General features: G+C 50.9%; 44 protein-coding genes, 1 tRNA gene and 1 other RNA gene. 25 read left to right on the top strand and 21 right to left on the bottom strand.

The features are described 5' to 3' along the window. Positions 1-351 precede the first annotated feature (351 nt). Positions 352-1,176, bottom strand: coding sequence for a serine O-acetyltransferase (gene cysE / locus H6F86_RS06225; RefSeq protein ID WP_190447240.1), 825 nt, complete (start codon positions 1,174-1,176; stop codon positions 352-354). Positions 1,177-1,331: 155 nt separating this feature from the next. On the opposite strand from cysE, the gene H6F86_RS06220 reads away from it, so the two are divergent. The 5 genes from H6F86_RS06220 to H6F86_RS06200 all read left to right on the top strand — a co-directional run bounded on the left by H6F86_RS06220 (position 1,332) and on the right by H6F86_RS06200 (position 9,622). Continuing rightward, on the top strand, positions 1,332-1,724 hold the full coding sequence (locus tag H6F86_RS06220) for a nuclear transport factor 2 family protein (protein ID WP_190447239.1): 393 nt from the start codon (positions 1,332-1,334) through the stop codon (positions 1,722-1,724). Positions 1,725-1,822: 98 nt separating this feature from the next. Beyond that, positions 1,823-5,065 carry a carbamoyl-phosphate synthase large subunit gene (gene carB / locus H6F86_RS06215; RefSeq protein WP_190447238.1) on the top strand — a complete coding sequence of 1,081 codons (3,243 nt, stop codon included), beginning with the start codon at positions 1,823-1,825 and terminating at the stop codon, positions 5,063-5,065. 582 nt (positions 5,066-5,647) lie between these two features. After that, positions 5,648-6,604, top strand: a complete 957-nt coding sequence (locus H6F86_RS06210; protein ID WP_190447237.1) for an RNA polymerase sigma factor, RpoD/SigA family — start codon at positions 5,648-5,650, stop codon at positions 6,602-6,604. Between the two features lie 448 nt (positions 6,605-7,052). Beyond that, positions 7,053-9,125, top strand: a complete 2,073-nt coding sequence (locus H6F86_RS06205; protein ID WP_190447236.1) for a serine/threonine-protein kinase — start codon at positions 7,053-7,055, stop codon at positions 9,123-9,125. Between the two features lie 218 nt (positions 9,126-9,343). Further along, complete coding sequence (locus H6F86_RS06200) at positions 9,344-9,622, top strand: hypothetical protein (RefSeq protein WP_190447235.1); 279 nt, start codon at positions 9,344-9,346, stop codon at positions 9,620-9,622. A 199-nt stretch (positions 9,623-9,821) separates the two neighbouring features. Here H6F86_RS06200 and H6F86_RS06195 read toward each other — a convergent pair whose 3' ends face one another. From H6F86_RS06195 to H6F86_RS06175, 5 genes are all read right to left on the bottom strand, one after another. After that, positions 9,822-11,054: a DUF4336 domain-containing protein gene (locus tag H6F86_RS06195; RefSeq protein WP_347240093.1), complete on the bottom strand. Its 1,233-nt coding sequence runs from the start codon at positions 11,052-11,054 to the stop codon at positions 9,822-9,824. Between the two features lie 136 nt (positions 11,055-11,190). Then, entirely contained in the window at positions 11,191-12,468 is a 1,278-nt protein-coding gene (gene bioA, locus H6F86_RS06190) for an adenosylmethionine--8-amino-7-oxononanoate transaminase (RefSeq protein ID WP_190447234.1), read from the bottom strand. A gap of 24 nt (positions 12,469-12,492) precedes the next feature. Beyond that, positions 12,493-12,975 carry a Fe-S cluster assembly sulfur transfer protein SufU gene (sufU, locus tag H6F86_RS06185; RefSeq protein WP_190447233.1) on the bottom strand — a complete coding sequence of 161 codons (483 nt, stop codon included), beginning with the start codon at positions 12,973-12,975 and terminating at the stop codon, positions 12,493-12,495. Positions 12,976-13,163: 188 nt separating this feature from the next. After that, positions 13,164-14,285, bottom strand: a complete 1,122-nt coding sequence (locus tag H6F86_RS06180; RefSeq protein WP_242033386.1) for an iron-containing redox enzyme family protein — start codon at positions 14,283-14,285, stop codon at positions 13,164-13,166. Positions 14,286-14,568: 283 nt separating this feature from the next. Continuing rightward, complete coding sequence (locus H6F86_RS06175) at positions 14,569-15,543, bottom strand: stage II sporulation protein M (protein ID WP_190447232.1); 975 nt, start codon at positions 15,541-15,543, stop codon at positions 14,569-14,571. A gap of 84 nt (positions 15,544-15,627) precedes the next feature. On the opposite strand from H6F86_RS06175, the gene H6F86_RS06170 reads away from it, so the two are divergent. The 5 genes from H6F86_RS06170 to nblB all read left to right on the top strand — a co-directional run bounded on the left by H6F86_RS06170 (position 15,628) and on the right by nblB (position 20,162). After that, complete coding sequence (locus H6F86_RS06170; RefSeq protein ID WP_190447231.1) at positions 15,628-16,629, top strand: DUF975 domain-containing protein; 1,002 nt, start codon at positions 15,628-15,630, stop codon at positions 16,627-16,629. A gap of 7 nt (positions 16,630-16,636) precedes the next feature. Next, positions 16,637-17,443 (top strand): RDD family protein, encoded by an 807-nt coding sequence (locus H6F86_RS06165; protein ID WP_190447230.1) that lies wholly within the window; start codon positions 16,637-16,639, stop codon positions 17,441-17,443. Between the two features lie 203 nt (positions 17,444-17,646). Beyond that, complete coding sequence (locus H6F86_RS06160; protein ID WP_199305119.1) at positions 17,647-18,693, top strand: S-layer homology domain-containing protein; 1,047 nt, start codon at positions 17,647-17,649, stop codon at positions 18,691-18,693. 234 nt (positions 18,694-18,927) lie between these two features. Then, positions 18,928-19,395, top strand: a complete 468-nt coding sequence (locus H6F86_RS06155; protein WP_190447228.1) for a CBS domain-containing protein — start codon at positions 18,928-18,930, stop codon at positions 19,393-19,395. Positions 19,396-19,502: 107 nt separating this feature from the next. Next, complete coding sequence (nblB, locus tag H6F86_RS06150; RefSeq protein ID WP_190447227.1) at positions 19,503-20,162, top strand: phycobilisome degradation protein NblB; 660 nt, start codon at positions 19,503-19,505, stop codon at positions 20,160-20,162. 89 nt (positions 20,163-20,251) lie between these two features. On the opposite strand, the gene H6F86_RS06145 is transcribed toward nblB, so the two are convergent. Further along, positions 20,252-20,455 carry a hypothetical protein gene (locus H6F86_RS06145; protein WP_190447226.1) on the bottom strand — a complete coding sequence of 68 codons (204 nt, stop codon included), beginning with the start codon at positions 20,453-20,455 and terminating at the stop codon, positions 20,252-20,254. 344 nt (positions 20,456-20,799) lie between these two features. On the opposite strand from H6F86_RS06145, the gene gloB reads away from it, so the two are divergent. Further along, positions 20,800-21,573 (top strand): hydroxyacylglutathione hydrolase, encoded by a 774-nt coding sequence (gene gloB / locus H6F86_RS06140; protein ID WP_190447225.1) that lies wholly within the window; start codon positions 20,800-20,802, stop codon positions 21,571-21,573. A 67-nt stretch (positions 21,574-21,640) separates the two neighbouring features. On the opposite strand, the gene H6F86_RS06135 is transcribed toward gloB, so the two are convergent. From H6F86_RS06135 to pyrE, 3 genes are all read right to left on the bottom strand, one after another. Then, positions 21,641-22,144 (bottom strand): DNA recombination-mediator protein A, encoded by a 504-nt coding sequence (locus H6F86_RS06135; RefSeq protein WP_190447224.1) that lies wholly within the window; start codon positions 22,142-22,144, stop codon positions 21,641-21,643. Positions 22,145-22,517: 373 nt separating this feature from the next. Next, positions 22,518-23,531, bottom strand: coding sequence for a class I SAM-dependent methyltransferase (locus H6F86_RS06130; RefSeq protein WP_190447223.1), 1,014 nt, complete (start codon positions 23,529-23,531; stop codon positions 22,518-22,520). Between the two features lie 726 nt (positions 23,532-24,257). Further along, positions 24,258-24,893: an orotate phosphoribosyltransferase gene (pyrE, locus tag H6F86_RS06120; RefSeq protein WP_190447221.1), complete on the bottom strand. Its 636-nt coding sequence runs from the start codon at positions 24,891-24,893 to the stop codon at positions 24,258-24,260. A 229-nt stretch (positions 24,894-25,122) separates the two neighbouring features. Here pyrE and H6F86_RS06115 point away from each other — a divergent pair, with 229 nt between their 5' ends. After that, on the top strand, positions 25,123-25,611 hold the full coding sequence (locus H6F86_RS06115; RefSeq protein ID WP_190447220.1) for a hypothetical protein: 489 nt from the start codon (positions 25,123-25,125) through the stop codon (positions 25,609-25,611). Positions 25,612-25,741: 130 nt separating this feature from the next. On the opposite strand, the gene H6F86_RS06110 is transcribed toward H6F86_RS06115, so the two are convergent. Next, positions 25,742-25,814, bottom strand: a tRNA-Ile gene (locus H6F86_RS06110). A gap of 257 nt (positions 25,815-26,071) precedes the next feature. Here H6F86_RS06110 and H6F86_RS06105 point away from each other — a divergent pair. Both H6F86_RS06105 and H6F86_RS06100 read left to right on the top strand, forming a co-directional pair. After that, positions 26,072-26,737 (top strand): hypothetical protein, encoded by a 666-nt coding sequence (locus tag H6F86_RS06105; protein WP_190447219.1) that lies wholly within the window; start codon positions 26,072-26,074, stop codon positions 26,735-26,737. 96 nt (positions 26,738-26,833) lie between these two features. Beyond that, positions 26,834-28,309, top strand: coding sequence for a hemolysin family protein (locus tag H6F86_RS06100; protein ID WP_347240094.1), 1,476 nt, complete (start codon positions 26,834-26,836; stop codon positions 28,307-28,309). A gap of 61 nt (positions 28,310-28,370) precedes the next feature. Here the strand turns inward: H6F86_RS06100 and H6F86_RS06095 are convergent, their stop codons facing one another. From H6F86_RS06095 to H6F86_RS06080, 4 genes are all read right to left on the bottom strand, one after another. After that, on the bottom strand, positions 28,371-29,606 hold the full coding sequence (locus tag H6F86_RS06095) for an MFS transporter (RefSeq protein WP_190447218.1): 1,236 nt from the start codon (positions 29,604-29,606) through the stop codon (positions 28,371-28,373). A 643-nt stretch (positions 29,607-30,249) separates the two neighbouring features. Then, a non-coding RNA gene (ssrS, locus tag H6F86_RS06090) (6S RNA) lies at positions 30,250-30,435 on the bottom strand. A gap of 128 nt (positions 30,436-30,563) precedes the next feature. Further along, positions 30,564-31,460, bottom strand: coding sequence for a DMT family transporter (locus H6F86_RS06085; RefSeq protein ID WP_190447217.1), 897 nt, complete (start codon positions 31,458-31,460; stop codon positions 30,564-30,566). Positions 31,461-31,468: 8 nt separating this feature from the next. Then, a complete protein-coding gene (locus H6F86_RS06080) occupies positions 31,469-32,485 on the bottom strand; it encodes a fatty acid desaturase (RefSeq protein WP_190447216.1) in 1,017 nt (338 codons plus the stop codon). 306 nt (positions 32,486-32,791) lie between these two features. Here H6F86_RS06080 and H6F86_RS06075 point away from each other — a divergent pair, with 306 nt between their 5' ends. After that, positions 32,792-37,045, top strand: a complete 4,254-nt coding sequence (locus H6F86_RS06075) for a hypothetical protein (protein ID WP_190447215.1) — start codon at positions 32,792-32,794, stop codon at positions 37,043-37,045. A 12-nt stretch (positions 37,046-37,057) separates the two neighbouring features. Here H6F86_RS06075 and H6F86_RS06070 read toward each other — a convergent pair whose 3' ends face one another. Next, positions 37,058-37,537 (bottom strand): DUF4079 domain-containing protein, encoded by a 480-nt coding sequence (locus H6F86_RS06070; RefSeq protein WP_190447214.1) that lies wholly within the window; start codon positions 37,535-37,537, stop codon positions 37,058-37,060. Positions 37,538-37,732: 195 nt separating this feature from the next. On the opposite strand from H6F86_RS06070, the gene H6F86_RS06065 reads away from it, so the two are divergent. The 7 genes from H6F86_RS06065 to H6F86_RS06035 all read left to right on the top strand — a co-directional run bounded on the left by H6F86_RS06065 (position 37,733) and on the right by H6F86_RS06035 (position 44,157). Beyond that, positions 37,733-38,287: a phosphate-starvation-inducible PsiE family protein gene (locus tag H6F86_RS06065; RefSeq protein ID WP_347240092.1), complete on the top strand. Its 555-nt coding sequence runs from the start codon at positions 37,733-37,735 to the stop codon at positions 38,285-38,287. A 56-nt stretch (positions 38,288-38,343) separates the two neighbouring features. Beyond that, the gene (locus H6F86_RS06060; RefSeq protein ID WP_190447213.1) at positions 38,344-38,796 is read left to right on the top strand and encodes a nitrate reductase associated protein; all 453 of its coding nucleotides are present in this window, start codon (positions 38,344-38,346) and stop codon (positions 38,794-38,796) included. Between the two features lie 312 nt (positions 38,797-39,108). Beyond that, complete coding sequence (locus H6F86_RS06055) at positions 39,109-39,402, top strand: hypothetical protein (RefSeq protein ID WP_190447212.1); 294 nt, start codon at positions 39,109-39,111, stop codon at positions 39,400-39,402. Between the two features lie 85 nt (positions 39,403-39,487). Next, positions 39,488-40,216, top strand: a complete 729-nt coding sequence (locus H6F86_RS06050; RefSeq protein ID WP_190447211.1) for a Uma2 family endonuclease — start codon at positions 39,488-39,490, stop codon at positions 40,214-40,216. 12 nt (positions 40,217-40,228) lie between these two features. Further along, positions 40,229-41,053: a thiazole synthase gene (locus H6F86_RS06045; RefSeq protein ID WP_190447210.1), complete on the top strand. Its 825-nt coding sequence runs from the start codon at positions 40,229-40,231 to the stop codon at positions 41,051-41,053. A 120-nt stretch (positions 41,054-41,173) separates the two neighbouring features. Continuing rightward, complete coding sequence (locus H6F86_RS06040; RefSeq protein ID WP_190447209.1) at positions 41,174-41,344, top strand: ssl1498 family light-harvesting-like protein; 171 nt, start codon at positions 41,174-41,176, stop codon at positions 41,342-41,344. Between the two features lie 233 nt (positions 41,345-41,577). Further along, positions 41,578-44,157, top strand: coding sequence for a tetratricopeptide repeat protein (locus H6F86_RS06035; RefSeq protein WP_190447208.1), 2,580 nt, complete (start codon positions 41,578-41,580; stop codon positions 44,155-44,157). Between the two features lie 530 nt (positions 44,158-44,687). Here the strand turns inward: H6F86_RS06035 and H6F86_RS06030 are convergent. Together H6F86_RS06030 and H6F86_RS06025 are read right to left on the bottom strand one after the other, a co-directional pair. Continuing rightward, positions 44,688-45,170 (bottom strand): hypothetical protein, encoded by a 483-nt coding sequence (locus tag H6F86_RS06030; RefSeq protein WP_190447207.1) that lies wholly within the window; start codon positions 45,168-45,170, stop codon positions 44,688-44,690. A gap of 79 nt (positions 45,171-45,249) precedes the next feature. Continuing rightward, positions 45,250-47,490 (bottom strand): cation:proton antiporter, encoded by a 2,241-nt coding sequence (locus H6F86_RS06025; RefSeq protein ID WP_190447206.1) that lies wholly within the window; start codon positions 47,488-47,490, stop codon positions 45,250-45,252. Between the two features lie 27 nt (positions 47,491-47,517). Between H6F86_RS06025 and H6F86_RS32735 the strand changes: the two genes are divergently transcribed. Continuing rightward, positions 47,518-47,640, top strand: coding sequence for a hypothetical protein (locus tag H6F86_RS32735; protein WP_277881645.1), 123 nt, complete (start codon positions 47,518-47,520; stop codon positions 47,638-47,640). A gap of 102 nt (positions 47,641-47,742) precedes the next feature. Here the strand turns inward: H6F86_RS32735 and H6F86_RS06020 are convergent, their stop codons facing one another. Continuing rightward, positions 47,743-48,981, bottom strand: a complete 1,239-nt coding sequence (locus tag H6F86_RS06020; protein WP_206756011.1) for a glycosyltransferase family 2 protein — start codon at positions 48,979-48,981, stop codon at positions 47,743-47,745. A 301-nt stretch (positions 48,982-49,282) separates the two neighbouring features. Here H6F86_RS06020 and H6F86_RS06015 point away from each other — a divergent pair, with 301 nt between their 5' ends. Continuing rightward, on the top strand, positions 49,283-50,023 hold the full coding sequence (locus H6F86_RS06015; RefSeq protein WP_190447205.1) for a response regulator transcription factor: 741 nt from the start codon (positions 49,283-49,285) through the stop codon (positions 50,021-50,023). 1 nt (position 50,024) lies between these two features. Beyond that, positions 50,025-51,032 carry a 1-acyl-sn-glycerol-3-phosphate acyltransferase gene (locus H6F86_RS06010; protein WP_347240091.1) on the top strand — a complete coding sequence of 336 codons (1,008 nt, stop codon included), beginning with the start codon at positions 50,025-50,027 and terminating at the stop codon, positions 51,030-51,032. Positions 51,033-51,045: 13 nt separating this feature from the next. Here H6F86_RS06010 and H6F86_RS06005 read toward each other — a convergent pair whose 3' ends face one another. Both H6F86_RS06005 and H6F86_RS06000 read right to left on the bottom strand, forming a co-directional pair. Further along, positions 51,046-53,328: a GAF domain-containing protein gene (locus H6F86_RS06005; RefSeq protein ID WP_190447203.1), complete on the bottom strand. Its 2,283-nt coding sequence runs from the start codon at positions 53,326-53,328 to the stop codon at positions 51,046-51,048. A 10-nt stretch (positions 53,329-53,338) separates the two neighbouring features. After that, the gene (locus tag H6F86_RS06000; protein ID WP_190447202.1) at positions 53,339-53,803 is read right to left on the bottom strand and encodes a response regulator; all 465 of its coding nucleotides are present in this window, start codon (positions 53,801-53,803) and stop codon (positions 53,339-53,341) included. Positions 53,804-54,000 lie beyond the last annotated feature (197 nt).

The following is a 54,000-nucleotide window of genomic DNA, read 5'->3' as shown; positions in this document are numbered from 1 at the left end:
AAAAGGTGTGCAATATCCAGACGCGATACGATGGTTTCCATAGCTGAGACCGTTACTTCAAAACCAGTCTCAGCTTTTCTTGTGTCAATTTCTGTTCGTCGAACTCACGTTAATAGATAAGGGACTCGCACAGGTTTGAGCGTCCCTTATCACTCATAACGTGGGTAAAACCACCTTTCGAAGTCCCTACCATCTAGCAGCAACGATTACGCCTCCATACCCAAAAACAAACCACAGCAATACTTTCATGGTGGCTAGTTAGTTCACAACTAACTAGCCACCATGAAAGAAACCAGATCGCTTCAGCAGTAGTATTACGGGGATGGTCGGAACAACGTCGCGCTGTTCTTCCTAGATGCCAGCACCATCCAAAAATTCTTCGATTACCTTGTCACGGATGCGGCAACTACGAGAAGTCTCCTCAACAGACACCTCAGGCTGGTTAGCAACATACGAGCCGTTGCCGTTTGTACTAGCATTACTGCCACTATTAGCCGTTGCAGCGACTGCCGAAACCAGCACCCGCGATTCGTTCAAAGGCTGCTTTGTGTGCAGGCGTTGAATTTGTTGTTCTAGCGATTCAATGCGATCGACCAGTGCGCGAATAACCTGTGCTTCGGAGTCCGGTAAGCGCCCATGCTCAAGTGGATCAACCCGTTCGCCCGATCGATGCACAATGCGACCCGGTACACCCACAACCGTGCAGTCAGAGGGCACCGTTCGTAGTACCACTGAGCCTGCCCCAATGCGAACGCGATCGCCAATTTGAATATTACCCAGCACTTTGGCACCCGCACCAACAACGACATTCTCTCCTAAAGTTGGATGCCGTTTACCGCCCTCTTTACCAGTACCACCGAGAGTCACGCCCTGGTAAATTAGCGCATAGTTACCAATAATCGCCGTTTCCCCAATCACAACACCCATGCCGTGATCAATAAAAACGCCTCGCCCAATCTGTGCCCCGGGGTGAATTTCAATGCCTGTCAAAAACCGTGCTAGTTGAGAAAGCAAACGGGGAAAGAACGGCAAGCCCAACCGATGCAGCCCGTGCGAAAAGCGGTGAAACACTAGCGCCTGCAAGCCTGGGTAGCAGAACAAAACCTCTAACCAATTGCGAGCAGCCGGGTCACGCTCAAAGATAATGCGAAAATCGGTAAGAAGGTTAGTTAGCACGAGAGACAAACCCTGCGGCAGAACAAATCACTATCTATCTTAACGTCTGAATGACTTGAATCAACGAGTGTCGTAGTAGCCAACATGGCATACTCTTTAACAGAACGTGTCTCATGCGATTCATGTCTCGTTCACCCTAACCGTCACCGTCACTGATGACCGAGCATTTAGACCCATTAAACGTTGCTTATCAAGCGTTTGGTCATTTCGAGCATGGGTTGGCAACTGGAGAGTGGCAAGCGTTTATCAATATGCTCTCCGATGATTTTACGTTCTGGTTTCCTGTCGGACCTTACCACGGACTAAATGTAGGTAAGGAGCGGGCGATCGCCTTTCTCCAATATGTTTCAGAGAGTTTCAGTGAGGGTCTGACGCTCACGCTTGACCGTGTTACTAGCAATGAAACAACTGTTGTCTTTGAGTTTCGGGATGAGGGCTTGTTGTTAGGGCAACCCTACAAAAACCGAGTGGCAGTCTCGTTTGACGTACGGGGCGATCGTCTTTGCGCCTACCGAGAATACTTTGGCAGCGATGGTAAATCAAACTAGTGCAGATCACAAACTCTAGGATTAGAAAAAAGGCTACCGTCTAGATTGAAGAAAGCCTTTACAATAAGTGGGATTTTAGCCCTAGACTCAACAACGCCATGCCACGTCGCAACGATCTCCACAAAATTCTGCTGATTGGCTCCGGTCCCATTGTGATTGGGCAAGCCTGCGAGTTTGACTATTCGGGCACACAAGCTTGCAAAGCTTTACGGGACGAGGGTTATGAAGTCGTCTTGGTAAACTCCAATCCGGCGACGATTATGACTGACCCGGAAACCGCCGATCGCACCTATATTGAGCCGCTGACCCCAGAAATTGTCGCGAAGATTATTGATAAAGAGCGCCCTGATGCCTTGCTACCGACGATGGGCGGACAGACCGCACTCAACTTGGCAGTGTCGCTCGCGAAAAACGGCACGCTCGAAAAGTATGGCGTAGAGCTAATTGGGGCGAAATTGCCCGCGATCGAAATGGCAGAAGATCGCAAGCTCTTTAAAGAAGCGATGGCGCGAATTGGTGTGGCTGTCTGTCCCTCTGGCTTAGCCACGACATTGGACGAAGCACGACAAATTGGGCATGAAATCGGTAGCTATCCCTTGATCATCCGCCCTGCCTTTACGATGGGTGGTTCGGGTGGTGGTATTGCCTACAACCAGGAAGAATTTGAAGAAATTTCGCAGTCGGGTCTTGATGCCAGTCCAGTTTCTCAGATCTTGATCGAAAAATCGCTGCTGGGCTGGAAGGAGTACGAACTCGAAGTCATGCGTGATCTGGCAGATAACGTGGTGATCATCTGCTCGATCGAAAACCTTGATCCCATGGGCGTTCACACGGGCGACTCGATTACCGTTGCGCCAGCCCAAACCTTAACTGACAAGGAATATCAGCGCTTACGCGATGCTTCGATCAAAATCATCCGCGAAATTGGCGTCGAAACAGGTGGCTCCAACATCCAGTTTTCCGTCAATCCCGATAATGGCGATGTGGTGGTGATTGAGATGAACCCCCGTGTGTCGCGTAGTTCCGCGCTGGCATCCAAAGCAACCGGTTTTCCGATCGCCAAAATGGCGGCAAAACTTGCGGTTGGCTACACGCTAGACGAGATCCCCAACGACATCACCAAGAAAACGCCTGCCAGCTTTGAACCCACGATCGACTACGTTGTTACCAAAATTCCCCGCTTTGCCTTCGAGAAATTTCCCGGCTCGACGTCAACCCTCACAACTCAGATGAAATCTGTGGGCGAGGCAATGGCGATCGGGCGTACGTTTCAGGAATCATTTCAAAAAGCGCTGCGCTCCATGGAAACGGGACGAGCAGGCTGGGGCTGCGATCGCAACGACAAGGTGCCAAGTCTAGAGCAAATTCGCGCTGGCTTGCGGACTCCAAATCCAGAGCGTATTTTTACCATTCACCATGCCTTTCAGGCTGGCATGACGGTCGATGAGGTATACGAGCTAACGGCGATCGATCCCTGGTTTCTAGACAAGCTGTATGCACTGCTAGATACCGAAAAAGGACTGAAGCGCACTGCCCTCACCAGTCTGACCAAAGAGCAGCTTTTTGACATTAAGCGGCAGGGCTTTAGCGATCGTCAGATTGCTTTCGCTACTAAAACCACTGAGGACGAAGTTCGCACCTATCGCCAGTCGCTGAACGTGATCCCTGTTTACAAAACGGTCGATACCTGCGCGGCTGAATTTGAAGCACTCACGCCCTACTATTACTCCACCTACGAAGAGGGCGAAAACGAAATTCTTCCCTCTGACCGACGTAAGGTGATGATTTTAGGCGGTGGTCCTAATCGTATTGGTCAGGGCATTGAGTTTGACTACTGCTGCTGTCATGCATCGTTTTCCCTGGGCGACGATGGCTTCGAGACGATCATGGTCAACTCCAACCCCGAAACGGTTTCAACCGACTACGACACCAGCGATCGCCTCTACTTTGAGCCGCTGACCAAAGAAGATGTCCTCAATATCATCGAAGCCGAAAAGCCTGAAGGTGTGATTATCCAGTTTGGTGGACAAACGCCGCTGAAGCTGGCAGTACCCTTGCAAAAGTACCTGAGCAGTGAGGAGTGCTCTGTTGCAACCAAAATCTGGGGTACTTCGCCTGACGCGATCGACATTGCTGAAGACCGAGAGCGCTTTGAGAAAATTCTGCGGGAACTCGATATCAAACAACCTGCCAACGGACTTGCCCGCAGTTATGGCGAATCGCTAGAAGTCGCTCGTCGCGTTAACTATCCTGTTGTTGTGCGTCCCAGTTACGTGCTGGGCGGGCGCGGGATGGAAATCGTTTACTCCGATACCGAGCTACAGCGCTACATGACGGCAGCAGTTTTGGTGGAGCCTGATCACCCCATTCTTATTGACAAGTATCTGGAAAATGCAGTGGAGGTGGATGTAGACGCGATCGCCGACCAGGAAGGTAACGTCGTCATCGGCGGCATCATGGAACATATTGAGGAAGCGGGGATTCACTCTGGCGACTCCGCTTGCTCACTGCCATCCGTTTTTCTGAGCGAAGCTGTGTTAACCCAAATCCGCACCTGGACAGTAGCACTGGCAAAGGCACTGAAGGTGGTTGGGCTGATGAATATTCAGTACGCGGTGCAGGGCGAACAGGTTTACATTCTGGAAGCAAATCCTCGTGCGTCCCGGACTGTGCCGTTTGTGTCCAAGGCGATCGGTATACCCCTGGCAAAAATGGCAGCCCGTGTGATGTCTGGTAAATCTCTGGCAGAACTAGGCTACACGGAAGAAGTTATTCCCAAACATATTGCTGTCAAGGAAGCCGTACTGCCCTTTGAAAAGTTTCCCGGCACTGACACGATTCTCGGTCCCGAAATGCGCTCTACAGGCGAAGTGATGGGCATTGATGACAACTTTGGTACTGCCTTTGCCAAAGCTGAACTGGGAGCAGGGCAGCGTTTACCGCAGAGCGGCACTGTCTTTGTTTCCACCAGCGATCGTGACAAAGCGGCTGTAGTAACTGTTGTCAAAGACTTACTGGAACTTGGCTTCCATATTGTCGCTACTGAAGGCACCCGCAAAGCGCTACGCGAACACGGGGTGACTGTTGACCTAGTGCTGAAGTTGCACGAAGGTCGCCCGAACGTCATGGATGCGATTAAAAATGAGAAGATTCAACTCATTATTAACACGCCCTCAGGTGAAGAAGCCAAGGCAGATGGTCGCTTGATTCGCCGCACTGCTTTGTCCTACAAAATTCCGATCGTGACAACGATCGCTGGGGCTAAAGCAACGACTGCCGCTATTCGATCACTCCAGTCCCAATCGCTATCTGTGAAAGCACTACAGGACTACATCCATTAGCACGACTGACTCAGTTAGGAGCCCCATTGCAACTCTTAGCTGAGTTAGTACGTCAGCAAACATCCCTGTGTCTATCTAGCAAACGATTTAATTAAGAAGCTTAAATCTTCTTAACATTGAAGTGCTTAAGAGAAGATGAACTTTTCTTGTATTGGGCGCTCTAGGAGTGCATTTTGTTTAATGGGATGCAATTACAAAGCACTATCCTAGGTACTCTTGTCTCACTCAACGCATCGTACAAGTTAGCCAAGCTTAAAAGTAATACGTCCGTAGGTATATACGTCTTCTCTCATGAATGTTACATTTGTTAATACGTTGCATCAGCAATTCTGATATGAAGTTCATGGTGTAAGACCTGTTCATTCTTTAGTGCAGTCATGTATGTGAAGACCCTACTTCACTCTTGTTTGAAACCTTCTCCTACGCTCAATCACCTTTAAAACCTGCTCTTAACGTTAAAGAGCAAAGGCTGTCCGGTTCGGACTGGGACCGCTCAACATCGTTTATCTTTTCTACCCTCTCGCATAGTTGTACCGGCTGCCGACTCCAGCCTCTATCCACTGTCGTTTTTTCCATAGCGCTATGAAGACTGCACAAACATCAACCGACTTGGTACGCGCTTACTTAAGAGAAATTGGTCGTGTTCCCCTGCTGACTCATGAGCAAGAAATTCTCTATGGCAAACAGGTACAGCGCTTATCCTCACTATACGAAGTAAAAGAAACGCTGACTCAGCAGCTAGATCGTGAGCCATCGTTAACTGAGTGGACTCAAAAAGTCGATCTTTCTGAAGCTGAACTACAGCACGCGATCGCCGAAGGCGAGAACGCTAAACGCAAGATGGTCGAAGCAAACCTGCGTCTAGTTGTTTCAGTCGCGAAAAAGTACACCAAGCGCAACGTTGACTTGCTGGATCTAATTCAGGAAGGCACGATCGGGATGCAGCGCGGTGTTGAAAAGTTTGATCCCACTAAGGGCTATCGCTTCTCAACTTACGCCTACTGGTGGATTCGTCAGGCAATCACGCGCGCGATCGCTGAGAAGGGTCGCACGATTCGCCTACCGATCCACATTACTGAAAAGCTCAACAAGATTAAGAAAGCACAGCGTCAGCTTTCGCAGCAGTTGGGACGAGCTGCCACTGCATCTGAGCTAGCCAGCGAACTGGAGTTAACTCCTCGCCAGGTACGAGAGTATCTAGAGCGATCACGCCAACCCCTTTCCCTTGATCTGCGAGTGGGTGACAACCAGGATACAGAGCTAGGCGAATTGCTGGAAGACACAGGCGCTTCACCAGAAGACTTTGCATTGCAATCGTCGTTGCGTGCGGACTTAGAGACGCTAATGGCAGATCTAACGCCCCAACAGCGAGAGGTGTTAGCGCTTCGGTTTGGGCTAGAAGATGGACAGGCGCTCACTCTGGCAAAAATTGGCGATCGTCTCAGCATCAGTCGTGAACGGGTGCGCCAAATTGAACGTGAAGCCTTGACCAAACTACGCAAGCGCAAAGCGGCGATCGGCGAGTACTTAGCGAGCTAGTAGCGTTAACAAAACGTCCTACCATGCCTTTACTCCTGACCTTTCTCATGGTTTTGCTTAAGAGAATGGTCAGGGGTAATAGAGACTGATGCGGTCTTCACTAGGCAAGCTATTAGTTACTAAAGCGTTACAAATCAAAAGACTTTATGGCTTAAAACATTTTCTTTAGATGCTGTTGCAAAGCCTGACATCGACTTTTTAGCGTTCCTAATCATCTGGAGTCTATAACTACTCGTACGATCACCGTGGGGCGTACTTTACTCAGGCATAGTGGTCGTTTCCTATCTCAAGTGATGCTCACAACTGAGTGTGATCAAGGTGGCTCCAGTTCAAGTTTAGGATAGCTCTGGGAATGATTGTGTCATCGAGTCCTGTCGATCGCGCGACGTTCATAGTGTAGAACGCAGCGAATGGAGGAAAATAAAGTACAAGTTCCTGGTGCATAAGTATGACCTGTTGTCTTAACCCAGACTGCCAGCAGCCTCAAAATGCCGATGATGTCGAGTTCTGTCTTAGTTGCGGTACAAAACTGACAGTGCTGCTGCGGGGACGTTACCGCGTTATGCGACCGATCGGACAGGGTGGTTTTGGCAGAACGTATCTGGCGCTGGACGACGATCGACTCAAAGCACGCTGCGTTATCAAGCAATTTTCGCCCCAGATTCAAGGCACAAAATCGCTCGAAAAGGCAGTCAAACTTTTTGAGCAAGAAGCAGTGCGGCTCTATGAATTGGGCGAACATCCTCAAATCCCAGCGCTGTTAGCGTATTTTGAGCACGACAAACGCCTTTATCTGGTGCAGCAGTTTATCGAAGGCAATACGCTACTGCAAGAACTTTCCCAGAACGGTGTGTTTATTGAGCAGCGCATTCGTGAAGTGCTAGCTGGCATCTTGCCCATTCTCAAATTTGTCCATGATCATCAGGTCATTCACCGGGACATCACCCCATCCAACATCATTCGCCGCAAGTTTGATAACAAGCTAGTACTAATTGACTTTGGCGTTGCCAAGCTGCTGTCTGTTGAAGCCAGTAACCAACCAGGCACTAAGATTGGCACCGAAGGCTATGCGCCGATCGAACAACTGCGAAGCGGCAAAGCATACCCTGCCAGCGATATTTATAGTCTGGGTGCCACCTGTCTGTTTTTGATGACTCAGGTGAAACCAGAAGATTTGTACGATCCGCTAGAGGGGCGCTGGCTTTGGCGAGAACGCTTGCGCGAAAAAGGGCGGGCAATCAGCGAACCGATCGCCCAAATTCTAGACAAAATGCTGAAGGATCTGGTTAGTGAACGCTATCCCTCTGCTGCCGCCGTCATGAAAGATCTGCGAACCGCCCTGTCTAGTCCGCCGCTTGTAGCTAGCTCAATTGGTGGTGCCATGCGATCATCTGGGGTGGCAAATGCCTCTTCTCCGTCGTCAAGCGCAAGTCGGTCTGCGAACCGGTCGCCTGTTAGCCAACCTTCTGTGGGTCAGCCTTCTGTGGGTCAGCCGAACCTGAGCCGACCCAACGTGAGCCAGCCTGGTGCTAATCAAGTCCATGCAGCAGGTGCGCTACCCTCCAAACCGCCTGTCTCTAGAGCGCCTGTCTCTAAAGCACCCCTCTCAAGGCAACCTGTATCAGGTTCACAACAATGGCATTGCCTGCATACCTTGACTGGGCATTCTCGCTGGGTGACAGCCGTTGCCATTAGTGCCGATGGAAGCACGATCGCCAGTGGCGGTTTAGACGACAGCATTAAAGTCTGGGATCGTTCTACAGGCGAACTCTTGCGAACCTTGACTGGGCACCACAAGCCCATTAATTGCTTAAGCATTAGCCCGGATGGTCAAACGTTAGTTAGCGGCAGCGATGACGACACGGTTCGTCTCTGGCACTTAGCAAGTGGTAATTTACTGCGCTCGTTGACTGGGCATACCAGGGATGTAAGTTCAGTTGTCATTAGCACCGACGGGCAACTGCTTGCTAGCGGTAGTGAAGACCGCACAGTGCGGCTGTGGAATCTGGCTACAGGTGAAATGCTGCGTGCCTTTTCTGGTTTAGCCGGTATGGTGCGATCGGTTGCCCTTAGCCCCAATGGTCAGTTTCTTGTTAGCGGTGGGTTGGATAACCAAATTAAGCTTTGGAGCCTGAAAACGAATGAGCCAGTTCGCACACTGCCGAATGGACACTTTAACTCGGTGAATGCAGTCGTGATTGCGCCAGATGGCAAAACGCTTGTTAGCGCCAGCAAAGATAAAACTATCAAAGTATGGGATCTGACGGCAGGTGCTGTAGTGCGTAACCTGGCAGGGCATATGGACTCGGTGAACGCAATCGCCATGAGCGGTGATGGGAAGTTCCTTGCTAGCGGCAGTAGCGACACAACTATCCGGCTCTGGAACCTGGAAACAGGCACTCTTAGTGGCAGCTTAACCGAACATATTAGTGCCGTTAATGCAGTTGCTCTCACAGCAGACGGCAAGTTTTTGGTTAGTGGCAGCTCGGATAGCAAGGTGAAAGTATGGCAGTTGGGGTAAGGGATGAAAGAGACGGGATGAAGGCTAGAGGCTAAGTTTTTCTTTACTTCCCCTCTTTACCCAGGTTAAAACGGTTAGACAAACAGTATTAACTGTTACAAAATGTGCTTGACTCTCTACGCCTTTAGAGAGATCTTTCCCAATCTCAGGCGCAGGGGTGATAGTCTACTGCCTTAATTACGGGTAGTCTGAAGGAATATCCTTCTACCAGTACCCTTATGGACTCTGCCCAGTACCCGTTTGGGAAGATTCACTACTTGTTTAGGAAGGCTGACCATGCAAACTGGCAGCGGCAGGAAAGTAAGCGGCACATTCTGCGATCGCAGCTAGGCTTTACTGACGTTGTTTCTACTCGCCCTAAGCCCTGTGTCGGTTGTGCAAATTATCATGGGATGGCATATGGCTACAGCCGTGAAGCGCGTACGCCGCTGATTTGTGGCTTTCATCCCTATGGTTGGCAAAGTGAAAGCGCCTGTCCTGATTGGTGTGGTGTTTAGGCTGCATACAGCGCTTTGCTCGACTCGCACCTAGCTGCCCAACAGGAAATAGACGGAGCCATCGTCCGATACACACTGCGCCCTTGATTACAATTCGACCTGCAACTTTGTGGCATTTGAGTTAGGCACTACCGCTTGCAGGCATGGCGCTGACTAATCTCAAAGCACAATAGAAAAAAGTGCGTCTGCTACGACCATTTCATCGGCTGACTTTCTCCTTTGGTGGCGGTACGATACCAACGCGGTGCAGGTTCGCATCGATCGCCTTGAGCAGCTCAAAATCTTGTTCTGGCAATGGGGTACTTGTAGCCTTGCCGCCTGTTGGAGTCTGCTCCAGGAAGGCAAATGCCTGCCGAAACTGGTGCGGTTCTGCCTGAATGGGTGCGTCAAAGTGGCAGGGAATAATGCGTTGCATTCCCCAACTAGCTACATGGTCAGCCCAGTCAAGCGTCTCTTGTGGTGCGCGATTAAGGATGAGGGTTTGCAAAATCGGTGCCACAAAAAGTCGCCCGTCACCCTGTAGGGCATGGAACGATCGCAACCAGTCCTCTTCCCACTGAAACGGAAACAGCCCAAAATAGCCTTTGGGGGAGCGGTCTGTAGCTTTAAAGGCATTGTGGAACGTTTGACTAGCAGTCCTGACTGCTAGGACGCTGGGGCGAAAATAAAGCGTAAAGAGGGCAATGCGATGCCATCCTTTGCAGCGGTTAGCAGGACTATCTACCAACTCATTATCAGCGCTATCTCGCGCGTGGAACAGCAGCGGATAGGGGTCAAGCTGCACGATCGCAGGCGGTTCGATAGGAATAGAAATGATGGTATCGGTGACAAGTAGAGTGCGCGAGCGTCGGTGAAAAAACGCGACTTCGGCAAACCGCCCTGGACCCAGCGAGATCGGACCCAAAATGGCGTAGTCAAATTCAGCGGCAAACGGCGCTTGGCTGCTGTCATCTGGCAAGATGTGCGTCCGTTTAGCAGGCAACCCTAGCCAGCTTAACGGTAGATTCAGCGGAAAGCTCCACTGATGCGGTGCGACGAAAACATGCGCGTTTTGAAACTGCCTGGCAAAGGGACCAACAAAAACCTTGTGCTCAACCCCCGAAATAGTCGGCAAAATAATGTACTTTACATCGCCGTATTGAGCTACCAGCTCGTTGACTAACCGTAGGCATTCAGGCGTGGGGGCAATGGGGGCGTACACTAACAGCCCACCTCCATCTAGCTTTACCACTGTCATCCGAATGGGTACTACGACGTAAAAGATGCCCTGGATCTGGTCAAACGTCCATGCTGTCCCTGATACAACCTCTGTACGCAGCGTGCGTCGCTGGCTACGCGGGTAAAGCGGCACAGTAAGCCAAAACCGCCACAACCAATCGCTAGAGCGCTGCTCTTGCTGCTGTCCCTGTCTGTCAATCGTGGTTTTATTCACGCCACGATGCCTCCTATGCCAATGCTTGCGCTGTTTAAATGCGATCGCTGAAGTTAAAGTTTAGCAAATCGTTCAGCGTGCCATGAAGGAGACTGACTGCACTTAAGTCAACTTATTGATCTGTTAGTCATTCTGCTTAAGTAAGCTCATTCAAAATGTTGCCAAGACCGCGATAGATAAAAGCCAACTCATCATCAGTGATGCAGTAGGGCGGCATGAGATACAGCACATTACCCAAGGGACGAAGGAGCAAACCTTGCGCGATCGATCGATGGCGAATGTCGATCGACAGTTGGCTCAGGTAGCCCGGTTGATCGGTAATGATGTCCATGGCGGCGATCGTTCCCGTCACCCGTAGATTGGTCAGCCGGGGATGATCGCTTAAGGCGGCTAAATGCTGTCTGTGCTTGGCTTCCATCTGCTGAAACGCGGGTTCATGCTCTACCATTAGTTCGAGCGATGCCAACCCTGCGGCGCACCCTAAAGGATTGGCAGCATAGCTGTGCCCGTGGTAAAGCGTTTGTAGCGGATCGTCACTATAAAAAGCGTTGTAGATTACCTCGGAGCAGACCGTAACTGAGAGTGGTAAAAAACCACCTGTAATGCCTTTTGACAGGCAAACAATATCAGGTTGAACATTAACTTTGGTGCAGGCAAACCAGTCACCCGTACGACCAAAACCCGTCATGACTTCATCAAAAATCAGGAGGGTATTATGCGCATGTGCTAACTCCTGCAACTGCTGGAGAAACTGCGATCGCCCCATCCGCATTCCAGAAGCACCCTGAACCAACGGCTCGATGATAATGCCTGCATAGCGATCGCCCGACTCGCTCAGTTTTTGTGCAATCCCATCAAGAATTGCCTGCTCCGTTGCCGTGGCAAGCGCAGCATCAGAGTGAGCAATGGGATAGGGTACAAATTCCACCTCGAACAACAAGGGCGCAAACGCTTGGGAGAAGAGCGATCGTGCCCCCACTGCCATTGCACCAAACGTATCGCCGTGATACGCACCTTCAAACGCCAGAAAGGTCGATCGCGATTGTCCCTGATTCGTCCAATACTGATACGCCATCTTCAGCGCCACTTCGACTGCTGTAGAGCCATTGTCAGAATAGAACACACGGCTTAAGGATGAGGGCAGTCGGCTAACCAACTTTTCGGCAAGCTGCTCTGCTGGATCGTGGGTGAAACCAGCAAAGATCACGTGCTCTAGATGTTTAGCCTGCTGAAAAATCGCTTCGGCAATTTTAGGATGGGCATGACCATGAAGATTGACCCACCAGCTCGAAATACAATCGAGAATTCGCTCCCCAGTTTCTAGCTCAAGCCATGCCCCTTGTGCAGCTTTCACCTTCAACGGCTCAGGAGCAGTTTTTGCCTGGGTGTAGGGATACCAGATATTTGGATGCATAGATTTATGGACTACGGCGACCGCCTAAGCCGTTTCCTCATTACTCACAAACCCGTCTGACTGGCTGGCTTGAGGGTTTTCTAATGCTGCTTTGAGCGTCTGCCAGGTCAGCGTCGCGCATTTAATCCGTACAGGAAATTGCGACACACCTTGCATCACGTTCAGCTTGCGAAACTCAGTTGGAAACTCGTCCTTACCCTGCATCATGGTGTGAAAGCGTTGCACCATCGCCAATGCTTCCTCTAGGGTGCGTCCCTGCATTGCTTCTGCCATCAAGTCTGCCGATGCCATCGCGATCGCGCAACCTTCTCCCTCAAATTTGACCGTTTCAATGCGATCACCCGTTGCATCAAGCTGCACCGTAAGCTCGATTGTGTCACCACAAGAAGGATTGTGCCCACGCTGACGACGATCGACCGGCTCAGTTGTACCGCGATGCCGGGGCTTCTTATAGCGTTCCAGAATGACTTGCTGGTATAGATCGCGCAGATTGCCAAGAGAAGACATGAGTCAAATTTTTAAACATTGTTCATCCTTCTTCATCCTATCAGCGTCTTTTGTTAGTGGGGGCATTCAGGCAAGGAAGGCAAAATGCAGAAGGTAGAGGAAGGAGGACAAGAATAGAGCGTCTAGCGGTAAAGAAGCAGCCAGCAATTAGCTGCTAAAACTCATCATCCCTTCACCCTTCCACTTCTCTACCTTGCCGCATCTGCCTCTCGTACCGCCCGTGCTGTTGCTTCACCCGCACGATCGCTCATTAAGCGCTGTTGGTCGTAACCCAGCACCAGTTCCCAAGCATCTGCAGGATAGCGATCGACCAAGGGCAACGCCACTTCATCCATCATCCAGCGTCCATGAAGCTGATCAACTTTGATATGTAGCGTCCAGTAGCTCATTGCATTGTCCGATAAGCCAAGACGTTGAGCAGCAGCATAATAAGGGTTAAAGCCAGCAGGAACTGAAAGTTCGCCGTAGAGCAAGCCACCGGCATAGCGGAGAAAATCACGTTTGCGTTCCGACAGTAAGAAACTATGATTGATGATTGCTAGCACTTCCCACGGCACTGAATCAAAATAAGCTTCTGGTTCAGTACTCATGCCTAAGTCAGAAAGCATGGTGGCAAAGTAGGTAGAATGCTTGCGTGCTAATTTGCCAGCGCCATATTCTTCTACTACCAAGCGAGTCAGAACGCTGTGAACCTCGTTTGCAACACCACCCAGCATCCGAGAAAGCTGACTGGCTTCAATCAAACCGTCCAGCGAGGCAATCTCTAACAACTTGCGGTAGCCTGCAAGGGTCATTTCGTCTCGAAAGTAGCGCCCCGTAGCGGAAAGCTCAGGATAGAGGTCAGCAACAACCCGATCGCGCAGGGCACTGACAACATCCAATTGCTTTAAGCTATCCACATCCAACTGAGACAGTTCCCAACTTTGCCAAGCCGCTTCAATCTGGTTGCGGATCGTTTGCAAATAGAGCGATCGCTCATTCTCATAGTTACTTAGTGCGTCGTACCAGAAGAACTTGAGACGGTTGATGCGGTAGAGCACGCGCTGCAAAAAACGATGCGCCTCACTGGAATTGTAAACGTCACCATAAGCCGCTACTAACGCCGCTGCCACTGCCTTCTCAAAAGACTCGCGCGTGGGCAACAATTGCTCTAGGTTTTCATCAAGAGCAGGAGTGTTGAGTAGAGTAAGAAATAGCTGTTCGGCTTCGTTGTAGTTAGGTGCAGTTGCACGTGTCAGTGGGTGATGCATGACTGCTGACGTTAAACGGTCTGACATTTCGCGGTCTGACATCTCTTGGTAACGGCGCATAAGGTTCGTTGAAGTTTTTCCTGAATACCCCTTTATCGTGATGGTTTGTTACATAAACTTCATCTACTTGAGTAGTAGATTTAATCCTCTACATACGTATCTAGAGAGAGAATATCTTGCCTGCTAAAGGCATGGAAGGGTGGGAAGGTGAAAGGGTGAAAGAGTAGGGAGGTGGAAGAGTGAGAAGACGGGAAGGTAAAAGGGTGAAAGGGTAGAAAGGTGGAAGGGGCGTTGGCATTGCCATATTTTTACTAATTCTTCAACCCTTCATTCCCTTATCCCCTTACCTCTTCACCTCAAGCCGATCGCCCGGTTTCTGCCTTAAATACCAAACCAAAGCAGTAAACAGGGCAATGCCCACGCCGTACTTCAGCACATCTGGCACTGCAGGATTGGGTGAGAAAAACCCCTCAATGATGCCAGCAATGACTAGCATGGGCACAATGCCATAGACCAATTGAACAGCCTGAATACCATAGAGCTTGAGCGCCTCCGATCGCTTATAAACACCTGGAAACAGTAGCGCTCTGGCAAGCAAGAAACCAGCGCCACCCGCAAGAAAGATGGCAGGCAGTTCTAACGCTCCGTGGGGAAACACAAACGCCCAGAACGGCAAGGCAAGGTTGTTTTGCCCGACCAACGTGCCGATCGTGCCAATCAGGGTGCCGTTGAGAAGCATGGCATAGGTAGTAAATAGCCCTCCTGTCATGCCGCCTGCGACTGCCGCAAACGAAACCTTGATGTTGTTGATCATGATGTTAGTAGAGGCAAACGGCTCAATACCAACGATCGACCCCATCCAAAGCTCACCACGATCGCGTACCTGCTCGATCATTGCTGCTGGCACCACTAGCGCTAAAAAGGCAGGATCACGCCATGCTAACCACCACGACACTAAGCCTGCGATGACGAATAAGCCTGCTGCTAGAGCAATGTAACCTCGTGACTGCTGTACAACGGCTGGAAACCCCCAGCGATAGAACAACCAGAGGGCTTGCCATTCTTGACGGCGCGACCCTTGATAGATTTGGGTATAGCTACGGGTTGCCAGCGTCTGTAAATCTTGCACAATAAGGTCGCCTACTTCATGAGTGCGGGCGCGTGCTAGGTCAGCAGCGGTCGATCGATACAAGCTAGCAAGTTGCCGGATTTCGTTGGCATCCAGTGCTTTTAAGCCTTGCTTTTCTGCTTTTTTGAGCAGGGTATCCAGTTCACCCCAACTGGGTTGCCGCCGCGCCAGCCAGCGCTGAATGTTCATAATCTGTGATATTTTCTGGGACCGTAGAAAGATCGTTTAGAATCGCGTCAACATCTAATGCTCTGAATAGCCAAAGTGTAGCTCATGGCTTCTCCTTCTAATTCGCCTAGTTCCGTCCAGTCGCTTAGTGTGGGTAATGTTGTTAGCGCTGGGTTTCAGCTTTACAGCACTCACGCCAAGCAATATTTGACGATCGCCCTTTTTGCAACGCTATGGATTCTGCTGCCGTTTGCTGCGGTCATCCCGGTCGTTTTATTTTTTGTGTCAGTGCAGAACTACTACGCCACACTAGGCTTGATCATTCCTGCCTTGATTGTGCTGCTTCTGTATGCCACTGCCAAGTACCTGACCAACTTAGCGTTGATCGCACGTCTGGCGTTTGGTGAACTGACTAACCAGCCCGAATCCCTGAAGGATGCTCGTCGTTATGTGCGATCGCGTCAGTGGAGTTTTCTCATCGCGTCACTGCTGCTGGGCTTGATTGGCATGGGTGTTGCCATTGTCTTTTACCTGGTGCTGGCGATCGCCGTTGTGGGTTTGTTAAGCGCAGCGGGTGGGTTGTCGCTTTTCTCGAACCCATCACCAGAAGCACTAGCGGCAAACGGTGGTACATTCGTACTAATCGGTCTCCTGTTTCTCCTCCTCTTGCTGGCATTTTTGGTCTTTCTGTTCTGGTTTGCTGCCCGCTTTGTGGCGGCTGAAGTCCCTCTAGCAGTGGAACCTGGAGTTACCGCAACGAAAACAATCGATCGCATGTGGTCACTGACAAAAGGCAGTGCCTGGCGGATTGCTCTCATTTTGTTCATCACGTCTTTGGTGACAATGCCCATTCAACTGCTGGTACAGATTGGGATTAGTGCCACCAATGCGATGATTGAAGCCGCTGGCTTTACGCCTGGTGATCCTAGCTATACCGCGCTGTCTCTTGTAATCACATATATTTTGAGCTTCGCCGTTTCGATCGTCGTCATACCACTGTGGCAGACCATCAAAGCGGTCATTTACTACGATTTGCGGAGTCGCCGTGAAGGGTTAGGCTTACAGTTGCGCGATCGCGGTACACACGATCGCGGCACATTGAACTAATCACCCCATGCGTTTCTTCAACCGAGTTTCGTTATCCACACCAGAAAGCATCGAGCTAGAGTTTACGCTGGCAGGTATCGGCAATCGCACGCTGGCATTAGCGATTGACTACCAAATTTTGGGTCTGTTGCTGGTTGGCTTCTGGGCGATCTGGAGCGTGTTTAGCCTTGGACTGATGAGCTATCTGAGCCAAGCCAATTTCAGCTACGCCTCAGCTCCACTCTGGCTACTGGCGATCGCGCTACTGATCAGTTTCTTCCTCTTTACAGGCTACTTCGCTTTTTTTGAGGTCATTTGGCAAGGGCAAACCCCCGGCAAACGCATGACCAAAATTCGCGTCATCCGCGATGATGGTAGACCGATTGGGCTAGCGCAAGCCGCAATGCGTGCTTTATTGCGACCACTAGATGACCTTTTCTTCATTGGCGTTTTCTTCATTCTCCTAGGCAAGCAAGAAAAACGACTGGGCGATTGGGCAGCTGGAACGCTCGTCGTACAGGAACAACGGGGCGATCGCAAAGCCACGCTGACCATTTCTGACCCAGCAAAGCAACTGGCGATCGATCTACCCAAGCTGGCAGATCTGAACCAACTACTGCCTGATGACTTTGCCGTTGTCCGCGCCTACCTGCAACGACGACGCACGATGGAAACCCAAGCCAAAAACGACCTGAGCATGAATCTGGCACGGCAGCTTCGGACGGTCATTGCGCTCGAAACTATTCCCCCCAATACTACGCCTGACCAATTTCTCGAAGCCGTCTATGAGGCGTATCAGCAGATGGCAGGGAGGGGATTTAGCGATCGAGGTTAGCCAGAATTGGTAATGCAGTCGGTGCAACCATCAGTTAGACAGTGCTGCGTAGCCCCAACGATTGGTGATAGTAGCAAGCTGCGAGTCACAGGCTGCAAATTACAGACCGGAGCAATCTACGCTAGTGTAGAAATTGCCCCCTTGCCCGATCGTGTGTTGTGTTTCTAAGCCGTTCCCCTGCTTCCTTACTCCTCACTGCTTGCTTGTTAATTCCCCTGACAAGCTGTGCAAACAGTTCGCTTGGTGAATCGCTGGAACAATCCTTTGCTGCTGACCCTAAACTAGAAGAAAATGCGTCTTCTCAACCAACTGAAACCCCAACGGTAAGCGCAACACCTCCCTTTCAACCATCCATTCAGGGCAGCGAAACACCTACACCAACGTTGAGTCCGTCCCCGTCGGTCACGCCTCAGACAAACGGTAGCCAAGCTAGCATCCCTCCCTTCTCAGACAGTACAGTGGTTGGTGCGTCTGGCAATTCTGATGGCAGTATTGATACCACCACTGCGTCTAACAACTCAAATGGTGGGCAAGCGACAGGGACAGATGGCGCGATCGCCTTTAGTGACCTAACGAAAGCGCCTAAAGCGCTACAACAATATGTGTCAGATTTGGCACAACTGGGCGTTCTCACACCAGCAAGCAGCAGTAAAGCCAACCAGGCAAAAGAAAAGACACTGTTTGAACCCAATAGCGTGATCACTCGTCGTGATTACGTGCGCTGGCTAGTAGCGGCAAACAATCGGCTCTACGCTGCCCAACCTGCTAAGCAAATTCGCCTCAGTACCGATGCCGTCCAACCTGCCTTTCAGGACGTGCCTCGCCAAGACCCTGACTTTCCAGCCATTCAGGGGTTAGCAGAAGCAGGCTTGATTCCCAGTTCGTTAACAGGTGATAGCACGACTGTTACCTTTCGTCCCGATGCGCCGCTCACCCGTGAAGCGCTTATTCTCTGGAAAGTACCGGCGGATACTCGTCAAGCGCTGCCAACTGCCAGTCTGGATGCCATCAAGCAAACCTGGGGCTTTCAAGATGCTGCCCGCATCGACCCTAAAGCGATGCGAGCGGTGTTAGCCGATTTCCAAAACGGCGATTTAGCCAATCTTCGACGTGCATTTGGTTACACCACCTTGTTGCAACCCAAGAAGGCGGTCACTCGTGCCGAAGCTGCTGCTGCGCTCTGGTATTTTGGCTTTCAGGGTGATGGGCAGTCGGCTCAGGATGCACTTAAGATACCTTCCAAGCCTTAAGAGTGTTTGAACCAATGACCGTATGGAACAGTCGTCATCCTGTCTGTAACATCCTATGAATCGCGTCGGGTTGGTCTTCACAGTTCCCTACAATGATTTTAGAGCAGTCGCTATCTGGACGAGGGCAGGCTAAAGGGGTTTCCCTAGGCTGGAGTAATGCCTCTACAGACCCTTGAATGCCTACAACCTGTTTAGCGATCGCCCCAGCAAACGATACGAGAGTGCCGAAGCAGTATGCCCAAAACCGTTGCCGATGTGATGACCCGTGACCCCATCACTGTCACACCTGAGACACCGCTTACAGAAGTTATTCGGACAATTTCCGATCGGAAGATCAGCGGTTTACCTGTTGTTGACAACACAGGCAAACTTGTTGGGGTCATTTCTGAAACTGACCTTATGTGGCGCGAAACCGGAGTAAAACAGCCGCCTTATATCATGCTGCTAGACAGTGTGATCTATTTAGAGAACCCCGGACAATACGAGCGCGATTTGCATAAGGCGCTGGGGCAAACCGTTAAGGAAGTCATGAGCCAAAAGCCGATTACTGTCACTCCTGAAAAATCGCTACGGGAAGCCGCACAACTCATGCACGACCATAAAATTCATCGTCTGCCAGTGCTGGATACTAAAGGGCAAGTGGTTGGCATTCTTACCCGTGGTGACGTTATTCGGGTTATGGCAGCAGAGCAGGACGGCTAAGGGACGGTTTTGAGTTTTGAGTTAGTTTGCTTCTGAGCATTCACTACTGACTCCTCATTCGGTACTCCTCACCCATAAATCATTATTAAAAAACGAGATTGATCAGCATGAGTATTACACCTGAATCGGTTGGCGTGTTGTTGGAGTCGTCGGATTTTGGCGATCGCTTGCGAGCAGTGAACCAAATCAGACAATTGGAACCATCGATCGGCTTTAAGTTAATTCAGGTTGCCATTCAAGATAGCAACCCGCGTGTACGCTACGCGGCAGTCAGTCAATTGTCTACGCTGGGACAGCAAGATTTGCCTCAGGTGGCAACCATCCTACGCGAGCGCCTGCATGACGAAGAAACAGACGTGCAGGCAGCCGCTGCTGATTCGATCGGGGCACTCCAGTTAACTGAGGTGTTTGATGATCTGCAACAGCTTTATCACACGACCTCTGAATGGTTGGTGAAGTTCAGCATTGTAGCGACGTTAGGCGAACTGGGCGACAATCGGGCGTTTGGTTTGTTAGAAGAAGCGCTGAAGTCTGATAACGAGCTGCTGCAAACGGCAGCGATCGGCTCTTTAGGCGAATTAGGCGACGATCGCGCCATTCAACTGCTCATCCCGTTTGCAACTAATCCCGATTGGCAAATCCGCTATCGAGTCGTGCAGGCACTCGCCCACCTGGATCATGCGACGGGTCAAGCCACTTTAGAAACACTGGCTCAAGACGACATGGAGCAGGTCGCCCAGGAAGCCCGCAATTACCTCAAAAAGTAGAACCTCAAAATAGGCAAAAAAAGGGCGTTGCTTGCAACGCCCCATCTACACAGTGATCAAAACACCGAGGCATCGGAACGTAAGGCTGCTTAATTAATCAGTTTTAGACGACCAGTACTGATTTGATCGAAAATGCGGTTGATTTTGTTGCGTTCGCTATCCAGAAGTTTTTGTTCAGCCAGCAGAATGGAGGTGAGTTGCAGATGATCCTGCCGACTTATTTCACCAGCCGCAAGAATGTGATCAACCAGTTGATAAAGTGTTGCCTTTGGCTGACCTTGAATGCTCCGCATGATGCCCCCTTTTTAACCCAGTGCGTTTTTAGGGTTCTGAATTTAGGATGCTGAATTAAATATCTGTAGACCTCACAAGCTGTAGGGGCATCACAATGCCGCGCTTTCACATGAAGAATGTAACTCTATTTAATTCGTGTCTTTAATCCGTGTCCCTTAGTAGTTGCTAATAGATTGATTATTCCCACCGCTAAGCCTCTTGTAGCAATAGTTCTATGGAGACTGTGCGATCGTAGGGGTCAGCATCATGAAGCATTAATGAAGTTATGGCAATGCTCTGCCACCGCGTTTTCTCATCTGTTTGCTAAGGTAAGCGGGTAGCAACTACTTTAGGATATTTAGCCATGCAGGTTTATCGGCTCTCGGCGCTCTCTGACAATTACATCTTTTTGCTGCATGAGCCAGAGCAAAACATTGCAGCCGTTGTCGATCCGGCGGAGGCAAGCCCTGTGCTAGAACGTTTGAAAGAGCTGGGCGCAACGCTAGTGGCAGTCTTCAATACGCACCACCATTCAGATCATGTGGGCGGCAACACTAGACTCTTGCAGCAGTTTCCTGAAGCTGTCGTTTATGGTGGGGCAGAAGACCGGGGCAGAATACCCGGACAAACAATCTTTTTGCAGGAGGGCGATCGTGTCTCTTTTGCTAACCGCAGCGCCGAAGTATTCTTTGTACCCGGTCATACTCGCGCTCACATTGCCTACTACTTTGCGCCCACTACAGTGGACGAACCAGGCGAGCTTTTTTGTGGCGATACGCTGTTTGCAGGTGGGTGCGGCAGGCTGTTTGAAGGCACGCCAACGCAGATGGTCGATTCCCTCAGTAAACTCCGCGCTTTACCAGACAAAACGCGCATTTGGTGCGCCCATGAATACACGTTGAAGAACCTGGAGTTTGCTTTGACAGTCGATCGCACGAATATAGCGTTACAAGAGCGGTTAGCAGCGGTGAGAACTGCTCGTAGTCATAACGAAGCCACCATTCCGTCAAATTTAGGTGTAGAGAAGCGCACCAATCCCTTTTTGCGGTGGGATGATCTGGGGCTACGAGGGATTGTTAACGCTGAAAATGACATCCAGACCTTCGCCCGTTTACGAGGCATGAAAGAGTGCTTCTAAACACAAGCTTCCCAACGTTCTGAAAGAATTAGGTAGCCACAGCAAGCTCAAGCGCTTGAGCGATCGCCTAATCGAAGTAAAACAACGTCACGATCTTGCGCTGGTCTTCGGCTTCATGACAGGTTGTGAGGAGAGTTTGGCTGTCATGAAAGGCGAAACAAATAAGCTGTTGACAGCGCGAGATGATTTCAGAGTTGCAGAGTGCGCTTGCTTCTGCCAAAGACAGGGTATTGTTGCCGGGATTTTCCACCAGATGCATGACTTGCTCTAACTGTTCGCGCGATTCACGCGGCTGGCGTTCCATGCTTTGCGGCAAAATTACCGTTAGCAGCGCTGGGTCTGCCCGCATCGCACCTCGAATTGCCGCCTGATTTGTGCCTGTAGCACCAGACGTAATTAAGCGGTTGCCCTCTAACACCAGGGCGTAGCTCATCATTTCAATCAAGTTCTGATGCGTAATGGGAACGTGACGAGAGCCTAGCAGCGCAATGCGCTTCGCGCCTGTTTGCTGAATGGTCGCCAGTTCTTGTAAAAAATCGTCTACCTTGGGCAGGTCTATGGACTGACTCAACGATGCTATCAACCTGAACAACTTAAATATATTAGCAGACGGCGCTAGTGTTGCAGCGCCTCAACACCGTTGATCAGATTGAAGAAGGTTGTTTCAGCATGCTAAAAGCCACAACACAGCGTTAGCTATCAGCTGTGTCACCCTAGCAAGCGCTCACTAATAGGTCGCTAAGACGATTACTCCGTGGGGCAGTAAAGAAGTGATTATAAGCTGGTGATAGCGCTCTGGTGCTGCAACCGCCACTATCATAGATTGCCTATCAATTTACCCAAAGCACGATCGAATGTCTTCGATCTGGTTATGGTCGCTTTGGAAGTTGTCTACGCTCAAATATTAGTGGAGAGCCATAAGTGAAAACGTCATTACTTTAGGGCTACTTCTTTTTCAGCACGTAGAAAACAAATTCATCATCCAAGATGCCATTTTGAATGAGCGTTTCTTCAATTTGAAGAAGCACTTTAACCCAAGACCGAGCAACCTCATCGTGGTTTGATCGTTTAAAGTCGAAGTGACCTGTCATGTAAGACAACAGTGTGCCTCCAAAGCCTTTCTTTTCAACCAGCTCAAACACTTCTGGTAGAAGAGCTTTAAGCGCTGGTCCGCAGATCGCTTCGGATGGGTCAAAGTTAATAATTGATTCCTCTGAAGGCGCAACGTAATACACCACAGCATTTTCGGCAGCCGTAGCTGGAAGATACGCTTCCTCATCACGAGGAAAAGGACGAAACGTCTTTGGCACAACAGCGAGAGCGGCATTAATCCAGCGTACCTGTTCTGGTGGGAGCTGAAAGCGTACGGGACCCACAAACTCGACCGCGATCATGACACCATCATCAGTTAGGCATTGATTCAGCATCTCAAGGCAACGTTCAATCTGCTCAATGTGATGCAACACACCTTCTGCAATGATGAAATCAAATTTGTCCTTAAAAGTAGCAGTGTTGAGGTCGGCGATAACATAAGTGATGTCGGTGTAGCCTAGTGCTTGGCTTGCAGCTTCGGCACGCTTAAGGGCTTTATCAGCAATATCTGAAGCGACAATCTCGCCAACAAAGCCATGTGCCCGCAACGATCGCTCGACGAAACCTTCATTCGCTCCTAAGATAAGGCACTTGTAATCCCTTGGGGGTTTCGTAAAAGCAGTAAGCCCTACAGCCGAAGCCATATAGCGCTTTACAGCATAAGTTAGCCAGTGAATAGGCTCCCCTGCAATTTTGTTCTGGACGTATTGGATACATTCTTCTGAACCCAGCCACATCTCACTGTAAGAGACAGGAGTATCGGCATTCCAGGGATTGTTATCATTAGATGGCTGCTGTTCCTCTGACACCCCAGTCACTAATGATGTTGAAACTTGAAGCGATTCTTCCGTAGTAATTTCAGACATTTTTGTGCCAACTTCATACGACGTTCTAGCTGTTGCTTGACTAAAGAGGAAAACCGACCAACGTTCAGGTAAATGCATCAAGCCAACAAGCGTGACCGGGTTAGATCATAAGGGCATTCGTCAAATTTGAGCGTAATTCTCATCAAAAATATAGAACTTCGGGCTTGCAAGGTTCTTGGCACCGCAGTGATTCTGCCCTGCTGAAAGGGATAGGGCACTGGATTTAATTCTGCTCATACCATGCCATGCGAAAGTCTGCTCAACCTAACCCATCTTTAGTTTGTTTGAGTTCCATACTCAATCCAAGTCCTAGACCTTAGGAGTCACTAGTTTTAACAATAGAAGCATAAGAGTTTCAGAACTTTTGGCAGCTAACCAGTTCTATAGTTCGTTATCTAGAAGATTCAAATGAAGAAACGAATCACCTGACTGTAGCAACACCAAACCATTCAAGCGGTTGACGATTGCAGGATGCGCTCTAGTTGTAACCCACTCTATGCTGCTAGCAGTAAGTAATGTGCAGACGTTTATAATGAGCTGGAAAGTTGGACAGAAAGTAGTGTGCGATCAATATATAAAGCAAGCAGCGGACTGCTACATCCGCACCATTGACCTCCATCAAAGCGTCACTATTGTTTGCCCAAGTACGAACACTATTGTTTGCGGTCAGCGTCAAAATCTAGAGCGCTTAGGCTGGCGAACTGCTCTGTAAGTTAATGTAGCGTTTCAACTTGCTGTTGCTTGCTCCCTTAACTCTGCTGATCGCTGTTGGATTTCTGCGATCGCAAAAATAGCCTGAAAAGGTAGACCAACCTTTTGGTAGAGCTCCGCGCCACCCTGCTGACGATCAACCAGCGAAATTACACCATTCACCTGATAGCCCGCTTGCTGTAAACGCTCTACCGCTTTGAGTGCAGATTGCCCAGTGGTAACAACGTCTTCCAACACGGTAATGGCGCTACCCTCCGGCAAGCCAGGACCTTCAATATAGGCGCGAGTGCCATGCCCCTTTGCTTCTTTGCGGATGATTAGGGCAGGCAGCGATCGCCCCTCATAGGCAGCCACTACGCTGACAGCCGTCACAATGGGGTCGGCTCCTAGCGTTAACCCAGCTACAGCTTGCGTTCCCTCCGGCAGCAACGGCAGCAACAAACGACCCACCGCCAAACCGCCCTGGGGATGAAGCGTAATTTGCTTGCCGTTAATGTAATAGGTTGCCCGTTGACCGGAGGTGAGTAAAAAGTCTCCTTCTTGATAAGCAACCTGACAAAATAAATCCAAAAGTTGCTGGCGCAAGGTACTTAAATCAACGGTCGCAATCGACTGCGGCGCATCGGTTAATGATCGATCAATTTTGGTCATAGATTTGCGTAAACTCAGTAGAATTGATGCAGACTAGGGCATAAGTTTGGGTAGACTGCAATCAATAGATTAGCAAGTGCGGTGATAGCAATCGGATACAAAGCGTCTGAGCCTAACCGTTTTGAGTCACCAACTGATTTTGAGTTACCAGCTTAACGATCAGCCATCCGAGTCTTAGCTTAGTTTTAAGCACAAATATCCACAGATCAAACTATTGAGGAGTGTTTTTATGGGCATCAGCTACAAGAGTACAATTATTGGGCTCGCAGTCATAGCACTCTCTACTGTTACTGCCTCAGCCGTGAGTGCACAGCAAGACTTTGACCTTCCTACTACTGGGGTGCCCAACAACATACCTGATCAATTAAGCGACGTACAGTTTTCCAACGATCGCGACTATTTTCGCAATCGCTCCATTCCCAGACAGGTAAGCTATATCTTTGGTCCTGGCATTCTCATCCGCAATTCCTTCCCAGAGAACGAAATTGCTCGCGATGGCAAAGCAATCTTTGACTTCTACCAGGATCTGTTGGCGCGTCAGATGTCAAGCCGTCCTGTGGTTCGTACGCCTGATCTGCCCAACCAATTTAATCTATCCATTCGAGAACTGCCAGTTGAAACGGCGCTGCCGCCAGCAACGACTTTTTCTCCTATCGACTCTACCCCACCGAGACCAACGCCACTGCAAACCAGACCTCAAGTGCCCGCACTCTGGTAAGTTACGCTTGAACCGCGATCGTTTGTTATAAGGCTCTTGAGTAATAAGTCATAGGGACGCAGAGTGAGGAATGCCTTCGCTGTGCGTCCCTATGCGTTTAGTTCTATGCGTTTGATGCTGAACTTGTAAATCCAGGGTGCAGGGGTCGAACCTGCCTGGGGCGAATTATGAGTTCGCTGCCTAAACCGCTCGGCCAACCCTGGGTGCCATTATTGTACCTCGATTTTTTTGACTTGCTTCAGCCGTTCCTGGTTTACGCTTTGGTTAGCTGAGAAGGGCAGAGTCAATGCCCTTACCTCAAAGTTTTACTGCAAAAATTCCAGTCGTTTAAAAATTTTATGCTGCATCATGAGCGTCTGTGTCTAGAATTAGAGCGATCGTCCTTAACGCATTAACTAGAACGCATTAGCTAGCGCTCTTACCCTCAGCTCATTGCCCTCAGCTTACCCAACACCAGCTCATGAAACTGAATTCCACCGTAGCACTGACCTTGATTCTTCTGGTGTCGATGGTCGCCGCCGGATTAATCAGCGCTTCGTGGGGCACTGCGCTAGGGCGAGAAGCACTCAAAGGCATTACGCAGCCAGATACTCGCCCCACGAACAATAAGGCTGGGGGGCAAACAGGTGCTGCTCGGCGAGAAGGACTCACTGTTTTGCCAGAAAACACAATTATTACTAATGTTAAAGCCCGTATGAATGGCAGTGCGGCGAAAGGCTCGAAGGTTAGCCCGCCTGAACCACCTGCTGCGAAAGCACCGATCGTTCAAGGTGCTGTGCCGCAATTTCCATTGACCACTAAAAGCCAGGACGTTGTACTAGAAGTTAAATCGGCGCGTCAACAGGGAGAGCTTTTTGTCTTGGCGGTTAGCCTTCGCAATGAAGGTCAGCAGCCAGTACAGTTTGTCTATGATGCGTTGACGATCACGGATGAGAAAGGGCAAACCCTTAAAGCCACGACTGATGGCTTGCCTGCGGAACTGCCAGCGTCTAGCGGTGCCTTTCCTGGCACGATTAGCATTCCTGCTACGTCCCTTGAAGGGGTAAAAAACGTCGCTCTTTCCCTCAGCAGCTATCCCGACAAGCAGCTTCAGCTTCAGTTACCGAATGTACCAATTGTTCGGTAGAAGTTTCTCGCTCCATACCCCTCTAGGAGAGATCCTTCGACCGTGCTACACCTGATAGGCTGCTTGCCCCTTAGCTTTGTCGTTCATCGTTTCGTCATCCCGATCGGGTTAATTACCCCCCCTACGACAAATTTCACCTGGTCAGACATAGTGGCGCGTCTTTCAGCTGTGCTACTGCTGATTGCTATCAATGCGTTCTTTGTAGCGGCTGAGTTTTCAATGGTTTCCGTACGACGATCGCGCATTAATCAGCTTGTCGATGCCGGTGATCTTCAGGCACGCACTGTACAGAACCTACAGCAAAGTATTGAGCGCTTACTGTCTACAACCCAACTGGGTATTACGCTTTCAAGTTTAGCGCTGGGCTGGATTGGGGAAAACGCGATGGCAGGTCTGGTTGCCAATTCGTTGAGCCAGCTACCGCTAGCAGAAAACAATCGGCATGTGCTCAGCCATTCGATCGCCACCCCCATCACGTTTTTGCTGCTTGCTTACCTGCAAATTGTGCTGGGTGAGTTGTGCCCTAAGGCTGTCGCACTCCTGTATTCGGAGCAACTGGCGCGGTCTCTTGCGGCTCCTAGTTTGGCGATCGCCCGCATCTTTCACCCGTTTATCTGGATTTTGAACCAATCGACTCGGCTGTTGCTACGGTTAGGCGGCATTCAATATACCGGACAGGGCTGGTCAAATCAGGTGACGCCAGAAGAACTCCAGCTCATCATTGCCATGTCGAGCGAGTCCACTGGGTTGGAAGCAGAAGAGCGGCAATTGTTACGCAATGTCTTTGAGTTTGGCGATGTGTCAGCGGGTGAAGTCATGGTGCCGCGTACCAGCATTGCTGCCATTCCCTACGATGCCACACTCAAGATGTTTCTCGAAGAAGTTGCTGAGTCAGGGCACTCGCATTATCCAGTAGTGGGTGAGTCACTGGACGATGTGCGCGGACTGCTTCATTTTCGGGAGTTAGCTGCTCCACTCGCGCAGGAAGCACTCAACCTGGACAGCCCTATTCGAGACTGGTTGCGTCCCGCTCGGTTTGTACCAGAATATATGCTGCTGAGCGAGCTACTACCGCTGATGCAACGATCGCGCCAGCCAATGGTGATGGTCGTTGATGAATATGGTGGTACAGCAGGTCTAGTGACGATCGAAGATCTGATTGCTGAGATCTTGGGCGATACGGCTGAACTTGACAATGATGATACAGCAAGCATTCAGATTTTGGATGAGCGAACGTTCCTAGTCCAGGCGCAAATCGACCTAGAGGAAGTCAATGAGGCGTTAAATCTGGAATTGCCGTTAGCCGATGATTACCAGACGCTTGGCGGCTTTGTCCTTTTTCAGCTCCAAAAAATTCCACAGCTTGGCGAAAACTTGCACTACGGCGATGCTGAGTTCACCATCATCTCGGCTGAAGGTCCTCGTTTACACCAAATCCAAATTCATCGCCTGGGAGCTGCTGAGACTAATCTAAGCGACTTTACCGCCACTGAGGCGGAGGATGGTGAACACGCGCACACGCAGACTTCAGAGAAACGACCTGAAGAATCAGATCATTCGCTGTTTCTTTAACTCATGCCGACATTCAGTCGTAGCACTGTCTTTAATGTCCTGTTAAGGCAGCCTTGACTAACTACTTGCCATGAGGAAGCGCGTAAAAGTCTCTACCTTCACCGAATGCAAAACGGAGCGATTGGCTTAATGTCTTGCTGCTCTGAGTCACAAAAACGATCACAGACAGGAAGACTAGACCACTCGACAGCCCAAACAGCCCGCGGTAGCCAATTTGTTCAGCAAAGAGCCCCAGTGTTGGACCGGCGATCGCAATGCCGAGATCAAAACCACCGACGCATAGAGAAAAAACTCGTCCCCGTTCGTGCGCCTCCGAGCGGTCAGCAACCAGCGCAATCATCAGCGGCAAAAAGATACCGATACCTGCCCCTTCGAGCAGCCCAGCCAGCAGAAAAACATCCGTACTGCGAGCAGACCACAACAGCAGCATTGTCACGGCATATAGCAGCAGACCAAGCGTAATAAACCGCCCACGCCCGTGGCGGTCGGAGGCACGCCCTGTTAACAGCCGGACGCTAAAGCTTGCGACGGCTGCTGCCGTATAGAATAGCCCCGCATTAAGGTTGACCCCAGCTTCTTGAATGAATAGCGGCACAAATGTACTCAAAACGCCAAACGCCATCCCTGCAAGCATCAATGTCAGCGTGGGTGTTCGCAGCCGTGGACTCCACAGCAAGCGCCAAAGGGTAGTTTTGCTTGTGCTTGCTATCGGTTGAGCAACAGGTACAGGTGCTTGAATCCATAGGGCGCCTACAAACCCCACAACCCCTAATCCAGTTGATAGCAAAAAGAGCGGCGTATACCCTGCCCACTCTTGCAAAAAGCCACCGATCGCAGGTCCAATTGCCACTCCAACTGGATTCACCAGGCTCATGTAGCCAATCACCTCACCCCGATTTGACGGTGGCGATAGATCTACAACTAGCGTACTGTAAGCGGTAGTGAAGGCTGCAATGCTGAGTCCATGAAACGCCCGAACCGCAATCAGGAGTGGCATCGATTGGGTTACCAGGTAGCCAAGAGGTGCGATCGCCGCCGCAACTAGACCAATCAATAACACCACCTGACGACCACGGCGATCGGCTAACTGTCCTAGCCACGGACGAAACAATAGTAGCCCAACCGCAAACGCTCCCATCACTACACCAATCTGAGACTTTGTGCCGCCTACATCACGAATGTAAAGCGGTAGCGTTGGCAGTAACGCTGCCAAACTTGCCCAGAACAGTAACCCAACGGCAAACAAGAGCAACAGGTTGCGGCGGGTTGCTGGCTCTAGAGTGCTAAAAACTTTCAAGACTGTTGTCCTCTATCTAACGAATCTGATGGGCTGGCAACTCTTTCCCAAGCCTTACCTGTACTGCCTTCAATCTAATCGTTTGGGCATTCAAGCAAGGGGATGAAGGTGAGGGCGCTTTGCCAGTCAACCAGTTACAAACTCACCTTAAATAAGATGAGGTTTAACTAGCCAGCAGCGAAGGAAAGATGTTACTCAATAGCTGGGCGTAATGATTGATAAGCTGCCTTTCGACTTTGCGTTCGACGTTTCGGCTAAACTCACGTTGAAGCTTGAGCACTCAGGTCGAAAGCTCACGTCGAAGTCTCAATGCTCTCCATTTTATGTGTAAGTGGGTTGGGCGCAGTCGAAACCTAGTCTCTAAGTAATGCTTAATTTAGCCCTCCTACTTAGCACCGCGTTTAACGTCAACGTCTCCTCTCTATGATGAAGATTTCTTAACAATATAGCTACACCAGTAGGTCTCTTGCAGCCGTGAAATTTAGCTTGAAGTTTGACTTAGAGAACGTGGCTGTTCAGAGAACGCTCGATTCAGTGTCGATGCCAGCCAGCATTCGTGCCACATTTCCAAACGATTTAAGCCAACGGTTTAAAAAGAAATAGGGGCACATTTTCATGCGCCCCTATCCCAAAAAACTTGTTAAGGCTCCCCGCAACGCCGTCTTACCTCAGTTTTTGACCTGGTTAAAACACCAGGTGGGTACCAATGTGCTGTGACTTAAAGTTTCCGAGTACAAGCCCGGTATACTGCCGTCCAGCGGTCGGTTCCCATGTTCAAAAGGAATAGATCAAAAAACGTTATTGGCAGTCACCAACGTCGCAGAAGAACCTTTCATTATTTTAACGGCTAAAACTGCAAACTGCCTACATCCCTCGATCGCCGTTTCAACTTTTGCCCTCAAAATGGCGCTGCTACAGATTCAAACAACGATACAGAAGCAGTTCTACCTCCTAAGACTAATCTGTGATTCTTGCACATAAACCGGCTCCTGCTGCCATCAAAACGGCAGCGATCGCGAACGAAGTGTTGATATTGTCCCTAAGCAACAGCGCTGAAACGGTGGCTCCAGCAAAGGGTGACAGAGCAAAGTAGGCACCGGCACGCGGCGCACCCAGATGTCGCAACGCCATGACAAAGCAAACCAGCGTTAGCCCACTGGTAAAGAAGCCAACGACTAAAACGCTACATAGGACGGGTAGCGCTGGTAGCTGTTGTCCCAGCAACAGGGCGATCGCCACATTCACGCTGCCAGCGAGACCTGCTTTCAGCATGGCGACCTGGATGGGATCTTTCGTCGCGACTTTGCTAGTGAAATTGCTATCCAGCGCCCAGTGAAAGCAGGTTCCCAGAATCAGCAGTGCGCCCCACGTCATCCCCACTCCCGAGTGCTCGGCACGAGCCAGCACAATGCCTCCCGCTACGATCGCCACAATGCCGAGAAAAACCTGCCACTGCCAGCGCTCCCCAAACAGCGTCCATGCCAACACTGCTGTGAAGACACATTCAAAGTTCAGCAGCAAAGAGGCTGCCGCTGCCGTTGTGTTTACTAAGCCCAACGTTAGCAGCACAGGTGCAATGACACCGCCAGTCAGGATGGAAGCTGCTAGCCAGCCCCAGTCGCGCTGCTGCAAGCGATCGGAGGTGTCAGTCTGCTGACGAAGGAGATAAGTGCGAACTACATAGATGGGCAAAAGCCCCAACCCACCGCCCAAAAAGAGCAGACCTGCCAGCATCCATGGCTGCACATTGTTAAGAAACAGCTTTGCTAGAGGCGTAGTGCCACCAAACAAGAGTGCTGTAGCAATGCCAAAGCCAATACCTGGCAAAGATGCCCGAACTTTAGACTGGGTCACAAATGCACCTAAGCCGGTAACACCAGAAAGGATACCTCGATCGCACCATAGAATGTCTCTAGGCTGTGCTCGCCCTGGTCATTGACACCATGACCTTGCCCGGAGTAGAGGCGCGAAAGGCGATAGCGATGATAGTTACCCAACAAGGCGGGCAAGGTGATGTAGTGTACTTCGTCACCGTTAAACAAATCCCGATCGAGGTCAGGCAGACTGTACCAGGGACACTTCATCAACTCATGGTGGGCGTTGTGGTAGCCAAAGTTTAGCAAGAGCAAATTGAGCCACCGATAGCGCAATGACACCACGTTTGAGAAGGTATTTGCCTGTTCGTGGGCACGATCGCGCTTTGGAATCTCGCTGCCGACGGGAAACACCTCATAGGTATGCTGAAACGCATCGACAAACCGCAGTACGGTTAGCATCCCGATATACGCAAAGAAGTAGAGCAACAGCGCTTTCGGTGACACGATCGCCAACAGTGTGAACAGTCCGCCCCGGATCAGCAAAGTAAAAGTGTTCCGCCAGCGCTCATCTTTACGCTCCTCGTCCCAAAACGGTGCAATGATCGAGCGGAGACGCAGCAAAAATGCTAATGCGGGAAAGTAGAGCCATTCCAACGCCAGCAGCAGCGATCGTACTGGCGCAGGCATTGCTTGCAAAAACGTCACCAGGTCAAAGCGGCAAAAATCAACTCGATTGACATGATGGGCAATATGCAGCCGTGCCAAGTCTTCAAAACGGGCATAGCAACCGCCATTGAGCCAGAGCATCAGGTTGCCAAAAGCAACATTCCACGCCTTGCTTTCAAAAATAGCGCTGTGCATGAAGTCGTGCGCCAAATATGCCGAACAAAGCAGGCTGTGAGTCAAAAAGACTACTCCTACAGCATTCAGCCAGCCGTTTGGCTGTAGCAACAGTGCAATACCGCCCACATAGCTCACCAGCGTGTAAGCGATCGCTAGCGTATTCCACAGCGGCTTTTTTTGATGCAAATAGCGGTTAACGTCGATCGCGACAGTAGCCATAACGTGTTGAAACCCCTGATTTTTCTCATATTTCTACAAAGAACCCAAAACGCTTTAGAAAAGCACACTTGAGCAGTCTAAAGGCTTAGTTCGTTTGAAAGCCTAGTGCGTTGGAGTACAGACGATCGCACGCCAATCGCTTTGAAGCTTCTGCTGATCAATTCATCATCTTAACTAACCAGCTTTGAGCTGTCTGTAGAACCTGTAACTAGAATCGAGTGTCATCCTTTAAGCAAAGTAAGATAACAGTTGGTTTTGATCTTAAAGTCATTCCAGCAGCCTTAATCCGTGCAGCATTAAACGACAATGGCTTCCCCCCTCGATCGCCCGATTATTTTTGAGTTGGTTGTTCGCTCAACGCACCCAGCCATTCTGGAAGGGCTAGACGTTTGGCTGCGTTTGGGGCTGCTGTCGGATGAAATGGTGCGGCAGCTTTGCGAGGATCATCTCACCTGTCTACTGTCCGAGTCAGTTGCAGTGCGATCGGGCGGCAAGGCGTTTGTCATTGCCAATGATTTTGCGACGGAAGCAGTGCCCGAGCTAGTGGGGGCAAGTGCGGCAAAAGAGCGATCGCCCAATGTGGTCGCACGCAGTATCCAGTCATTTATGGCAGAGGTCAGCGTCATCTGGCTGCTGTTCCTGGGCGTTTTTATGGTGGTGGTGTCATCAGGAGTGCTGGCAGCAACCCAATGGCGCAACTTCTCTCCAGTTGCACAATACGGGCTTTTGTTTGCTTATACGCTGGCTTTTTGGGCGGCGAGTGTTTGGACGGGGCGACAACCCAATCTGCGTTTGACAGCACGGATGCTCCAGGTCGCGACTCTGCTGATTATTCCAGTCAACTTTTGGACGATGGACGGGTTCCGCCTGTGGCAAAGCGGGCTGGGTTGGGTGGCGGCAGCGATCGCAGCATTAGTGCTAACAGGCATTACGGTGCAACTGCTGAGAGCGGAAGTAGGGAGCCGAGGTGCGGACTCTGGGCTGCGAGTATGGCTACCTTTAGGAGTAGTGATCGCGCTCAGTTGGTTGCATTGGGGCTGGGGTTGGACAGGTTTTCCACTTGTAGCAACGTACGTGGGGACGATCGGGGCAACGATCGCACTGGTTTATCAAGAGCGAGAGCTAGGAGCCGGGCTTCGACATGAGCGTTCAGCCGAACGTGGGCAGGACTCAGAGCCAGCAGCAATATCTGACAGTTCTGTATCTGGTAGTGCTGATAGTAGGGAATCTCAAACACAGGAAGCACTGGAGTCTTCAAACACTCCCTCACCCCTTCACTCTTCCACCCCTTCCTCCTCACCCTCCCTCACCCTTTCCACCATCACGATCGCGATCGCCACACTGCTACTGCTTGGTCGTGCCGTTTTTGCAGCAGGAGTGTTGATCGACCGTTTGGGGTTAGCGATCGGCATTTGTGGCTGGTTACTGTGCTGGCTAGGGCGACGGGATGCAAGTCGCCTTGGCTGGCAACGCGGTGGAACAGGGCTACTGCTAGCAGGCTGGTTGATCGCAGTGACCGTGACACCACCCTGGCAGGCGCTCGCAATTAGTGGCTTGAGCCTATGGCTACTGGGCGATCGACTGTGGCGATCGGGGCAGGGGCAATATTTGACAGCAGGATGGCTAGTGGGATTGCAAGCTGTTTGGCTGCTGTGGCGCGTTATTTCACCCGATTGGCAGCAACGCCTCATTGCCACGAGCGTCCGTTTAGCGGGATCGGAGGCGATGCCGATCGCACTGCTGGGTCTGTGGTTTTTTCCCTATCTAGTACTGACTGTGTGGCTGGCGTTTCGCCTACGTCGCTGGCATCAAGCAGCTTTAGCACAACAGGCAGAACTGCTGGCGCTGATCCTAGGTGTTGCCCTGGCAGCAGTGAGTTTTGGCAATGGGCTGACGCGATCGTGCAACTTAGCGCTATCGACTCTCGCTCTTATCAGCGTTTTGCGAGGACGCACCCGTCCTGAATTACCCCTGGTTTACCTGACCCATACCACTGGTGTGGCAGCGATCGTCGCTCTTATTCACGTATGCTTCCCAAACCTGAGCATGACTAGTTGGGCAGGTCTGTTGCTCATTGGCATGGTTGTGGAATGGGGGTTTAGTCTCATCCTGCCATCGCCACCTGCTACCCGGCACTCGGCACCCGATACTCCCTCCACGGTGCCGCAGTCCCTTACTGCCAAGCAGCTCTGGCAGCAAAGCACCTGGCACCTGGGACTTGTCTTGTCAGCTAGCAGCTACCTGCTGTTGCGAAATGCCTTCTTGACCGATGGCATGACAGGGGGACTGATGTGGTTAATCACGCCGATCGCGCTGACTGTACTGGGTAGCCGCAGAGGGTTGGCACAGCAACGGCTGGCAAGCGGGTTTAGCGTCGTGGCGCTCTTTCTGGTGCAGGTGCTCCTGTTTGATTCGGCTCCAGAACGGCTGATCGGTCTGGGAACAGCTACCGTACTGCTGTTGATTAACACGCATCAACTACGGCAGTTGGCAGTGGCCGTTGTTACGGTGGGCTTTGGATTAGCGTTTGCTGCCGTTGCAATCTATGAAGCATTGACGGATCAGCTTACGATCGAGTTAAGCATTAATCTGCTGGCAATCGCCGTTCTCCTCCTCTGGCTCTTGTGGGGTTGGTTGCAGCGCCGTACTACTGTCCTGGCAACTCTTTATCGAAAGGCAACTGACAGATGGGCAATCGCAGTGGCGGTGGCAACCTTGCTTTTGCTTACGCTCTGTCATTTGGTCATTTACGGCGGGCTGGAAGAACCTGATTGGCAGTACCTTTCTGTAGCTGTGCTGCTGCTAGTGGCAACAGGCTACCGCACCTGGAGGCAACCTCAGAATGCTAGCTTCTACGCGATCGCCTGGAGCCTGGAGCTTGTTGTTACAGGTAGCTTGGCGCTCACCGGGAAAGCATTGGATGCTGTCGCGATCGCGAACCTGGGACTGGGACTGGGAACGCAACTGCTGGGGGATTGGTGGCTCGTTCGCCGAGGCGTTCCAGGGGCCGCAATTCAGCGGTCAGCGATCGACAGTCAGTCCTCCGTTGCTTCTACTCCTTCACCCCTTCACCCCTCCATTCCCTCACCTTTTTCTAGCTGGCATGTTATCCCCCTCCTCTATGCACTCGTTGGCTTGCTGATCCAACACCGCTCTTTCACTGCTACGACGGGTCTTTTTACCTTGGCAGCTGCACTGGTGGGCATTGGTGTCGGGCGACGAAAGCCCTTCAGGTTATTGGTGTATCTGTCGCTATTGGTTAGTTCGATCGCCGCTTATGAATTGCTCGTTTACCAGCTTTTGCAGGCAGAGGGAGGCAGAGCTGGCGACGGCATTGTGTTGCTTGCAGGTCTAGCTGCCGCGATCGCGATCGCCAATCGGCTACTGCAACGGTGGCTCATTCCTTACCTCCGGCTGACGGCTCAAGAAGTTGCGGCGATCGCGCATTTGCATTGGGGCTTTGGCAGCGCACTTCTACCCACAGCGATTGCTAGTTCGCTCAGTGCTTCTGGTGCATGGCTGTGGATTAGCGTTACGGCTACCCTGGCAGCCTATGCGCTGATCATGGGTAACGAGCGGTGGCAAGGGGAGAGGAGAGAGAGGAGAGGAGAGAGGGGAGAAGAGAGACGGGAGAACGGTATTCAATCCGTGCATGAAGCAAGCGTTGATGAGGCAGGAAGCCCCCTTTACTCCTTCACTCCTTCACCCCATCACCCTTCCACCCCTTCACTTCTTACCTGGACTTACGCGGGCATCATTGAGGCGTTCGCGGCTCTTGCTTACCTGCTCCATCAGTTGTTGCCTGAGTCGGTGCTGCTGGCGTGGGGAGGGGCGATCGCGGCTAGCGTGGCGTTTGGGCTGTACCAGCTTCCCTGGCAACGTTGGGGTTGGCAGCGCGAACCGTGGCGACGATCGATGGCGCTTTTGCCTGTTGCTGTGTCGCTCTTGACGGCTGGAATGGCTACCATTCAGAGCTTGTTGATTGCCGCCGCATTTTACGCGTGGCTGGCAAAAGTAACGCGACAAGTGCGCTTGAGCTACCTCGGTGTGGTGCTAGCAGATTGGGCGCTTTTGCGCTGGCTTAACCAGATTGGTGCAACAGAGTCACTCTGGTACGCGGCAGTGTTCAGCGCATCATTGCTGTACTTGACGCAGATTGATCCAGCGTTGCGATCGTCCAACGAACGCGAAAGACGACATTTGCTACGAAGTTTGGCAGCGGCGCTAGTTTGCCTAACAGCGTTTTATCAAGCAGAAGTGGGCATTGTGGGTGCGCCACTGCTGCTACCAGGCATTCTTAGCATTGCGATCGCGCTTGGGTTTATTTTGGCGGGCTTGCGACTCCGTATCCGAGCCTTTCTCTTCGTTGGCACGGCTGTTTTTATGATTCAGGTGCTCCGACAAGTCGCACGGTTTGCCAGCGAATCGCTGCCGTTATGGTCAATGGGCATCGTTCTAGGCATCGCGTTTATCTGGATTGCTGCTACGTTTGAAGCCCGCCGCACCCAAATTTCGACCTTGATGAACTATTGGTCTACAGAGCTAGAAGCCTGGGAGTGATGGTGAATGTTGCTAGAGGGAAAGCCCCAGCTTGATGCCTAGTGCTGTGTGCACAACCAACAAGCCGATCGCCACAGTGCCCAGATAGGCATGAAGCATCCGCAAGCCAGATTTGTCGCCCCAAAAGCCAGCTAGCGGGAGGCTGCTATTCGTTGCCAGTAGACCGATCGCTGCCGTGCCTGTCCAAAAGTGAGGGCTTTCGAGAATAGGCTTGTGCTGCATAACCAGCGACAACACGCCGCCTGTGTAGCCTAAAGCCAGAAACAAAAACATCAGGGGCGCTAGTTTGCGATGGTCAGCACGGTTTTTGGCAGCCACTTCTTTGTCGGCAGCAAGCCGTCCGCGCCACCCTGCATAGGCGACATAGCTGCCCATAACGAAGATCACAATACCCATCATGGCGGGATGTCCCCACTGGGTGATGGGTGCTGGAATACCCAGACTACGAAACCAGGCAGCGATCGGCTCTAGCAGTTCACTTAGGCTTGTCATAGTTATCACTTATCCACGGTGTCAAACGATGCGGTGTTCCGGTTTAGATTACTTTACATCTTGACCGACCTCTTGACCGAATGTTGTAGTTTGGCTGACCTTCGGCTGACCACGATCGCTGTAATGACGCTCCAACGGGCTTATTCAACGTACCCCTACGGTATCTGGTGACTACAGCGGGATACTGTTAGAAACGTGACCAATAATTTGCGTCTCATCTGGTTCATCGGGTATCCTCACACCATTAAGACTGACAGGCAAGCAATGCGATTTTGGCGACGGCTCATTCACTTACTACAGAAGGCTTTCAGCGATGAGAGCTTTTCAAAGATACTGCAAAGCTTTGAAGGGTTTATCTCAAAAGTGCTGTCGGTTGCCATGATCTTTGTGATCCTGCTGGCAGTTTACGATCTTCTGCTTTTTCTGGTTACAGATGTTTTTACCACTGAGCCATACGGTCGCCTTGGCACGGCACTTTTTACCATTTTTGGTTTATTTCTCAACGTTCTCATTGCACTAGAGATTCTCGAAAACATTACAGCTTACCTGAAACATCATGCCATTCAGGTCGAGTTAGTGATTGCAACATCACTGGTGGCAGTCTCTAGAAAAATCATTATTCTGGATTTGGAGAAGCTTGCTGGTTTAGAGGTGATCGCGCTGGCATTTACTGTGCTATCGCTGGCAATCAGCTATTGGCTTGTGCGTGGTGTAAACCGTCGCTCACGACACCATGACTCTAATGATTGAGAGGGGCAGACGGGCTGGCGTGTAAGGTAGAAGACGTATGACGTTGGTGCTGGCGTATGATTCAGTTTTTTCAATTTGAAGCCGATTTTGTGGAATCGCTCCGCTGTGTGCCCATGCAGGTGCGCCTTAAGCTTGATACCTGCGGTGTGAAGTTGAAACTGGCACAGTGGAATCAATTTAACCAGGACGATCGCCGATCGCTGATTGCTTTGCCCTGCGACACTGAAGCCGAAGTGCAAGCATATCGCCATTTTTTGCAGGGGTTGATTCAAGAGCGAACAGGTACAGTGGCAACCGACTTGGCGATCGATCCTGCACCCGCATGGCTGGATGAGTCTACGATTCCAACCAGCGTGCAGGAAAAAGCCCAGGAAAATGGTGCCGTGATCGCGATCGACCAGTGGGCAGCACTTGCCCCTGTCCAGCGCTTTGCACTCATCAAGCTCAGCCGCTCTAGCCACGAAAACGCAAACTTTCTGCCTGCGTTAAAAGAATTTCATGTGGTTTAAGCAGCGATGAAAAAGCCTAGCGTTTTGGCTTTCTTAGTGTGTGACTTTGCACGATCGCACTCCCTACAGAAAATATAGAACGTTGCTCAAAGTACTACTTGAATCAATATTTTTGTAAGCTTACTAATACTACGCTGAAGCTTTTAGTAAGGCTCTATATATATCTCCCAAAGCTATCCCACAAGTCTCTGTATAACTTCACGCAGGCGGCAAAGTTCTCTTAGTCACAATCGCTGCCATTCTCATTCTCACCTTACCCCGATCGCTCATAATAGAGAGCTTGACGAACACGATGTAGCAAGGGTAGCTGGGATGTTAAGTCGTCATATTGTGCAAAGCAAAATTGCGCTTGCGTTTGCTGCGTCTGGAGTTCCAATAGACACAGCGAAAGACATCGCCTTTCATATGACCGATTGGCATGGAGACTTGGAAGCAATGACGAAAATCTGGGAGCAAGCCGATCAACTGAGTGACGACGAAATCACGGAGCTTGTTTATACGTTCCTGGTTCATGTACCCGAACACGTAGCAGCGGCTACCAAACTAAGCGATTGTGGCTCCGTCCGAGACATTTTTGACGTAGGTGTCTGCAACCCTGATACTTAAAAGTTGCAAAAGTCGTAACCAGAACTTCTGCTGTGATCTGTGCAGGAACGATCTACGCTGGAAAGAGCAGCAGAAAGGAACGCCAATGGTAACGACATCGCCCATCATCTACCCAGAATCAGACGGACTGCCAATGGCAGAGAACACGATCCAGTTTGAGTGGATTGTGTACATCAAAAAAGGACTGGATTGGTTGTTTATTGACGACCCATCGGTTTTCGTTGCGGGCGATTTGCTCTGGTATCCCGTTGAAGGCGATAACAAGCTGCGACAGGCACCCGATGCCATGGTCGTGTTTGACCGACCCAAAGGCGATCGCGCCAGCTACCAGCAATGGCTCGAAAACGATACACCACCGCACGTTGTTTTTGAGGTGATTGCGCCCGGTCACACCATCCCCGAAATGACCCGCAAATTTCAGTTTTATGAGCGCTATGGTGTAGAGGAGTACTATATCTACGACCCTGATCGCGCCAGCTTGGGTGGGTTTCTGCGTCAGGACGATCGCCTGGAAGCGATCGAATCAATGGAAGCCTGGGTCAGCCCTCGGTTAAACGTTTGTTTTGGCTTAACCCCAGAAGGCGATCTCGTACTGATTCGTCCCAATGGACAACCCTTTGAAACCTACGAGCAAATTGCAGAGCGAGCAGAACAAGAGCGATCGCGGGCAGACCACGAACGCCAACGCGCTGATCAAGAGCGCCAACGTGCCGATGCTGCCGAACGTCGCGCCCAGCAAGCAGAGGCTGAAGTGCAGCGGCTCAAAGCGCAATTACAGGCGCTCGGACATAACCCTAATGATGCGACGAATTGAGGCTTTATCACCATGCAAATGTTAGACCGACCATTAGACCGTGCTGCCAATGATCAATTGACGATCGCCGGACGCACCTTTAAATCACGCTTGATGACAGGCACTGGCAAATATCGCAACTTTGACGAAATGCGCCAGAGTATCGCTGCCAGCGAATGCGAAATTGTCACCGTTGCCGTGCGGCGTGTGCAAACCAATGCTCCCGGTCATGAAGGGCTGGCGGACGCGCTGGATTGGACAAAAATCTGGATGTTGCCCAATACCGCAGGCTGCCAAACCGCAGACGAAGCAGTGCGCGTGGCTCGTCTGGGTCGCGAAATGGCAAAACTGCTGGGTCAAGAAGACAACAACTTCGTCAAGCTGGAAGTCATTCCCGACTCCAAGTATTTGCTGCCCGACCCGATCGGCACCCTCGAAGCGGCTGAGAAACTCGTTAAAGAAGGCTTTGCCGTGCTGCCTTACATCAACGCCGATCCCATTCTGGCAAAGCGTTTAGAAGACGTGGGTTGTGTGACGGTCATGCCGCTTGGTTCGCCGATCGGCTCTGGGCAAGGGCTAAATAATGCCGCCAATATTCGGATCATTATCGAGAATGCCACGGTGCCAGTCGTGGTCGATGCAGGAATTGGGGTGCCTAGTGAAGCCGCACAGGCAATGGAACTGGGAGCCGATGCGCTGCTGATTAACACTGCGATCGCTCAGGCGCAAAATCCGGCTGGCATGGCACGCGCGATGCATTTAGCCGCGATCGCTGGACGGCTCGCCTATCAAGCAGGGCGTATTCCCATCAAAATCTACGCCAGCCCAAGCTCGCCAACAACGGGGACAGTAAGTTAAGCAGTGTTGCTATTGGTGTTGTTTGCCAAGAATTTAGCCTAATCGCTGAATCTTTTTGTTAGCTGTGTGAGTTATCCCTGATTTTTTGTTACAATTCTTGAAATATCTGAGGATTAACTTATGCGTTACACCGTTGAAGAGGGTGGTCGGTTAAATAATTTTGCGATTGAGCCAAAAATGTACCAGGCGGAGCCGCCCACCCAAAATCAAAAGCGTAACTACCTCATTCTGAGTGTTGGAGCAGTCGCGTTAATTGGTGGACTTCTTTTTGTAGCGGCATCTGTGTCGTAACTGCAATTTTTTTGACATCAGTTTTTTGGTGGCTTTTAAGAAAAAAACTCTCTAGAATGAACGATGGAATTGAACCGGGCAGCTTGCTAAGTGTAAGCGCCCGGTTTTTTTGGGGGCAACTGGCTGGCTTAGGGAATGTCAGCCAATCATCCTGAGCGAAGCCCAAGCCGCTGAAAAGAGTTGTATTCGCTCCAATCACAGACGGCTTCGTACGACCCGGCGTACTATCTGCAATGCAACTCGCTGACTGTTCTCTAACGGCTTCTCCTGCTGGCGATCGCGCACTTCAGGTTTTCTCGGGACAAAACCAAACGGCATACTTGCGCTTGAAGCTGGCACTCAGCCTTAGCCTGCGTCGACAAATTTTTCTGGCAGTCTGCGACGATCTGGCACTGCGTAACCGAATTGCGGCTCGCCTCTATGCAGAACTGGCGTACCCAGCGCCCAAGCTGCTGACAACTGATGCTGTGCCAGCACCACAAGACGACTCGGCTAGCGTCATCTCACCTCTAGATCATCGCCTGTCGGTGATTGCCGACGAACACGATGCCTCCACACTGCCAAGAGCGTCGCGACCATCGCGGTTGCTCTATCCTCGGTTGGTGAGCCTGAACCTCAACCTGAGTGAACCGAACCCAATGGTACAGATTGCGGAGTGGTTGGCTGAGTATCCACCACCAAAGGGTTGCCAGCCAAGACTGCGATCGCCCGGATTCCAAATTTTGGGCGTTGAGCGCCTGACTCGTCAGCCCGCTCCCGTGCAAAAGCGGTTTTTGCACTCGCTCCAGCAGATCGAGCATTACCTCTCTTGTTTAGAGTCCCCGCTCCTGCTCTGGTTGCCGCGCCCCTGGCTCAACGCAGTGCAGCAGTCTGCTCCTGACTTCTGGAACTGGCACACTGCTCTGTTTGAATTTGAGGGCGATCCAACCCCTGTGCGGTCTGTTGCCGTGCGGCTAGTGACTAACAATGCAGCACCAGCTCAGACGCAGAGCTTTAGTAGTGAGCCAAGTGACCCTTCTTATCACGTCAGTAACGCCACGACAGAGGCGTTTACCACTACACCCGCCGCAGACCTATCATTACAAGAACCGTCCAAAGAAAATCTGTGGGATATTCTCAGCCATGATCTAGCGCTGCTGGATGCACCGAAGCAATTGGCATCAGAACAAGCGGTATCCGAGCAAGAGGTGTCATCGCAATCGCAACCGCTAGCACCGACCGATCTCGACCCAGCCGCAGTGCCAGCGATCGCAACTGTTGACAGTGAGGCTGCGATCACCCAACCAACGAATCCAACAAACGAGGCAGGCAAACTCCTGCCAGTGACTCCTGCGGTCGCTAACTCTATAGCAGTACATTCTGCGGCAAGCGTCCTACCAGTTGTAGCGCTTACTGATACGCCGACACAGCCACCGACTGTCAGTGCTGATACTCCCGATCAAAGTCAGGCAGCACTGGCATTAGCAGATCTTATTCTGGCAGTGATGGCTGAAGAAGTAGGCAAAACGCCTTCTAGTCAAAATGCCATCATCATTCAGACCTTGCAGCAGATTGAGCAACTGCATTTGCAACAGGCTCCAAAAGCAACGCTGTTAGCGGCATACCAAAATCTGGGCAATCTTTGTCGCGATCGCATTGAGCAGGGGGAAGCCTCTTCACAACACTTGCTGCTGACAGTTTGTGTGTATGAGCAAACGCTGCCGTGGCTGGACGATGCTTCGCTGCTGTGGTCAGACGTGCTGAATGACATTGGCAATCTGTATTGGATGCTATCGCGACAAGAGTCTGTAGTAGACGAAAGCCTGACGTATCTGGATCAGGCGATCGCCGCGTATCAGCAAGCCTTGGCAAAAACCAATCCCGATACACGCCCCCACAACTACGCCATGATTCAGAACAACATTGGTTCTGCATATGGTGATATGGCACGGTTTCGTACACCAGCCGAAAGTTTGGAGCAGTCTGTTGCAGCCTATGAGTTAGCGCTACGCTATCGCCCACTGCACGACGACCCAGCACGCTATGCCGCCACGCAAAATAATCTCGGTACGGCTTACTGGAATTTGGCACAGTATCAGCAACCCGTGCGACGGCTTAAGCAAGCGATCGCCGCCTATTTCGAGGCATTGCGCTACTACAGTCCCACCTGCGAACCCATGCACTACGCCATGATCCAAAACAATCTCGGCACAGCGTACTGGAATCTGGCGCAGCAACCCCAAGTAAATCTTGGTGTAGGGACAGCAACAGGCAAAAGTCTTTCCGCAGCAGACCTGTTGGAACGGGCGATCGCTGCTTACTGTGCCGCACTGGTTTATCGCACCCTGGATGTTGCTCCTGCTGCCTATGCCGCAACACAAAACAATCTTGGTACGGCGTACTGGCAACTTGCCACCCTCCTAGAGAGCCAGCCTGACCAACGCCATGAGCAATTGCAGCAGGCGATCGTAGCCTACAAAGCGGCGATCGCTGCTGTAGAATACTTGACAACCGCCAGCACCTCTTTCCCCTCACTTTCCTTTGACCCTGCTGCCACCCACAACAACCTAGGACTCGCCTACTACCAACTTGCGATCGCTAAACATCAGCGTGACAGCAATACCCAGCGCTCTGCCAACCTGGAAGCTGCCCTACACCATCATCTTCAGGCACTACAGGCTTGGCAAACCCAACCAGACCTTTACAAAACTGTGTTTAGCTACGTCATCCAAACTATACGTGCCTTCCACAGCGAATTTGGCTCCAAAGGGCAATCCCTGGCGCTATCTAAAGTGCCTGCAAATTTATTGCCTGACGTGTTGAGGCAGCTTTAGAGGAGAGGGGTAGAAGGCAGAGGGCAGAAGGTGAAAGGGTAAAACAGTAAAAGGGTAAAGGCTCAAGGCTAAAAGTTTAGTCATCACAGCTTTCCTCCTCTCTGCTCCCCTCGCCGCCTTTGCTCCCCCCTATCCCTTATCCAGATGCTGAGCCAACACTCGCGCTCATACAACTGTTCAAACAAGGCTTGTGAGACAGGGCTGCGGTCGCCAAAGCGCTTACCTAGCAAGTTTTGGCTCAGGTACAGGTTTGTGGTCTTAGTGCTTCGCACACGCTACGCGAACAGTATTGGCTGGCATGCGCTTGACGTTGGCAGGGGTGCTCAAGCGGCTGACAAAAGTCGTCCAGTGTTCACCATATAGGTGTGGTGTCGAGGCGCGCTACGCTGGTGTTCCTAGCTGAGACCGCTACTTCAAAACCAGGTTCAGCTTTTCTTGTGTCAATTTCTGTTCGTCGAACTCATGTGGTACTAGAAGCAAAAACGTAACGCTAAAAAAAGTGTCTATGCTTTTGTCTACCAGGCGTCGCTTTAATGCTCCGCAGCTTTGGGCTGAGAGGCTTCGTACTGCGCGGTGAAAGGAATGTCACCAGGAGCAGAACTCAGGCTCAGCGTGCCAGTGAGGGTTTGCTCGGCGATCGTTCCTTGTACTTTCACGGTGCCCTGGCATTTGGGTAAGTAACTCGCCTCTCCTTGTAGTGTCAGTCGTTGGTTCTCCCAGTTTCCCGTCATGGAGGGGCGTTCCGTTGCCCGTTTGCCCAACGTTTCGATCGTGTCTGCCGCCAACAGCGAACCTGTCAGGTAAATGCCAGACTGTTGCACCAAAAGCACAAGCTGATCGGACTTCAAGCATCCTGGTAAGTCTTGAGCGGGAATCTGGTAGCGCCCGTCAATTTTTTGAGCCGCTTTGAGGTTCGCTTCACCGTATGCCGTGACGACACTGAACAAAGTAACGACAGACGTGATCGCGACAGCGTAGAAAGTCAACGATTTGAGATTGAAATGATTTCCCATCGGTCAGCGCTTAATGATTAACTTTGCAGGTCGTTGTCTGTAGGTAGTGAGAAGGTAAAAAGCAACTTAAAATCTGCCCTTACCCCTCATCGCTCATCTTCGATTCCTCATCCGTTTCTCCCTTACTTATCGCCGAAGTGATTACTGCTGGTTCGTTCAGCCCACTCCCAGTAGCGGTGTTAAGCACGGATGATAGGTGTGCCGTCACTTGACTATAGCGGCGGGTGATGAGCAAGGATGAGTGACACTGTACTGCTAATTGATCGGCATAAAAGCCCAGCGTTTGACGTTCTAGACCCCATTCACGGCTGGCTCCGGCGATCGTTAAGTCTACTTTAGCCGAGGCTTCTACAACAGCAGCGATCGGGTTATTTGACTCAATTTGTGGCGTGTGAATGCGATCGCGCACTGAAGAGGGTAACTGCTCCATCAGTGTCCGAAACTCGTAGGTGCGATCGTTGGCTTGATGTCCCTGGGTAAGGCTGAGAATTGTCAGAGAGGAGTTTTTGCTGTTCACAAGAATGCGTAAGGCAATTTCTAGCCCTAAGTCATTGTGCAAATCAGAAACGTATGGCACCAGTAAGTGTTCTAGCTTGCTGTGCTGACGGTCAACAAAAACAGCGACATCCGTACGCGCAGTACTGAGGATTTGCCCCACACGCCCCCCCAGTCGATTACGGCTAAAGGCAGGACGGTGCCAGCCCATTAAAATGAGGTCAGCACGATCGCTATCTGCAATTCTGGCTGTTTCCTGGGCGACATCGGTTGCAACCCGCACGATCGGACGCACTAAGGGTCGTACTAACGGTGGCTCGAGGCTTGCTATGAGTGCTGCTAATTGCCGTTCGCGTTCAGCAATGAGTCGCTCTGCCTCGGCTGGAGTGCCACCAAACGCATATTCTTCATCAAGCTGGATCAGACTCAAGGGATAAATGGCAGCGGGTGCTAGCTGCAAGGATTGGTCAGTGCCACCCAGCGCGATCGTCACTGCCAATTCAACCAAACCTTTTTGGCTATTGGGATTGGCAATAGGCACAATAATTCGATACGCTGGCTCGATTTCATCCGTAGTTGATTCAACAACATCCTTGCGGATCAACCGTTTAGGATACGTCCACTCCAGCAGCGGCGAAGTCATGAAGGTTGTCACCAACGCCATAATCACCAGCATTGTAAACAGCAGTGGCGAGATGACATTCAGGCTTAAACCAATGTTTAGCACAATGAGTTCAGTCAAGCCGCGCGTATTCATCAGCCAACCTAGCGCTGAGGCTTCTCGCTTTTCAATTCCAGAAACCCTAGCTGCAAAGTACGTGCCACAATATTTGCCTATGATCGCCACCAGGACAACTAAACCGCACAGCAGCCATAAAAACGGCGTATTGAGCAAGCCAATTTGAGTTCGCAAACCACTATAGGCAAAGAAAACGGGTAGGAGAAACGTCAGCACAAAATCTTCAGTCTTTTGCGCCAGTTCGCGCGTTAGCCCCGGATGTTTGGGCATGACTGCGCCAATCAAGAAGGCACCAAAAATCAGGTGAATGCCAATCAGCTCTGTAACTAGGGCAGAAAGCACAACACCCATATAAATGACCGCCAGGACGAACTGATTCAGCCGTCCGCTGCGGTCGTAATAGGCGGCAAACGTTTTCAGAAACTTCCGCCCCACCGTCACCATAAACGCAATGTAGACAAGTGACAGCACAATAGTAGGAATCGCTCCTGCCATGCTGTTTGTGCGCGTCACCGCGATCGCCAGCGCCAGCAGACACCATGCTGTTACGTCATCGACTGCCGCACACGTTAATGCCATCGTCCCCAGCCGCGTGTTCTGGAGGTTATTTTCGGTAATAATTCGTGCCAGCACCGGAAACGCCGTAATGGACATTGCCGCACCCAAAAAAAGCGCAAACGCTGTAAACGAGACGACCCCACTTGAAACCAGCGGATAAAGCAGCAGCGCCAGCAGCGATCCTAGCGAAAACGGCACCAAAATGCTGACATGAGAGACCAGCACTGCTATGTCGAGATGGCTTCGTAGATACTTAGGGTCAAGCTCCAGCCCAATCAAAAACATGAAAAAGATCAGCCCAATCTGAGCCAGCACATTCAGAAAGGGAATCGTTTCGGGTGGAAAAAGCGCAGTCGCCAAACTGGGTGCTAGCAATCCGAGTAGGGATGGTCCTAGCATCACCCCAGCGACAATCTCACCAATGACTAACGGCTGTTTAAGGCGACGAAAACCTAACCCAACGACACGGGAAAGACCGATGACAATAAGGATTTCGATTAGAACATGGACGATAATATCGAATTTCATTGGAGTGGTAGAAGAAGGGGAAGAGTCGTGAGAAGGAGAGAAGAAGTGACGCAGGCGTTGCTTGTGCTACTGCGCCAGCGCGTTTTGGGCGATAGCGTTTCCTTTAGAAGCAGCCTCACCTCCTTCCCCTCCGATCGCTTCACTTTTTAACAAGAAAATAACTGTGGCTGACCCGTTTGAATGTTGCTGTAGTGCTGTTTTTTTGGCTCTCTTCACTTGGTTAATTCCCTGAACGGCTAGACACTGACCCCATTACCCTTTACTTTTTGCCCCAACGTTACTATCGGCATTTGGCAGTTGCAACGCTCGTCCGCGCCACGTCCAGCCCCAGCCAGTTTCGGTCTTGATAATTGAAACAATTGCGATCGCTGCCACAAGCACACCGCCCACACCTGTGAGCCACCAATAACGGGGTGGCATAGCAGTCACACGCTCAATGGAGCGACGCAGGTCGTACTGTAACCCGATCGCAACCAGGGCAAGCACGATCGTTAACCCGTTCACGAAACTGAACCCGATAGTGCCACTTTGATAGAGTGCGGTAACTAATGCTAACCAAGGCAGCACACAAACCCAGACCATGATTGTGGCTGAAAAAAGGCTCGTAGAAAGCTGACGACGGGAGCCTAGATGCCAGTTTTTAGTCCAGCCTTCCCAAACCGCAGCTAGCGATCGATACATACGCACCGATGCCAGCTCTGCACCAACGGCATAGTAGAGCTTTAGCCCTTTCTGCTTGACGCGCCGCGCCAGTTCGACATCTTCCACCGCTTGATCGGCAACTGCCTGGTGTCCACCGAGTTGTTCGTATGCGGTGCGCCGAAACAGCATAAACATTCCGGCTGCAAAAGCTGCCTCAGCGTCAGGGTCATTCACTTCATTAAAGTCGAATCCGGCAATGAGTAAACTCATCATCCACGGTTGCACCAACCATTCTGCAAGGCAACCACAAACAATCTCAGGACAAAGGGTTAATAAATCAATCTGCTTTTGTTGTACCGTTTTCACTGCCGCAGCGATCGCCCCTGGCTTGAGCCTCACATCCGCATCCAGAAACAACAGAAACTCTCCTGTCGCTTGCGTCGCTGCCTGAACACACGCCCAGTTTTTGCCTGACCAAATTTCGTTTTCGGGTCGCGGTTTGCCTTCCAGTACCCGTAAGCGGCGATCATTAAGGGTTTGCTGAAGCGTTTGGACGATCGTTAGCGTGGCATCGCTCGACTGGTCATCAACCACCCACACGTCCAACTGTTCTGCGGCTGTCGTATTTTGTAAAACAGACTGCACGCAGGCTTCAATATTGTCTGCCTCGTTGTAAGCAGGGATGATAACTGAAATGGTAGAAACTGTGGCTGAGTTATCTGGTGGTATAACGCTGACGGGATCGCCTGCGATCGCCAGTTTAGGAGCGGTTTCAGCAATGCGACGTAATCTGGCTGAGTAAGTCATCACCCCGATCAGAGCGATCACTGTCACTGCAAGTAATATCAAAGGTTTAACAACGGTAGGTTCTGTCCAGCTTAAAGATTAAGTTGATTTGGGGCATGACCCAAGGGACGGCTTTTCGATGTACGACTTCTCTAAAATGCCTGCTTGGGCTGCCTTACCAATGTAGGTCCAGCAATCAACCCAAGTGTACCGCAGGGCTTCAAGAAACCACCTCACTGCTTTTCTTTTCAGGAAGATTCGGTTTCTTTAAAAAAGATTTAGATTCCTTGCTTATAATTTGTACAGACATCTTCGTATTGCTTCAACAGTTGCAAGCAATCAGCTCCTTTACTCCCTTTGAACGATGCCCCGGATACTCGTCATCGACGACGACCCTGCAATTTCAGAACTCGTCGCGGTAAATCTCGAAATGGCTGGTTATGACGTGAGCCAAGCGGCTGATGGCATCAAGGGTCAAGCAATGGCTTTGCAGCTTCAGCCCGATCTCGTCATGCTGGACCTTATGCTGCCTAAAGTCGATGGGTTCACAGTCTGTCAGCGTTTGCGCCGTGATGAACGCACCTCTGATATCCCTGTTTTAATGCTGACTGCTCTGAGTCAGACGCAGAATAAAGTAGAAGGCTTTAACGCCGGTGCTGATGATTACCTCACCAAGCCCTTTGAAGTAGAGGAAATGCTGGCACGGGTGCGGGCACTCTTGCGTCGAACTGATCGGATTCCCCAAGCCGCTAAGCACAGCGAGATTCTAAATTACGGTCCCCTAACTCTTGTGCCAGAGCGTTTTGAGGCGATTTGGTTTGACCAAACGGTAAAGTTGACTCACCTTGAATTTGAGCTACTGCACTGCTTGCTGCAACGCCATGGACAGACCGTTTCACCTAGCGAGATCCTTAAAGAAGTCTGGGGGTACGACCCCAATGACGACATTGAAACAATTCGGGTTCATGTCCGTCATCTAAGAACAAAGCTGGAACCTGACCCACGTCGTCCCAGCTACATTAAGACTGTGTATGGTGCAGGCTACTGTCTCGAACTGCCTGCTACTGGACAAGCGTCGGAGAGCGAAGCCTCATTAGCCGGTTAGTGTGTTGACTCAACCTTATCGCTTTGGTTGGTTTGATTGGTTTTGTCTCTGGTATCCACCCGGTTGGCTTATTCTGTTTAATCGTCATTGGCAGCATTACAAGCCTGATGTCAATGGCTGGAGCTGGCTAGAATACTTGCTCTTTTTGCTTCCAGGTGGTTTTTATCTCGCTCTGGTAAGCCGTTGGTTGCGGCTACAAGTTAAACGATTGCTGGGTCGCTCGCTCGTCTCAACGCCCGTTACACCTGACCCAGCCTATCAAGCAGCGTTTCAGCGCGAGATTTTGACACCGATCGTCACTCGTTACTTTCGTGCCACGTTACACTGCGTTGAAAATCTGCCTGCAAACGGTCCACTCATCGTCGCCATGAACCATGCAGGGATGTGCTTTCCGTGGGATTTTGTCAGTCTGGGCTACTTGTTAAGCCAGCAGCGTGATTGGTTTGTACAGCCGCTAGCGCATCCTATCTTTTTTGACCATCCCTGGCTGATTTGGTGGCTACCGAGCGGATGGGCACACGTGCTAGGTGGGGTGCGAGCAGAACGGCACAGTTTTGCAGCAGCACTACAGAATAGCGATACTAAAAAAAACAGTTTGTTGTATGCGCCAGAAAGTTGGCGGGGTTTAAGCAAAGGTTGGTGGCGGCGCTATCAATTGGCAACATTTGACCCTAGTTTTTTGCGGTTAAGCTTGCGCGATCGCGTGCCTGTACTGCCAGTAGCCTGCATTGGCAGTGAGGCGCTGCATCCACTAGCGACCAACCTGCCTTGGTTAGCCCGTCGTACTGGCTTGCCGCTGTTTCCACTATCACCATTGATGCTGGCATTTATACTCTTTCCCTCAATGGGTGTTTGGGCAATGCGATCGCGCTTGCAGTACTATGTGCAACCGCTTGAGCAACCCTGGGAGTCTGTTAAGCAGGGCGAGAAGCAAACCCAAACGCGCACGTACCGCATGGCAGAGGCACTGCGATCGCGCTTACAAACCGTTATTGATCACCTGCGGTAAGGACTTGCCGACTTTAACCATAGTTGCCGTGCGGCAGGCTTAAGGTAAAGCAACTACCCTGATTGAGTTCAGACCTAACAGTTAGATCGCCACCATGCAGTTGAGCTAGCTTGCGGGCAAGTGCCAGACCTAAGCCTGTGCCCTGGTACTTTTTGTTTAAGCCGCTATCAAGCTGTTGAAACGGTTGAAACAGAGTCGGAATGTCGTGAGGGGCAATGCCAATGCCCGTATCGGCAACATGAAAAAGGATAAAGGCTGGTGGCTGATTACCTAAGCCGGACTTGCTACTCCTTGGCTCTGCACTCTGGGTCTTCTCAACGGTAAGCGTCACTGTCCCTTGTTCGGTAAACTTGACGGCATTTGCCAACAGATTGACAAGAATTTGCTTCAGGCGACGACTATCGACAGTACAGGTTGTGACCTCAGGGGCGATCGCCAGACTCACCTGCAAGCCCCGATCGTCCGCTTGCTCTCGAATAAAAGCAAGACAAGCGGTACAAATTTCTTCAATAAAAACCTCTTCCAGCAATAGCTCATCTCGTCCTGCTTCGATTTTTGACAGATCGAGGAGATCGTTGATGAGCAACAGCAGGTGATCACCACACGCACTAATGTTCTCAAGATACTGTTGCTGCTTGGCAGTAAGGGGACCAAAAATCTGCTTAAGGAGCAAGCTAGAAAACCCTAAAATGCCAGTCAGGGGTGTCCGCAGTTCGTGGCTCATATTGGCAAGAAATTCGCTCTTCGACCGATTGGCAGAGTCAGAGAACCGTTTTTCTAGCTCTAGCTCATGAGTGCGCTCCTGAACCAGTTGCTCTAAGCGCTCATAGCTTTGAGCATTGTAGAGGGCGATCGCCGCCTGATCGCCAATTTGCTGCAACAGGTGAATTTCGTTCTCTGTAAACTCTCGTTTTGCCGTGGTGTTCAGGCAAAGCCCCCCAAAAAGTTGATCCCGAATCAAAATTGGCACAGCTAGAACTGAGCAAATTTGGTAGTCACGGGTCTGCATCAGCCTGGCAGGAGTCTGTTCAAGCGTTGCCAAATCGGGTGTGTAAAAGACACGCTGGACGTAGAAGTCAGAATGAGGATCGAGCAGGTCTGACCAGTCCGCTACAGGAAAGGTAGTGGCAATCCTTGAGGGTTCCTGGGTGTTCAGCCGCCATTCATCCAAAATCTGAATTTGCTCGTCTTTAATTTCAAAAATAAAGGCGCGATCGACCGCAAAGCTAGTGCCCGTCAAGCGGGTTATTTCTTTCAAAATATACGTTGGATCAAGGCTAGAGTTGATAATGCGGGCAATCTGGTTGAGTAGCTTCTCTTTCTGCGCTTGCTGCTGCACCTGGTGAAAGAGCTGTGACTGATGAATTGCGATCGCACATTGGTCAACGATCGCCTTCACCATCGACACTTCATCCGCTGTCCACGTGCGATCGCGATCGCATTGATACAAAGACAACTCACCTAAAAATTCTTGCTGATGCATCAAGGGCACGAGCAAAAAAGCATGAATGTTGTACTGTGCCGCAAGTGTTTGAAGCTCTGACCCTGGAGACTGAGGAATTTTGTTGATCACCACAAGCTCACCTTGCCTCAAAGCTTTAGCATGATGCCCAAAGACATTGCAGGGCTTACCGAGCAACAGTTTCCAGTCTTGGGGTGCGTCGCTGATGGTGCGGACGATCATCTCACCGCTCTCAGAGGGGCGAACGACAAGGCAACAGGTAGGGGAGAGAGCCTCTTTGACCATATCAACCGTCGTTTGCAGCACATCATGCAACACCAGGGTTCCACGCATTGCCTGCACAATGCGATTAATAATGGTTTCTCGTTTTGCGTGCTGCTGAATTTGCGCCATTGCCGCTTGCTGCTGTCGATGTAGCTCAAACTCACGGAGCGATCGCTCCAGCACTGTTGGCAGACGAAACAGGCGATCTTTGAGCACATAGTCAGTCATGCCTGCTTTGATGCATGCGACTGCTGCCTCCTCACCAAGACTGCCAGTCACTAAAATCAGCGGAATTTGCTGGTCTGACTGCTGAAGTAACGCCAATACCTCATACGCCGTAAACCCTTTCAGCCGATAGTCTGACAGCACCACATCCCACAAGTGGTTTTCCAACAACTGCTGGCATCCTGCCAGCGTATCAGTTGTTTTGTACGTCAGCTCAATGTCTCCCGCTGTCATAGCCAGGATAACTAATTCAGCATCCACTGGCTCATCTTCTACAATCAGCACACGCAGAGTTGATGGCATAATTAACCCTGGTTGAAGCGTTGGTTGCTGACCATCAGACATAACAAACATTTCAAAAGGGAAATAAAGGGGACTTATTCAGTAACATCCAATAAAGCCCAACATCCCGCGTAACGGTTAAAAATTGCTGAAAATCCAGAGGCTTGACAATATAGCTATTAACCCCTAAATCGTAGCAAGTATTAAGGTCACTGTCTTCCTGCGAGGAGGTCATGACGACAATAATAAGTTGCTGTGTGCGGGGATGCCTGCGTAAAGTTTGTAAGACGCGGATACCGCTAATTTTGGGTAGCTTTAGGTCTAGCAGAACAAAGCGTGGCAGTGGACGTAGCGGTATGCCTTCTTGACCCAGTAAGTAGTGAAGCGCTTGTTCGCCATCGGCGACCACATCAAGCTGATTCACCAAGTTATAGTTGCGAAACGCAAGCCGAATCAACTCCACATCGTTGGGGTCGTCTTCTACTAGCAAAATACGAGTTGGTTCGATCTGCGAGATGCCCTCACGTATCTGCGTCATGTTTGTCAGTCATTTGAACATGCTTAACGCGATCGCTCCGCACTCTCTATAATACTCTAGAGGCGAAATATTAAATAGCTTGTGTTAACGTGAGTTCGACGAACAGAAATTGACACAAGAAAAGCTGAGACTGGTTTTGAAGTAACGGTCTCAGCTATGGAAACCATCGTATCGCGTCTGGATATTGCACACCTTTT

This window comes from Phormidium sp. FACHB-592 (genome assembly GCF_014695795.1).
GTDB lineage: Bacteria > Cyanobacteriota > Cyanobacteriia > Leptolyngbyales > Leptolyngbyaceae > Stenomitos.
The sequence above is the reverse complement of the archived record's forward strand: the minus strand, read 5'-3'. Positions and strand labels throughout refer to the sequence as shown.

Coding starts and splice junctions, on each gene's coding strand:
- H6F86_RS06220 (WP_190447239.1), top strand. CDS start 1,332: ATGACCGAGCATTTAGACCCATTAAACGTTGCTTATCAAGCGTTTGGT.
- carB (WP_190447238.1), top strand. CDS start 1,823: ATGCCACGTCGCAACGATCTCCACAAAATTCTGCTGATTGGCTCCGGT.
- H6F86_RS06210 (WP_190447237.1), top strand. CDS start 5,648: ATGAAGACTGCACAAACATCAACCGACTTGGTACGCGCTTACTTAAGA.
- H6F86_RS06205 (WP_190447236.1), top strand. CDS start 7,053: ATGACCTGTTGTCTTAACCCAGACTGCCAGCAGCCTCAAAATGCCGAT.
- H6F86_RS06200 (WP_190447235.1), top strand. CDS start 9,344: ATGGACTCTGCCCAGTACCCGTTTGGGAAGATTCACTACTTGTTTAGG.
- bioA (WP_190447234.1), bottom strand. CDS start 12,468: ATGCATCCAAATATCTGGTATCCCTACACCCAGGCAAAAACTGCTCCT.
- sufU (WP_190447233.1), bottom strand. CDS start 12,975: ATGTCTTCTCTTGGCAATCTGCGCGATCTATACCAGCAAGTCATTCTG.
- H6F86_RS06180 (WP_242033386.1), bottom strand. CDS start 14,285: ATGCGCCGTTACCAAGAGATGTCAGACCGCGAAATGTCAGACCGTTTA.
- H6F86_RS06175 (WP_190447232.1), bottom strand. CDS start 15,543: ATGAACATTCAGCGCTGGCTGGCGCGGCGGCAACCCAGTTGGGGTGAA.
- H6F86_RS06170 (WP_190447231.1), top strand. CDS start 15,628: ATGGCTTCTCCTTCTAATTCGCCTAGTTCCGTCCAGTCGCTTAGTGTG.
- H6F86_RS06165 (WP_190447230.1), top strand. CDS start 16,637: ATGCGTTTCTTCAACCGAGTTTCGTTATCCACACCAGAAAGCATCGAG.
- H6F86_RS06155 (WP_190447228.1), top strand. CDS start 18,928: ATGCCCAAAACCGTTGCCGATGTGATGACCCGTGACCCCATCACTGTC.
- nblB (WP_190447227.1), top strand. CDS start 19,503: ATGAGTATTACACCTGAATCGGTTGGCGTGTTGTTGGAGTCGTCGGAT.
- H6F86_RS06145 (WP_190447226.1), bottom strand. CDS start 20,455: ATGCGGAGCATTCAAGGTCAGCCAAAGGCAACACTTTATCAACTGGTT.
- gloB (WP_190447225.1), top strand. CDS start 20,800: ATGCAGGTTTATCGGCTCTCGGCGCTCTCTGACAATTACATCTTTTTG.
- H6F86_RS06130 (WP_190447223.1), bottom strand. CDS start 23,531: ATGTCTGAAATTACTACGGAAGAATCGCTTCAAGTTTCAACATCATTA.
- pyrE (WP_190447221.1), bottom strand. CDS start 24,893: ATGACCAAAATTGATCGATCATTAACCGATGCGCCGCAGTCGATTGCG.
- H6F86_RS06115 (WP_190447220.1), top strand. CDS start 25,123: ATGGGCATCAGCTACAAGAGTACAATTATTGGGCTCGCAGTCATAGCA.
- H6F86_RS06105 (WP_190447219.1), top strand. CDS start 26,072: ATGAAACTGAATTCCACCGTAGCACTGACCTTGATTCTTCTGGTGTCG.
- H6F86_RS06080 (WP_190447216.1), bottom strand. CDS start 32,485: ATGGCTACTGTCGCGATCGACGTTAACCGCTATTTGCATCAAAAAAAG.
- H6F86_RS06075 (WP_190447215.1), top strand. CDS start 32,792: ATGGCTTCCCCCCTCGATCGCCCGATTATTTTTGAGTTGGTTGTTCGC.
- H6F86_RS06070 (WP_190447214.1), bottom strand. CDS start 37,537: ATGACAAGCCTAAGTGAACTGCTAGAGCCGATCGCTGCCTGGTTTCGT.
- H6F86_RS06060 (WP_190447213.1), top strand. CDS start 38,344: ATGATTCAGTTTTTTCAATTTGAAGCCGATTTTGTGGAATCGCTCCGC.
- H6F86_RS06055 (WP_190447212.1), top strand. CDS start 39,109: ATGTTAAGTCGTCATATTGTGCAAAGCAAAATTGCGCTTGCGTTTGCT.
- H6F86_RS06050 (WP_190447211.1), top strand. CDS start 39,488: ATGGTAACGACATCGCCCATCATCTACCCAGAATCAGACGGACTGCCA.
- H6F86_RS06045 (WP_190447210.1), top strand. CDS start 40,229: ATGCAAATGTTAGACCGACCATTAGACCGTGCTGCCAATGATCAATTG.
- H6F86_RS06040 (WP_190447209.1), top strand. CDS start 41,174: ATGCGTTACACCGTTGAAGAGGGTGGTCGGTTAAATAATTTTGCGATT.
- H6F86_RS06035 (WP_190447208.1), top strand. CDS start 41,578: ATGCAACTCGCTGACTGTTCTCTAACGGCTTCTCCTGCTGGCGATCGC.
- H6F86_RS06030 (WP_190447207.1), bottom strand. CDS start 45,170: ATGGGAAATCATTTCAATCTCAAATCGTTGACTTTCTACGCTGTCGCG.
- H6F86_RS06025 (WP_190447206.1), bottom strand. CDS start 47,490: ATGAAATTCGATATTATCGTCCATGTTCTAATCGAAATCCTTATTGTC.
- H6F86_RS06015 (WP_190447205.1), top strand. CDS start 49,283: ATGCCCCGGATACTCGTCATCGACGACGACCCTGCAATTTCAGAACTC.
- H6F86_RS06005 (WP_190447203.1), bottom strand. CDS start 53,328: ATGTCTGATGGTCAGCAACCAACGCTTCAACCAGGGTTAATTATGCCA.
- H6F86_RS06000 (WP_190447202.1), bottom strand. CDS start 53,803: ATGACGCAGATACGTGAGGGCATCTCGCAGATCGAACCAACTCGTATT.